This window comes from Microbacterium meiriae (assembly GCF_040686935.1).
Taxonomy (GTDB): Bacteria; Actinomycetota; Actinomycetes; order Actinomycetales; family Microbacteriaceae; genus Microbacterium; species Microbacterium meiriae.
The window spans coordinates 333,585-390,012 of sequence record NZ_JBFBMF010000004.1; the positions used below are offsets into that span (position 1 = coordinate 333,585).

The following is a 56,428-nucleotide window of genomic DNA, read 5'->3' on the forward strand; positions in this document are numbered from 1 at the left end:
TGTGGGATCTCATCGTCGACCTCCGCTGCCGGGTGCCGGTGTCCGCGCGCATGCTCACTGGTCCACGCGGTTCGCGTTGGCGTACTCGACGATCTTGTCGAGCTGCGTCTTGGCGTCGGCCTCGCCGTTCACGGCCAGGGCGATCTGCTGGGTCATGTAGGTGGCCATGTCCGAGGTCCACTGGAACGGCAGCGCCTTGGCGTCCTTCATCGCGCCGAACACGGTGTCGATCGCGGCGAGCTGCTTCTCGTCCGTGACCGACGAGGCGATGTTCTCGACGACCTGGTCGCCGCCGTCGGCCGTGCCGGGGGCGGTGCCGACCGCGAGGGAGGAGAACGCGACCTGGTTCTCCTCCCTCGTCGCGAACTCGGCGAACGCGAGGGCCGCTTCCTTGTTGTCGGAGTCGGCGGAGACGTTGAGGCCCTGCACGTAGAGCGGGGCGACACCGAGGCGCGGGGTGGCGACGGTGTTCTCTAGGAGCGCCGGAGCGTCCTTCTGCAGATCGGTCGTGAAGCCGGTGCCGCCGGTGGTGAAGGCGACCTTCTCCTGGATGTACGCCTCCGCGTTCCCGCCGTAGTCGCCGGTGAGTGCTTCGGCGGGCATCGCGCCCGCGGCGTAGGCGTCGGCGTACTGCTCGATGATCGCGGCCGCCTCGTCGGTGTTGAAGTCGAACTCGCCCTCGTCGTTGATGACCTCCATGCCGGCGGCGGTGAAGGTGTCGAGCGCCGGGATCGAGGAGAGGAGCTGCACCTTGCCGCCGGACTCCGTGGCGACGTCCTTCGCGAGCGTGAGCAGCTCGTCGACCGTCGTCGGCAGGTTCTCCTCGGTGACGCCGTACGGGGCGAGCTGGGCGAGGTTCCACCAGGACGCGTCGCTGGAGAGGTACCAGGGAAGGCCGTACGTGCCCTCGACGCCGGGGTACTGGCTGTAGGCGTCCCAGGCGCCGGCGTTGTACGTCGACTTCAGGTCGGGATCCGCGGTGTCCAGGTCGACGAGCTTCCCGGCGGCGACGAGCGGGTAGGCGATGTCCGGCGGCAGGTTCAGCACGTCGGGGAGGGTGTCGGCGTTCGCCTGGCTCAGGATCTTCTCCTGGTAGCCGTCGCCGGGCTGGTCGAGCCACTCCACGGTCACGTCCGGATGCTCCTCCTCGAAGGCTGCGATGAGGTCTTCGAAGTAGGGGGTGAACTTCTCGTTCTTCAGCGACCAGGTCTGGAACTGGATGGTTCCGCTGAGTTCGCCGGAGGTGTCGATGGGGCCGGCGCCGTCCGAGGCGGCACCGCCTCCGGTGCAGCTCACGAGCGCCAGGGCGCCGATCGTGAAGGTTGCCAGAGCGACAATGCGTGCGGGAACTTTCATCGTGCTTCTTCCTCGAGGCGGGCGATTCGGCGTGGTCCGACGAAGGGACTACAGCGCTTTAGCAGATGAAACCATCGGAACCGGTCGGTGTCAAGGTGGGCGCTATCGACGCTGTTGCTCAAGCGTTATAGTGGTGCGACATGTCCTCGTGGGAGGGCGCGGTCCGAAAGGTGCACACATGACGCAGCGCGGCGCTCTCGACGCTCCTCTCCGCTTCGGGGCGAACTACACGCCGTCGAAGGACTGGATGCACTCCTGGCTCGACTTCACGCCGGACGATGTGCGGCGCGACTTCGCGGCCCTCGCCGCGCTCGGCCTCGACCATGTGCGGGTGTTCCCGCTCTGGACCGTCCTGCAGCCCAACCGCACCCTCATCCGCTCGAAGGCGATCGACGACGTGCGCACCATGGTCGACATCGCCGCCGAGTTCGGGATGGACGTGAGCGTCGACGTCATCCAGGGGCACCTGTCGAGCTTCGACTTCGTCCCTTCGTGGCTGTACACCTGGCACGACCGGAACATGTTCACCGATCCGACGGCCCTCGACGGTCAGGTGCAGCTCGTGGAGCGGCTCGCCGGCGCCCTGCGGGACGCGCCGAACTTCCTCGGCCTCACTCTCGGCAACGAGACGAACCAGTTCTCCGCGCACACCCACCCCTCGCCGTGGCCCGTCACGACCGACGAGGCCGGCGGCTGGATCGAGGCGCTGCTCGCGGCGGCGGAGCGGGGCGCCCCCGGGCTGCCGCATGTGCACAGCGAATACGACGCGGTCTGGTACATGGACGATCACGGGTTCACGCCGGCGCATGCCTCCCGCCTCGGCGCGATGACGACGGTCCACTCCTGGATCTTCAACGGCACGGCGCAGCGCTACGGAGGTCGCTCGATCGCCGCCGACCGCCACGCGGAGTACCTCATCGAGCTCTCCCGCGCGTTCGCGACCGATCCCGCCCGTCCGATCTGGCTACAGGAGGTCGGCGCCCCCTCGAACTGCCTCGGCGAGAGCGAGATGCCCGGCTTCCTCGAGGCCACCGTGCGTTCGGCCCTCCGCACCGAGAACCTCTGGGGCGTGACGTGGTGGTGCTCGCACGACGTGAGTCGGGAGCTCGCCGACTTCCCGGAGCTCGAGTACTCCCTGGGGCTCATCGATCAGGAGGGCGCGGCGAAGCCCCTCGGCCGCCGGTTCGCGGAGCTCATCCCCGAGCTGCGCACCCGCACCGCGGCGCCGGCCCGCCCGACGGCGATCGTGGTGGACGTCGACGAGCAGGAGGTGCCGGTGAGCCGGGCGGCCCTGAGCCCCGGCGGTGCGGTCTTCCAGGCCTGGGTCGACGCCTGCGCCGCGGGCGAGGACCCCGCCCTGGTGACCTCCCGCACCGCGCAGGACCCCGCGGCGCTGGAGTCGCGCGGCATCCGCCGTCTCATCCACCCCGCCCCGTCCGCGTCCGACGTCACCCGCTACGCCTCCGTCAACACCGTCGTCTGACGTCGAGACCCCGGGTTGTCGTCGAGACCCCGGGGTGCGCGCGGCGATAGCCCGGGGTGTGGGCGGGGAGGCGGGGTCTCAGCGGGGCGGTGGCGCGGTGCTCTCGCGGGCGGTGAGCACGGGGGTCGGGCCCTGGACGCTCGGCAGCGTGGTGCCGGCCTCGATCTGCTGCAGCAGGAGCGTGGCCGCCTGCTCGCCGAGCTCGAACGTGTCGCGGGTCATGGCGGTGATCGACGGGTTGATGAGGCCCGCGATGACGGAGTCGTCGAACGACGCGAGTGAGACGTCGCGCGGAACCGCCCGGCCCATCTCCTGCGCCACCCGGAGGCCGGCGACGGCCATCACATCGTTGTCGTAGACGATCGCGGTCGGGCGCTGCCGGCCGGAGAGCTGCGCGCGGGTGACCGCGGAGGCGCGGGCGGGGGAGAAGTCGGTCGTGATGACCTCGCCGGAGACGCCGTCCGCCGCCATCCGCTCCAGCACCTCGGCGCGCAGACGGGTGTGCTCCAGCTCCGCCGGGCCCGCGACGTAGGCGATACGGGTGTGGCCCAGGGCGGCGAGGTAGGAGAAGAGCGTCTCCGCGACGGCGTCGTCGCCGATCCAAACGCTGGGCACCGCGCCGTCCGGGGACGGCTTCGAGCCGATCATCACGGCGCGGGCGTCCAGGGCCATGATGCGCTCGCCGCGGGGGTCGTCGTCGCGCGGGTCGATGAGGATGATGCCGTCGACCTGATTCGACGACCGCCACTGCCGATGCACCTCCATCTCCTCGTCGATGTCGGCGACGAGGCGGAGCTGCAGCCCGACCTTGCTCTCGGAGAGCCGGGACTCGATGCCGGCGATGAGGTCGGTGAAGAAGGCCTCGGAGCCGAGGGAGCGTGCCGGGCGGGCGAGGGCGAACCCGACCGCGTTGGCCCGGGCGCCGACGAGGGCGCGGGCAGCGGAGCTCGGCTGCCAGTGGTGCTCTTCGATGATGGAGAGGATGCGCTGCCGCGTCTCCTCGCTCACACCGGGACGACCGTTGAGGGCGAACGAGACGGCGCCGGGGGAGACGCCGGCCATGCGCGCGATGTCCGCGATCGTCACGCGTTTCCCCGGGGTCATAGGCATCACCCTACTTGATCGGTTTAGCCTCTCGTAAGCACGGGAGACGGTACCGTAGACTCCCGTGCTAGATCGTTTTAGTAAACGGCGAGCATCGAACCCCTTCCCTCACCGTCGAGCCCGGAGAACCCCCACATGCATGACGACACCTCGCTCACCGTCGGCCGCGTCAAGCGGGTCCTCGAAGAGCGCATCCGCCCCGCCATCCACTCGGCCGCGGTTCCCCTCACGGTCGAGGCGCACCAGCTCCCCGGAGAGCCCATCGCCCCGACGGAGGGCCTGGCGCTCCCGTTCGCCCCGGCCGCGGTCGGCGAGCTGTGGGGTCCGGCCTGGGGCACCACCTGGTTCAAGCTCACCGGTCGGGTGCCCGCGGACTGGGCCGGCCGCCGGGTGGAGGCGCTCATCGACCTGGGCTTCGACGTGAACATGACGGGCTTCCAGTGCGAGGCCCTCGCCTACCGCCCCGACGGCACGCCGATCAAGAGCATCAACCCGCGCAACCAGTGGGTCCCGATCGCCGAGAGTGCCACGGGTGACGAAGCCGTCGAGCTCTACCTGGAGGGCGCGTCCAACCCCGTCCTCCTCGACTACCACCCCTTCCTGCCGACGCAGGAGGGCGACATCCTCACCTCCTCGAAGGAACCGCTGTACCGGCTGCGGCGCCTCGACCTCGCGGTGTTCGAGCCCGAGGTGTTCGATCTGTCCCTCGACCTCGAGGTGCTGTTCGAGCTGCAGGCGGAGCTCCCCGCCACGTCGCCGCGCCGCATGCGCATCCTGCAGGCCCTGGACGACGCGCTCGACGTGCTCGACCTGCAGCACATCGTGGAGACCGCCGGCGACGCGCGGGCCCGGCTCGCAGACGTCCTCGCCGCTCCGGCCGAAGCGAGTGCGCACCGGATCTCGGCCGTCGGCCACGCGCATATCGACTCCGCCTGGCTGTGGCCGGTGCGCGAGACGATCCGCAAGGTCGCCCGCACGACCTCGTCCATGACCACGCTCATCGAGGAGCAGTCCGACTTCCAGTACGGCATGTCCAGTGCGCAGCAGTACGCCTGGATCAAGGAGCACCGCCCAGAGGTGTGGGAGCGGGTCAAGGCCGCCGTCGCCGCCGGACGCTTCCTGCCGCTGGGCGGCATGTGGGTCGAGTCCGACACCGTCATGCCGACGGGCGAGTCGCTCGTGCGGCAGTTCTCGCACGGGCAGCGGTTCTTCGAGCGGGAGTTCGGCATCCGGTCGAAGGGCGTGTGGCTGCCGGACAGCTTCGGCTATTCGCCGGCCCTCCCGCAGCTCATGCGCCGTGCCGGTTTCGAGTGGTTCTTCACGCAGAAGATCTCGTGGAATCAGCAGAACGTGTTCCCGCACCACTCCTTCCTCTGGGAGGGCATCGACGGCTCGCAGGTGTTCACGCACTTCCCGTCGATGGACACCTACAACTCGCAGCTCAGCGGCATGGAGGTCGCGAAGGCCTCTCGTCAGTTCAAGGAGAACCGCCTCAGCTCGCGGTCGATCGCCCCGGTCGGCTGGGGTGATGGCGGCGGCGGCACGACGCGCGAGATGACGGGCAAGGCCGAGCGGCTGCGCGACCTCGAGGGCAGCGCGCAGGTCGTGTGGGAGCACCCCGACGTGTTCTTCGACGCCGCCAAGGCCGAGCTGCCGAACCCCGCCGTGTGGGTCGGCGAGCTCTACCTCGAACTGCACCGCGGCACGCTCACGAGCCAGCACGCCACGAAGGCTCTGCACCGCTGGGCAGAGCACGCGCTGGTGGAGGCCGAGCTGTGGGCCGCGACCGACGCCGTGCGCACCGGCGCCGCCTACCCGCAGGGCGAGCTCGACCGGCTCTGGCAGGCCGTGCTGCTGCACGAGTTCCACGACATCCTGCCCGGCACGTCGATCGCGTGGGTGCACCGCGAGGCCGTCGCCGTGCTGTCGGACGTGCTGTCGGATGCGCGCGACATCGCCGATGCCGCGCGCCGGTCGCTCGCCGGCGAGGGCGACCGCGAGCTGCTGTTCGAGCCGACCTCGGTCGGTCGGGGACGCGCGCTCGGGGCGGCGTTCGTCGCCGAGTCCACCGCGACCCCGGTGTCGCTGAAGGAAGAAGACGGCGGCTGGCGCCTGGAGAACGAGCTCGTGTCCGTCCTCGTCTCGGGCGAGGGCCTGATCGTCTCCGCCGTCGACAAGGCCACAGGGCGGGAGACGGTCGCGCCAGGCACGGCAGCGAACCTGTTCCAGCTGCACCAGGACTTCCCGAACATGTGGGACGCGTGGGACATCGACCGCTACTACCGCAACAGCGTCGATGACCTCACCGCGGTCTCGTCGATCGAGGCATCGCTCGTGAACGGTGTCGCGCAGATCGTCGTCGTGCGTCCGTTCTCGGAGTCGACGATCACGCAGACGATCACACTCGCCCCGGGCTCGAGGACCGTGCACCTCCGCAACGAGGTCGATTGGCACGAGACCGAGAAGCTGCTCAAGCTCGCCTTCCCGCTCGACATCCAGGCCTCGCACACCGAAGCCGAGACGCAGTTCGGCTACCAGGCGCGCGTCACCCACACGAACACCAGCTGGGAGGCCGCGAAGTTCGAGACCTCGATGCACCGGTTCGTGCTGGTGCGCGAGCAGGACTTCGGCGCGGCCCTCGTGAACGACTCGATCTACGGGTACGACACGACGCGCGAGGTCGGCGAGGACGGGGTCACCACGACCGTGCGACTCTCCCTGCTGCGGGCGCCGCGCTTCCCCGACCCGGACACGGATCACGGGCTCCACGAGATCGAGGTCGGCTTCGTGATCGGCGCCGACGCCGCGATCGCCACGGCCGAGGGCATCCGCCTCAACAGCGTGCCCACGGTGATCCGCGGCACGCGCGAGGTCGAGCCGCTGGTGGAGGTGTCGGGTGAGGGGATCGTCGTCTCGGCCGTGAAGCTCGCCGACGACGGCTCCGGCGATGTCATCGTCAGAGTGTACGAGGCGCTCGGGCGCCGGGCGGTCGGCGAGCTCTCCGTCGGCTTCGACCACCGTGAGGTGCGCGAGGTGAGCCTGATCGAGGACGAGATCGAGGCGCCCCGCCTCGGCGGCGCCCTCCACCTCCGCCCCTTCGAGGTCCGCACCCTCCGCATCGCCCGCTGAGCCCCCGGATCAGGCGAACGCGCGGGATCAGGAGGAACGCCCACGAAAGTGCCTGATCTCGCGTGTGTGGAATGTGCGCGGGCCCGGTGTGTCGGCCCGGCGATCGGACGCCTGCCCGCGGGATGGTGAGGATTCGAGGATGTGCACAGCATTGCCGTCGCCCTGCCGGCGCCGAGGAAGCTGTGAATGGTCACGCGGAGCGACGGCCTGGCGGCTGAAGAGCGGACAGCTCGCATGGGTTCGTGGACCGAGCGCGCCGGATCTGCGCCAGCTCGTCGAGGTGGGGCGCATGGCCCGCCGGGAAGGTACTCGGAGTGCGGGTCACCGATCTCGGAGAGAAAGGGGCACTGCTCGCCGCTAAGCCCGATGCCCTGTTCATGATCCTGCACTTCGACGGGTTCCCGGGAATGCTGGGTGCGCCTCGACGTCGTCCTGCGCGACTGCCTAGCGGAGATCAGCACCGACGCCTGGCTGGTGCCGACGGCCGCCAGGCTGCGGGGGACATCTCGAGGCGGCTACTTAGCCGGCTTTTCGCGAGCAAGCGCTATTCTTTCCGATGTGGAACCAATATTTGGCCGCAACGGCCGCCATGTTGGCTGGTTGCGTGGCGACGTCGTATTCGACGACCGGGGGCGGACAATTGGTTGGATTCGGGGAACGCAGGTGATCAATCGGCGCGGCCGGACCGTCGGTTTCGCGCGCGATGGGTTTCTGCGGGATCGTCGCGGTGACGCGACAGCATTTTACGGATCGCCCAGATCAGGACCGCTGGTTCCGATACGCGCGATTCCGCCAATTCCACCGATTGCAGAGATCCCTCCTGTAGCGCCAGTGCCAAACGTTGCGCCAGTTTGGCCCCTTCCGAGCCTTCGCTGGTCGGAGACCAGTTTTGGAGAACTATTTTCATGACCAGTGACATCGTTTTTAGCGAACGCCAGCTGGATGCGCAGCATCCGGCGCCGCGCGGGCGGCCACTCGGATTCGCCTGTATGCCATTCGAAGTGCCTCTCACACGATCGCCCCAGGAATGGGTAAACGACGTCAGGCGCGGCCTCGAGCAGATGGCTACGGTGAGCAACATTCGAATCGATGTCGCTCCGGAACACCTACCCGAACCGCCCGATGACGGTGAAGATGACGGTGAGCCCGTTCATGACAACTACAGGGACAGCTTTTGGGTTGAGCCCGTGTTTGGCGCCATTGCGTTCGATGTCCACATTCCGGTGCGGTTGCAGAAAGACATCCTCGCGGACGGTGTCGTTATACGCCGTCGGGTCGGGGCGGAGCAATTCCGTGTGAGCACGGTCTACGGTTTCGAAGGGCCTTGCACATTTATCTGGGTGCTCGACGAAGTCGACCCAAGCGACGTAGATGTTTCCGGTGCGGTGATTCTCGTTCATCGATTCATGAGTAAGGAACTGGAGCGGGGGGCGACAGGCGTTCGCATGGCTCGCGTTGGGCCGAGCCCGTTTCACATGAACGCCGTGCTTTGCGCCGCTGGAGAGCCACAAGAAGAGGAGATCGCGGTTGTCCGTCTGGCGATGTATGGGTACGAGTCCGTCGAGTTCCGCTACGACCCAGACTTGTTCGACAGCATTGAGGAGGCAGCTGCCGCTCTCGAGGGGGCCCTTAGCAGCCAACTATGTCTGTATTACTGGCTTGTAAGGATGAAGAACCAACACGCGAAATCGATCGGGGACCTCGCCCAAAAGACGCAGAACCTAGTGAAGTTCCACTCGCAGGGAGGCGTCGGGGGATGGCTGACCCGTCTGTTTCGGACGTCAGGCGAAGCACGCAAACTGGGGCTGCTCGCGCTCGGAGCGCGTACGACGGAGGCCGAGCAGGCTCGTGGCGCGGCGGCCGCCATAAAGACAGTCCTGGCGCAATCAGACACTGTTCCGGCCTTCGAGCCTTACTTGCATGAACTCGCGGAGGTCGACAATGAGGCTTCGATTTCGAACGCGAGAGAAGTCGTGCAGTTCGTCGAAGCAGGGCGTCGGTCCGAGTTTGAAGTTCTCATGATTTCGGCCGCCACCGTGCTCGGAGGCGTCGCTGGAGGAGTCGTTGGCTTTATCGCAACGTCCGCCGCGGGCGGCACTTAACTCGAACATCCGGCTTGGCTGGGGGCATCACATTCTCGACCGGAGGATCGCATAGCGCTTTCGGCGCTATACAGGCACGGTTCGTTCGTAGAAGGCTCGATGGGACGCGGGACCACGACCATCCCCCAAGAACGGGAGAGCCGCCTTTTGTAGAACCTCATGATGATCTCAGTCGGCGCTCCCGTCGTCGCTCAGGCGGGCGGGAGGCGGAGGACCTCGGGCGACTCGCCGCCGGTGAGGTCGTCGGCGATACGGAGGCTGCGGGCCAGCTCGTCGAGCGCGCCGATGAGGGTCCCGAAGCGTTCGCGGTCGCTGCAGACGGCCGTCAGGGTCACCAGGTGCGTGCCGGTGTCCCAGGTGTAGGTCGCGAAGGGCGGGGCCGAGGGGGAGGGCGGCGTCGGGACCACGAGCTTCTCGCCCACGCCGAGCCGGGTCGGGAAGGAGGTCGTGTCGTCGTACTCCATCGGCATCGACGCGCGGGCGATCCGGATGTCGGGAGTGAGCGCCTGCACCGTCGCCATCGCCACGACCAGGTCGGGCTCCGCCTTCCAGGTCCACGCGAGGACGCGGCCGTCGGCCTTCTTCATGAGCATCGGCGCGGCCTGGCTCATCGCCCAGGCTCCGAACCGCGAGCCGGGGCGCTCCGTCGCGCCGACCGCGGCGTTCACCTGGCCGAGCAGCATCCGGATCGCGGCCTTGCGATGCCGGCGCCCCTTCCACCCGAGCGAGTCCGTCACGGGGATCCACAGCTGGGGGTCGGCGTCGGCGTGCAGTCGCATGGCTTCACGGTATCGGCCGAGGCTGAAGGATGCCGGTATGGCTCGGCGTCGCGGACAGGGCCCTCGGGTAGAGTTGCCACCGCCCGACCAGGGCTTCTCCTTGGCCGCCACCCCGTTAGGCATCTCTGTGACTTCCTCCGACGATCCGATCGATGCGTCGCGCGACGCCACCGCCGCACAGCCCCGTCCGCTGAAGATCCTGCTCGGCTGTGACACGTTCGCTCCCGACATCAACGGTGCCGCCCGCTTCGCCGAGCGTCTCGCCGCCGGGCTCGTGCAGCGCGGGCACGAGGTGCACGTCGTCGCCCCCAACCAGGCCTACCGCCGCACCGCGCCCCGCACCGAGGTGATCGAGGGGGAGCCGATGACGCTCCACCGCCTGCCCTCCGTGCGCTGGGCGCCGCACGACTGGCTGCGCTTCGTGTGGCCGTGGCGCTCCAAGCACTACGCACGGAAGGTGCTCGATGCCGTGCAGCCCGACGTCGTGCACATCCAGTCGCACATCGTCATCGGGCGCGGACTCGCGCGCATCGCGAAGCAGCGCGGCATCCCGGTCATCGCGACGAACCACGTCATGGCCGAGAACATCCTCGACCACACGACCATGCCGAAGTTCGTCGACGACATGGTGCTCAAGTTCGCCTGGGCCGACGCGAAGCGCACCTTCGACCTGACGCGGGCGATCACCACGCCCACGCGTCGGGCCGCCGACTTCCTGGAGAAGACGGTCGAGGTGCGCGGCGTCATCCCGGTGAGCTGCGGCATCGACCGCTCCCAGTACACCCCGGTCATCGCCCCGCGCGAGGAGAACCGGCTCGTGTTCGTGGGCCGGCTGACGGCGGAGAAGCAGGTCGAGGTCATCCTCAAGGCGATGACGAAGCTCGACCCGGCGCTGAACACGACGTTCGACATCGTCGGCGGCGGAGACCAGCGCAAGCAGCTCGAGAGCCTGACGGCACAGCTCGGCCTGTCCGATCGAGTGACCTTCCACGGCCGGACCACCGACGAGGAGCTGCGGGCGCTGCTGTCCCGGGCGAGCCTCTTCGTCATCGCGTCGATCGCCGAGCTGCAGTCCATCGCGACGATGGAGGCCATGGCATCGGCGCTGCCGATCGTCGCCGCCGACGCCGTCGCCCTGCCCCATCTCGTGCACGACGGCGAGAACGGCCACCTCTTCACGCCGGGAGACGTCGACGAGCTCGCCGCGAAGCTCACCGCTGTCTTGACCGCCTCCCCCGGCGAGTACGAGCGGATGCAGAAGGCGTCCCTCGACGGCGTGGCCATCCACGACATCAACCGCACGCTCGACACCTTCGAGGCGCTGTACCGCGACGAGCCGCTGCCCGAGTGACGCGGATGCACGTCGTCTTCTTCGCCGATCAGCACCTCGACTCCCTCGGCGGGGCGCAGGTGTCGATGCGGCTGCAGCGGACGTTCCTGGAGCGCGCCGGCCATACCGTGACGGTCGTCGCGCCCCGTATGCACGCACGGCGTGACGACGCTGCACCGTCCCCCGGGAACGTCGACCTCCCGTCGCTGCCGATAACCCTGGACCGGGAGTACGCGATGACCTGGCCGGGTCGGGCGACCGATCGGACCCTTGACCGGGCGATGGCGCATCGGCCTCCGGTCGACCTCGTGCACGTGCAGGCCGACTTCTGGGGCGCCTTCATCGGTCACCGGTTCGCCGCCCGCCATGGAATCCCGGTCGTGCACACGATGCACAACCGGGTCGACGTGGGGCTCGCCGCGGTCACGCCGCTGCACCGGCCCGTGCTCGCTGTGCTCAACCTCTGGCGCCGCACCGCCCTCCGAGGCATCGGTGTGCCGGTCGGCGGCAGCGACGGGTGGTCGTACCTCCGCGGGCTCGCGGCGGACGCCGCCGCCGTGACGGCGCCTTCCGGGCATTTCGCGCGGCGACTGGAGCAGAACGGCGTCGCCCGCACCGTCGACGTGGTGTGGAACGGCATCGACGACGACGTCCGCGCGCAGACGCTCGCGGCGGCTCCCGTCGAGCGGATGCCGGGGCGTCCTCGGTTCGTCTGGCTCGGGCGGATGAGCCCGGAGAAGCGCCTGCTCCCGTTCCTCCGCGCCTGGGTGGACGCGGACATCGACGCCGACCTCGAGGTGATCGGCGGCGGCGGAGAGCGGGCGGCGGCCGAACGGATCGTCGCGGGGCGTGCGGGCGTGCGGTTCGCCGGTCGCCTCTCCTATGCGCAGACCCTGGAGCGGATCGCCGCCGCCGATGCGCTCGTGCAGACGTCCATCGGATTCGAGACCCAGGGGATGACGCCGTTCGAGGCGGCCACCCTCGGCACGCCCTCCGTCGTGTGCGACCCCGACATCGCCGCTGAGCTGCAGGGCGGGCTCTGGGCTGTGCCGACGGCGGAGCCGCACGCCCGCGGACGCGCCCTCGAGGCGCAACGGATCGAGGCCCTCGCCGCGACGCTGCGGCAGGCGGCCGCGGACATCGCGCACGGGACCGCGCCGCAGCCGGTACCGGCCGTCGCGGAGGCCTTCCGCCAGTCCTCGCGGACGGCCGCCATGATCGAGGTCTACGAGCGGGTGCTCACCGGAGCCTGAGCGCTCACAGGAAGCCGTAGAAGTTCGACGAGAGCCAGCTCAGCACGACCGTCAGCAGACCGGCGCCGGAGACACCGATGGCGATTCCCGCGAGCAGCCGCGGCCCCGGCCGCCGTGCCGCGATGAGGCCGAGCACGAGCGCCGCCCCGTAGCCGATGAAGGTGAGGATGCCCGATCCCCCCTCTATCAGTCCGATCATGCTGTAGGTCCGGTCCGACATGTAGACGAACGGCCGCGCGAGGATGAGGAACACGTCGATCGCCAGCGTCACCAGCGCGACGATGAAGGCGGCGCGCCCGAGGGAGTCGCCGGGAGTGCGCGGCACCGGCGGACCGTAGGGCGGGACGCCCTGCGCCGATCCGGGGGCGGATCCCGGCGCGGTCGGGTACGGCTGAGGGGTGGCGGTGGGGAAGGCCTGAGGGGCAGCGGCGGTGGGGAACACGTGCCCGCCACCCGGCGTCGGCGCGTAGGGGGTCCCGGGGGCGGGGGCCTGGGCACCGGGGTACTGCGGCTCGGCCGGAAGCGGAGGAGGGGTCGGGACTGCGGCCGGGTCGCCGGCACCGTCGCGCGAAGGGTGTGCGGGCTGCTGGGGGTCGCTCATGCCCCGAGCGTAGCCCTCCTCGCGGACGGCCGGGAGGTCAGCGGTAGACGTGGCCGGGGTCGGCCTGCGACAGGGCGTCCTGTCCGGTGACGCGGCTCCAGTCCGTGGGGGTGCGACGGTAGCCGTCGCGCCGCAGTTCGACGAACGTGGCGATGACCGCCCAGATGCTGAGGGCGAGGAGGAGGATGAGGAGTAGCATGGCAGAAAAGCTACGCTCGGTGTTATGCTGCCACGAGTGGCGGATCGGGCACTGTTCGTAGGAAAACTGCCATTCCGGGAGATGTGATGAAGACCGTCGCGTGCGTGGTGCAGGACGGCTTCGCGCCGTTCGAGTTCGGGGTCGCCTGCGAGGCGTTCGGTCTGGACCGGTCGTCCGACGGGGTGCCGAACTTCGACTTCCGCATCGTCGCCCCACGGCCCGGGGTCGTGCGCTCCAAGATCGGCTTCTCCATCAACGTGGAGCACGATCTGTCCTTCGCCGCGGAGGCCGACCTCGTCGTGTTCTGCCCGGTGCCCCGGGAGACCTGGGGCGACATCGATCCGCTCCTCGTCGAGGTCGCCCGCGAAGCGGTGGCGCGCGGAGCCTGGGTGATGAGCGTGTGCAGCGGCTCGTTCATCCTCGCGGCGGCCGGAGTACTGGACGGGCGGCGCGCCACGACGCACTGGATGTACGCGCACACGATGGCGGACATGTACCCCGACATCGACATCGATCCGGACGTGCTCTTCGTCCAGGACGGTCGCATCATCACCAGCGCGGGCACCGCCGCGGGCATCGATGCCTGCCTGCACCTGCTGCGACAGGAGCTCGGGGCGGAGATCACCAACCGGATCGCGCGTCGGATGGTCGTGCCGCCGCAGCGCGACGGGGGTCAGGCGCAGTTCATCGATCGGCCCATCCCGGTCGCACCCACGGACTCGCTGGCCGCGGTGGCCGACTGGGCGGTGGAGAACCTCCGTGACGAGTTGACGGTCGACCAGCTCGCGGCGCGGGCGCTCATGTCGCCGCGGACCTTCGCGCGCCGCTTCAAAGCCGAGTACGGGGCGACCCCCGCCGCGTGGCTCGGGCGGCAGCGGATCATCCAGGCCCAGCGTCTCCTCGAGCGCACCGACCTTCCGCTCGAGCACATCGCGACGGACTGCGGCTTCGGTTCCGCGGCCGTCCTTCGGCAGAACTTCGCCCGCGTGCTGGGCGTGACCCCCACCGCCTACCGCGCCCGCTTCTCCTGCGCCACCGCCCCCGCTGCTTGACCCTCGTCCCCTCCCGCTGCGCCCGCGCCGGACCCGTCCCGCGGGCCCGCACCGGCCCCGCCAACGTGCGGGATCGATAGCGCCCGGTAGCGGGCCGTGTCCGGGACCTTTTCCGTCCCCGCGTCCGTCCCCGGTGCCTTGCGGGATCAAGAACGCGCGGGCGTGGACCGTGCCCGGGGCCTTTTCCGTCCCGCTACCAGCCGCGTCCGTCCCGCGTCCGTTCTCCGCGTCCGTCCGGGTTCAAGAACGCGCGGGCGTGGACCGTCCCCGGGGCCTTTTCCGTCCCGCTACCAGCCGCGTCCGTTCTCCGCTGCCGTCCGGGATCGAGTATGTGCCGGAGCGAGCCGCCTCCGGAGCGGTTTCCGCCCCGCTTCCGCTCCTGTCGAGCGGGATCAAGACTGCGCGCGCGGGGGTCGCATCCGGAGCTCTTTCCGTCCCGCTCCGTTGCGCCCCACTCCGGCCCGAGCCGCCGGGGGTGGGCATTGTGCGCTCCGCAGTGGATCTCGTCGGACCGGCCGACGGGCCGGCTGCATCGACGCGGGATCAGAATGGCTCCGCAGTATGGCAGATCGGGTGCGTTTTCGAACCTGCGCGAGAAGTGACGGGGCGGGCGGGATCAGAAAGGGGCCGCGGGCGGAGGGTGGAGGTGCGTTTTTGATCCCGCGCGGGGATCGCGGGGCGGGGTGGGACGGGATCGGGAAGCGAGGAGGGGTCAGTGCCAGTGGGCGGGGGAGGGGAGGGTGACGTCGCGGACGTCGACCCCGGTGGGCGTGACCGTGGCGACCGCGTAGAGGAGGGACTGCGTCGGGTAGCCGTGCGGGCGGTTGTCGCGGATGATGGCGCGGTCGTCTTCCGGGGGCAGGGCGGCGGAGGCTCCGAGGAGCGCGGTCCACTCGGTCGCCCAGTCGGCGCTCGCCGCGGCGGGACCCAGCGCGCGGAACTCCGGGAGCCAGGCGGCGATGCGCGGGGTCTCCTCGTCGTCGAGGTCGTCGTGGGCGATCATGTGGGTCCCGGGCTCGATCGGGGTCTCCCGCAGCTCGGCGCCGTCCCAGGAGAGCACCCGAGCGCCGTCCGGACCGACCTCGAGCAGATTGAAGCCGTGCATCGGCGGCACGCCCTGCGGGGAGCGACCGGTGACCGCGGCGAGCGGAAGGGTGCCGCGGGAGACGGCCGCGTCCGCCGAGAGGTCCTGCACGTCGGCGCGGTTGAGGAGCACGGCGAGGCGTCGTTCCACGGGGTTCACGGCGAGCCAGGCGCCGCCGGCCCGCCGATCGCGGATGCCGATCACCCCGGGATACTCCTCGGGCCACCACTCGCCCAGGGCGTCCCACTCCCGAGCCGGGTCCTCGTCGCGGACGGCCAGCAGCCGCGCGGATCCCGCGGCCTCGACATCGATCACCACCGTGCACACGCTTCCGAGTCTAGGTCGGTCGAGGCGGCCGAGGTCGGGAACGAATCCGTGCGCGATGACCCGGGCGTCCGGACCCTGGGGCAGAATCGAGGCGTGAACATCGTCGTCGGAGTCACGGGCGGCATCGCCGCGTACAAGACGGTGCACCTCGTGCGCCTGCTCACGAAGGCCGGTCATGATGTGACCGTGGTGCCCACCGAGGACGCGCTGCGCTTCGTGGGCCTGCCGACCTGGGAGGCCCTGAGCCGGCACCCGGTGACGACGAGCGTGCATGAGGACGTCGCCCGCGTCCGGCACGTCGCCCTGGGCCAGGGAGCGGACCTCATCGTGATCGCCCCGGCGACGGCGAACTCGCTGGCGAAGATGGCCGCGGGGCTGGCCGACGACCTCCTCGGCACGACGCTGCTCGCGACCGAGGCGCCCGTGCTCGTCGCGCCGGCGATGCACGCGGAGATGTGGCGGAACGCGGCCACGCAGGCGAACATGGCGACGCTCCGGGAACGCGGCGTGCACGTGGTCGGACCGGCCGACGGCGAGCTGGCCGGCGGTGACAGCGGACCCGGTCGCATGGTCGAGCCGGAGGAGATCCTCGCGGCGGCCCAGGCGCTGCTGACACCGGGCGACCTGGCAGGCGTGCGGGTCGTCGTCTCGGCCGGCGGGACGCGGGAGCCCATCGATCCGGTGCGCTTCCTCGGCAACCGGAGCAGCGGGCGCCAGGGGGTCGCGCTCGCGGCGGAGGCGGCGGCGCGCGGCGCGGAGGTGGCGCTCGTCGCGGCGAACGTCTCCGGGGACGTGCTCGCGGACGCCCACCACCCGCACGTCCGGATCGTCCGGGTCGGCACGGCCGCGGAGCTCTCCGCGGCGATGAAGGAGGAGGCGGTCGCAGCCGACGTCGTGCTGATGTCGGCGGCCGTGGCCGACTACCGACCGGTCGAGGTCTCCGCGCGCAAGCTCACCAAGGACCGCGGCGGGGTCGGCACGATCGAACTCGTGGAGAACGAGGACATCGTCGCCGCGCTCGTCGAGACGCGGAGGGAGGGGCAGCTCATTGTCGCGTTCGCGGCGGAGACCCCCGAAGACGAAGCGGAGCTGCTCGCCCGCGCCCGCGGCAAGCAGGAGCGCAAGGGGGTCGACCTGCTGGTGGTGAACGAGGTCGGCTGGGAGCAGGGGTTCGAGCGCGGCGAGAACGCCGTGCACATACTCGGGCCCGGCGGGGTCGTGGCGCGGACCGCGGCGGGGAGCAAGCGCGAGGTGGCGGCGGCCGTCTGGGACGAGGTCGCCCGCGAGAGGTGAGGGGCGGTGGAGTCGCGCACCGCCGAATGCTAAACTTGAGTCAACCAAACTCAACTTTCAGAAGGAGCATCTCCAGGAGGAGCGCATGACCACCCCGCAGACCGGATCCCCGAACCAGGAACAGCAGTCCGCCCTCGAGCAGTTCGGCATCAACCTGACCGACCGCGCCCGCGAGGGCAAGCTCGACCCCGTCATCGGACGGGACAGTGAGATCCGGCGCGTCAGCCAGGTGCTCACTCGTCGCACCAAGAACAACCCGGTGCTGATCGGCGAGCCCGGCGTCGGCAAGACGGCGGTGGTCGAAGGGCTCGCGCAGCGCATCGTCGCGGGCGACGTCGCGGAGTCCCTCAAGGACAAGGAGCTCGTCTCGCTCGACATCTCCGCCCTCGTCGCGGGCGCCATGTACCGCGGCCAGTTCGAGGAGCGCCTGAAGCAGGTCCTCAAGGAGATCACCGAGTCGGACGGCCAGGTCATCACGTTCATCGACGAGCTGCACGTGCTCATGGGTGCGGGCGGCGGCGAGGGCTCGGTCGCGGCGTCGAACATGCTCAAGCCGATGCTGGCCCGCGGCGAGCTGCGGCTCATCGGCGCCACCACGCTCAACGAGTACCGCGAGTTCATCGAGAAGGACGCCGCCCTCGAGCGCCGCTTCCAGCAGGTGTACGTGGGCGAACCGACCGTCGAGGACACGATCGCGATCCTCCGCGGGCTCAAGGGCCGCTACGAGGCGCACCACGGGGTGACCATCTCCGACAGCGCCCTCGTGGCCGCGGCCTCCCTCTCCAACCGCTATCTGCCCGCGCGGCAGCTTCCGGACAAGGCCATCGACCTGATCGACGAGTCGATGTCGCGACTGAAGATGGAGATCGACTCCTCTCCGGTCGAGATCGACCAGCTCAAGCGCCAGGTCGACCGGCTGAAGCTGGAGGAGCTCGCGCTCAAGCGGGAGAAGGACGCCGCGTCCAAGGAGCGTCTCGGCACCCTCCGGGAGAACCTCGTCGAGCTCGAGAAGGAGCTCGCCGGACTCGAAGCCCGGTGGGCGCGCGAGCGGCAGGGCCTGAACCGGGTCGGGGAGCTGAAGAAGCAGCTCGACGACGCGATCACCCAGCGCGACCTCGCGATGCGCAACGCCGACTACACGAAGGCGTCGAAGCTCGAGTACGAGACGATCAAGCGCTTGGAGCGTGACATCGCGGAGGCGGAGCAGGCCGAGGCCACCGCCTCGAGCGAGCCGCGCATGGTGAATGAGCAGGTCACCGAGGAGGACATCGCGGCAGTGATCGCGGCCTGGACGGGCATCCCGGTCGGGCGGCTGCTGCAGGGGGAGAGCGAGAAGCTGCTGCACCTGGAGAACGAGCTCGGCAAGCGCCTCATCGGCCAGAAGGACGCCGTCAAGGCGGTGTCCGACGCCGTGCGCCGCTCGCGCGCGGGCATCAGCGATCCCGGTCGCCCCACGGGCTCGTTCCTCTTCCTCGGACCGACCGGCGTCGGCAAGACCGAGCTGGCCAAGGCGCTCGCGCAGTTCCTCTTCGACGACGAGCACGCCATGGTGCGCATCGACATGTCGGAGTACGGCGAGAAGCACTCGGTCTCCCGGCTCGTCGGTGCCCCTCCCGGCTATGTCGGCTACGAGCAGGGCGGTCAGCTCACCGAGGCCGTGCGGCGGCGTCCGTACAGCGTGATCCTGCTCGACGAGGTCGAGAAGGCGCACCCCGAGGTGTTCGACGTGCTGCTGCAGGTGCTCGACGACGGTCGGCTGACCGACGGGCAGGGGCGCACGGTCGACTTCTCGAACGTGATCCTCATCCTGACCTCCAACCTGGGCTCGCCGATCCTCATCGACCCCGTGCTCTCCGTGGAGGAGAAGCGGGAGCAGGTGATGGCGCTCGTGCGCCAGGCATTCCGGCCGGAGTTCCTGAACCGTCTCGATGACATCGTGATGTTCCAGGCGCTCACCGAGGACGACCTCGCGCAGATCGTGGAGCTGTCGGTCGACCAGCTGCACGACCGGCTGCGCGACCGTCGCCTCACGCTGGCGGTCACTCCCGGGGCGCGGTCGTGGCTGGCCGAGCGTGGCTACGACCCGGTGTTCGGCGCCCGCCCGCTGCGTCGCCTCATCCAGACCGAGGTGCAGAACAAGCTGGCGACCGCCCTCCTCTCGGGTGGCGTGCACGACGGTGACACCGTCCGGGTGGACGTGGCGGCCGACGGTACGGGCCTCGTGCTCACGGCCACGACCCCCGAGCCGGAGGTCGAGGAGGACGACGTGATCGAGGCGGAGCTGCTCGACGACTGATCCCGACTGGCACACAGCGAGAAGGCCCGGTATGCGCGACGCATACCGGGCCTTTCGAGTGTCGATGCTCAGGCGCTGAGGACGACCGTCTCCGCGATCGGACGACGCACGCGCGGGGCGACCTCGCGCTCCTGCAGCACCTCCGGCAGGGCCTCGATGTCGCCGAACTCGCCGACGGCGATGACGGTGGCGGGGGTGAAGCGCGCCTCCAGGTCGGCGAACTCGCGGACGACCTCGGGGTCGAAGCCGCTCATCTGGTGCACGACGAGGCCGTCGTGGTGGGCCTGCACGGAGAAGTGCGCCACGGCCTGGCCGAGGTCGTAGAACGCGTGGCTGATCGGCGTGCCGTCGGCGGTCGCGGTCTCGGCGATCGCGACGACGAGCACGGCCGCGTTGCCGGCCCAGGCCTGGTTGAAGCCCATGAGCGCGTCGACGATCTGGGCGTGCAGGGCGGTGCCGCGGCGGGCGACGATGAAGCGCCACGGCTGGATGTTGTTGGCGGAGGGGCTCCAGCGTGCGGCCTCGAGGGCGGTGGCGAGCTTGGCCTCGTCGATCGGATGCTGCGCGTCGTACGCGCGGGGGCTCCAGCGGCCGGCGAGGACGTCGAGGACGGGGTGCTCGGTCGGGGCGGTGCGGTCGATGACGGGAGTGCTCACGGAAGTGCCTTTCGGACGGAGGGGATCGGACACCGTCGTCCGCGTACACGGGGGATGAACCGATGCATGTGCATGCATATTCCCGGAGGTCGGTTCGCGTCAGTCCAGGAGGTTGCGGGAGGCCGCGTCGGCGAGCGCGGCGCGGACGGCGCGGATCGAGGGGGCGTCCGCGGACACCCGCCGCGCGGAGGAGAAGATCTCCCGGCGCGGTTCCTGCGGGAGCGGGGCGAGGTCGACCGTCGGGGTGTCGCCTGCCCACACGAGCTCGGGGAGGAGCCCGACCGCGAGCCCGGCGTGGATGAGCCGGACGTGCGCGGTGAGGTCGGCGAGCTCGAAGCGCACGTCGGGCTCGAACCCGGCGGTGCGACAGAGCTGCTCGGCCCACGCGCGGGACGCCGTGCCGGCAGGCTCGAGCACCCACGGCTCCGCGCGGGTGGCCCACAGGGCGGCGACGGGGTCGGCAGCTCCCGCAGCTCCGGGGCGCCGGGCGAGGGCGATGGCGTCGTGGGCGAGCACGACACGGTCGAGGTCGGCGTGGATGGGGCGTGTGCGCCCCGGATACTGCTCGGCGAGGATGAGGTCGTAGTCGCGGCTGGAGACGCCCACCAGGCCGGATTCCGGGTCGCGCTCGGTCACCTCGACGCGCAGGGCGGGGTGGCGCTCGCCGAGGGCCGCGAGGGCGCGGGGCAGCAGGGAGTGCGCGGTGGACTGGAACACCGCGAGGCGCACGGTTCCGGTCACCTCGGTGAGCGACTCGGCGACGGCGACCTGGGCGTGCTCGAGCTGATCGAGGATGCCGATGGCCTCGGCGACCAGCACGTTCCCCTGCGGCGTGAACTGCACCCCGCGACCGACCCGACGCAGCAGTGGCACCCCGACATCACGCTCCAGTGCGGCGAGCTGTTGGGACACGGACGCCTTGCTGTAGGACAGCGCGTCGGCCACCGCGGAGAGCGTGCCGCGGCGCGACAGTTCCACGAGCAGACGCAGGCGGTGGACGTCGAGCACGACGGTTCCGATCGTTCGGGATGAGTGAACAGAATCCACTCGAATCGGTTGATAGACGGAGCCTACTGGCTGGCTGGACAATGATCCAGCCGCACACGACACCCGGGTGTGCGAGGCCGAGGAAGGTACCCCCGCCCCATGACCGTCATCGACGACACCACCCCCCGCACCGAAGAGGTCGCCGCGCTCGTGCAGCGCTGGCTCGCCGAGAGCGAGACCCACCCGGTCGAGCCGGCCGCCCAGCGCCTCTCCGAGGTGCTCAAGGACCCGAACGGACTGGACTTCACCGTCGGCTTCGTCGACGGCGTCATGCGTCCGGAGGACCTGCGGGTCGCCGGCCGCAAGCTCGCCGAGCTGTCGGACATCACGCCCACGCTGCTGCCCGGCTACCTCCGGGCCGCCATCAAGGCCGGCGGGTTCTGGGCGCCGAAGCTCCCGAACGTCGTCGTCCCGATCTCGCGGCGCGTGCTGCGGGCCATGGTGGGCCACCTCGTGCTCGACGCCACGCCGTCCAAGCTCGGCCCGGCCATCGCCAAGCTCCGCAAGACCGGCAACCGGCTCAACCTCAACCTCCTCGGCGAGGCCGTGCTCGGCGAGCGCGAGGCGGGCCGCCGACTGCAGGGCACGTACGACTTCCTCGCCCGCCCGGACGTCGACTACGTCTCGATCAAGGTCTCGAGCGTCGTCAGCCAGCTCTCCATGTGGTCGTTCGACGAGGCCGTCGCCGACGTCGTCGAGAAGCTCACCCCGCTGTACCGGCTCGCGGCGAAGGCCGAGGCGAAGGGGGCCCGCACCGGGACGCAGAAGTTCATCAACCTCGACATGGAGGAGTACCGCGACCTCGACCTGACGATCGCGGCCTTCACGAGCATCCTCGACCAGCCGGGCCTGGAGGACCTCGAGGCGGGCATCGTGCTGCAGGCGTATCTCCCGGACGCGCTCGGCGCCATGCAGCGGCTCCAGGAGTGGGCGGCCGCGCGCCGCGCCAAGGGCGGAGCGCCGATCAAGGTGCGCGTCGTCAAGGGCGCGAACCTCGCGATGGAGGAGGTCGACGCGAAGGTGCACGGCTGGCCGCTCGCGACCTACGGCACCAAGCAGGACTCCGACACGAACTACAAGCGCGTGCTCGACTGGGCGATGACGCCCGAGCGGCTCGACGCCGTGCGCATCGGCGTCGCCGGTCACAACCTCTTCGACATCGCGTACACGTGGTTGCTCGCGAAGGCCCGTGGTGTGACCGGCCCTTCGACAGGCTCAGGGACCCAGGGGGGCGCGGCCTCAGGGACCCAGGGGCAGAAGGGTGCCCTCGTGGAGTACGAGATGCTGCTCGGCATGGCGACCGGGCAGGCCGAGGCCGTCCGCAAGGACGTCGGCCGTCTCCTGCTCTACACGCCGGTCGTGAACCCGGCGGAGTTCGACGTCGCCATCGCCTACCTCGTGCGGCGCCTCGAGGAGAACGCGAGCCCCGAGAACTTCATGTCGGCCGTGTTCGAGCTGGCCTCGAACCCGACCCTGCTCACCCGCGAGCGGGAGCGCTTCGAGCGCTCTCTCGCCGCGCTCGTCGCCGACCCGTCGGTGCCGGGCCCGAACCGCACGCAGGACCGCACGGCTCCGCGTACCGAGAACACGACGGACGGCTTCGCGAACGAGCCCGACACCGATCCGGCGCTCGCCGCGAACCGCGCCTGGGGCCGGGAGATCCTGCAGCGCTCGGTCTCCTCGACGCTCGGCCGGGACGCGATCGCCGCGGCCCGCATCGAGACCGACGCCGAGCTGGACGCCGTGTTCGCGGCCGCCACGTCCGCCGCCGAGACCTGGGCGGCGCTCCCCGCCGCCGAGCGCGCCGCCGTCCTGCACCGCGCGGGCGACGAGCTCGCCGCCCGCCGTGGCGAGCTGCTGGAGATCATGGCGCACGAAGCAGGCAAGACGATCGCCGAGGCCGACCCCGAGGTCAGCGAGGCGATCGACTTCGCGCACTACTACGCCGAGCGCGCGAAGGATCTCGAGGCCATCCCCGGCGCCGAGTTCGTGCCGTCGAAGGTGACCGTGGTCACGCCGCCGTGGAACTTCCCCGTGGCGATCCCCGCCGGCGGGGTGCTGGCCGGCCTCGCCTCCGGATCCGGCGTGATCATCAAGCCCGCGAAGCTCACCCAGCGGTGCGGCGCCGTGATGGTCGAGGCGCTGTGGGCCGCGGGCGTCCCGCGCGATCTGCTCGCCCTCGTCGACCTCGCCTCCCGCGACCTCGGCACCCGCCTGGTGGCGAGCCCCCAGGTCGACCGGGTCATCCTCACCGGGGCCTACGAGACCGCGCAGCTCTTCCGCTCCTTCCGGGCCGACCTGCCGCTGCTCGCCGAGACCAGCGGCAAGAACGCGATCATCGTGACGCCGTCGGCCGACCTCGACCTCGCCGCCGCCGACGTCGCCCGCAGCGCGTTCGGCCACGCGGGGCAGAAGTGCTCGGCCGCGTCGCTGGCGATCCTCGTCGGGTCGGTGGCGGACTCGAAGCGCTTCGAGCGGCAGCTCGTGGACGCCGTCACCTCGATGCGCGTCGGGCTTCCCGACGACCCCGCCACGCAGATGGGGCCGATCATCGAGCCCGCGAACGGCAAGCTCCTCACCGCACTCACCACTCTCGACAAGGGTGAGCGCTGGCTCGTGGAGCCCCGGAAGCTCGATGACGAGGGGAAGCAGTGGACACCGGGGGTGAAGACCGGCGTGCGCGAGGGCTCGTACTTCCACCTCACCGAGTTCTTCGGACCCGTGCTCGGCATCATGCACGCGAAGGACCTCGACGAGGCCATCCGGCTGCAGAACGCGGTCGACTACGGCCTCACCGCGGGGCTGCACTCGCTGGACTCCGCCGAGGTCGCGACCTGGCTGGACCGCGTCGAAGCGGGCAACCTGTACGTGAACCGAGGCATCACCGGCGCCATCGTGCAGCGCCAGCCCTTCGGCGGCTGGAAGCGCTCGGCCGTGGGCGCCGGGGCCAAGGCCGGAGGTCCGAACTACCTCTTCGGTCTGGGCGAGTGGCGTGCGGGCGAGCTGCCCGCCGCGGCTCCGGGGGCGGCGGTGACCCCCGCGGTGACCGGGCTGCTGGAGGCCGCTGCTCCCGAGCTCGACCCCGCGGGCATCGAGTGGCTGCGCCGTGCCGCGGCCGCCGACGAGCGCGCGTGGACCGACGAGTTCGGAGCCGTGAGCGACAAGTCCGGACTCGGCGTCGAGCGCAACGTGTTCCGGTACCGTCCCGTGGCCGTCGACGTCCGCATCGCCGACGACGCGCCGCTCGCCGAGGGGGTCCGCGTGCTCGCCGCTGCCCTGCGCAGCGGCAGTCCGTTCACCGTGTCGGCCGCGTCGTTGCCGTCCCGCGTGGAGAAGGCGCTCAAGGCCCAGGGCGTGAGCGTGAAGACCGAGTCCGATGCCGCGTGGACCAAGCGCTCCGCGAAGGGGGCCCGGTCGTGGCAGCGGGTGCGGCTCGTGGGCGGCGACGCCGGCGCGCTGCACACGGCCCTCGACGGCAGCCCCGACGTCGCGGTGTGGTCGCACGCCGTGACCGGAGCGGGCCGGGTGGAGATGCTCCCGTTCCTGCACGAGCAGGCCGTGTCGATCACCAACCACCGCTTCGGCAACCCCACCACGCTCTCGGAGGGCCTCCTCTGACGCCGAGACCCCGGCTACAGGTCGAGACCCCCTGCTGCACGCGCGTGCAGCAGGGGGTCTCGGCGCGAAAGCGGGGTCTCGGGAGTCAGCCGCGCAGAGCCTCGGAGAGCTTCACCCGCGAGCCCATCCGGAGCAGGGAGTTCTCGTAGATCTTCGCGCCGACGACGATCGCCGCGACGCAGCTCGCCAGGAGGATCGCGAGGCTCAGCAGCGGCTCCCACCACTGCGCCTCACCGACGAAGAGACGCATCGGCATGCCGACCGGAGCCGAGAACGGCACGTACGACATGATCGTCAGCACCAACGGGTTGTCGTTGAACACGATCACCAGCACGTACGGCGCCATGATGAGCATCGTGATGGGGGTCGTCGTCGAGCCGATGTCCTCCTGGCGGGAGACCATGGAGGCGGCCGCCGCGAACATCGCCGCGAGCAGGATGAACCCGAAGAGGAAGAACACCGCGAACCAGATGATGGGGGCGCCGAGGGTGGTCAGAACCTCGCGTTGACCCGTCACGATGAGGCCGATGGTGGCGACGGCCGCGAGGGCGAGGATCTGCCCCATCGCGAGCACCGTGTTGCCGATGACCTTGCCGGCGAGCAGGGTGCGCGCGGGGATCGCCGACAGCAGCACCTCGACCACCCTGGTCTGCTTCTCCTCGACCACGCTCTGCGCGATGGTGCCGCCGAACGTGGCCGCGGCCATCATGAACACGAGCCCGAACGCGATCGCGATGAAGTAGCGCAGCAGCGGGTTGGTGGTCACCGGCTCGAGGATGACGACCTCGGGCGAGAGCGACAGCCCGGACACGAGCGACCCGGGGGCATCCTCCAGGGCGACGATCGTGTAGCCCGCGGCGTTGTCGCCCGCGAGCACCGCCGCATCGACGTCGCCCTCGCGGACCAGCTCCTCGGCCTCGGCGCGGGAGGCGACCTCGGTCACCTCGACGTCGGGCAGGGCGGACACGGCGCCCGCGGTCTCCGAGGTCACGGCCACCGGCATGGCGTCGTTGTTCTGGCTCGCGAAGCCGCCGAACAGCACGCCGGCGAGGGCGATGAGCAGCAGGATGCCGGTCGAGATCAGGAACGCCTTGCTGCGGAGCTTGGAGCCGATCTCCCGCTCGGCGACCAGCCAGATACCGTTCCGCGCGGGGGTCGAGGTGTTCACTGGATGACCTCCTTGAAGATCTGGGCGAGGGAGGGGTGCTTGGGTGCGAAGCTCGCGACGTCGCCGCGCGCGACCGCCGACTGCAGCACACGCTGCGCGGTGTCGGGGCCGTCCGCGTCGAAGAGCGCGTAGCCGCCCTCGAAGTCGACGACCGTGACCCCGGGCTCGGTGCGCAGCCACCCGGCGTCCCCCGCGGAGACCAGCTCGTACCGGTCGCGGGCGTGCTCGGCGCGGAGCCCGTCCCGGGATCCGGCGGCCCGGATCGTGCCGCCGGCGAGGATGACGAGGTCGTCGCAGAGACGCTCGACCACGTCGAGCTGGTGCGAGGAGAAGAGGATCGAGGCGCCGCGGGCCGCGCTGGCCTGCAGGACCCCGGCGACGACGTCAACCGCGAGGGGGTCAAGGCCGGAGAAGGGCTCGTCGAGGATCAGCACCTCGGGGTCGTGCACGAGCGACGCGGCGATCTGCGCGCGCTGCTGGTTGCCCAGTGACAGCGACTCGATCGTGTCGTCGAGGCGCTCGCCGAGCCCGAGCTCCGTGAGCAGCGCGGTCGCCCGCTCCGTCGCCTCCGGCTTGCTGAATCCGTGCAGGCGCGCGAGGTAGACGATCTGCTCCAGGACCTTCATCTTCGGATACAGGCCGCGCTCCTCGGGCATGTAGCCGAAGCGGCGGCGGTCGCTGGTGGTGAGGGGCGCCCCGTCGAGGTCGACCCGTCCGCCGTCCGACGACAGCAGGCCGAGGATGATGCGCATGGTCGTCGTCTTGCCGGCGCCGTTGCCGCCGACGAAGCCGGTGAGGCGGCCCGGCGCGACCGTGAACGACACGTCGTCCAGCACCCGGCGGCTGCCGTAGCTCTTGGTGATGCCGGAGAGTTCCAGCAGTCCGGTTGTCATGTCGTGGTGCTCCGTCCGAAGGTGATCCGCATGACCTTCACGCTATTGAGCACGGACGGGGCGGGGCATCCCCCGCAGGGGGGACCGTGGCGGATCAGCCGCGGGGCGGACGGCCGGCGTGCAGCACCGTGCGCACGAGCAGGCCGGCGACCAGGGCCCAGAACGCGGCGCTGACCCCGAGCACCGCGATGCCGGAGGCGGCGACGAGGAAGGTGACCACTGCGGGGAGGCGTTCGCCCGGATCGTCGATCGCCTGCTGGACGGCCGCTCCGAAGGCGCCGAACAGCGCCAGCCCCGCGACGGCAGGGATGACCGCCGTCGGGGCGAGGACCACGAGGGTGGCGAAGGCGGCGGAGAATGCGCCCAGCACGAGGTAGGACGCTCCGGTCGAGACACCGGCGAGCCAGCGCCGGGCGGGGTCGGGGTCGGCGTCGGGGGACGCGGCGAGGGCCGCGCTGATGGCGGCGAGGTTGATCGCATGACCGCCCGCCGGAGCGCCGAGCGCCGTGCCGAGACCGGTCACGAGCATCGCCGGACGCCACGGGACCTCGTAGCCGAAGCTGCGCATGATCGCGATACCCGGCACGTTCTGCGACGCCATGGTCACGATGAACAGCGGCAGCGCGATGCCGACCAGGGCCCCGACCGTGAAGGCCGGCATCGTCAGCTCGAACCGCGGCAGGAGGACAGCCGGGTCGACGGGGGTCCCGGCGGAGACCAGCGACACAGCGACGACCGCGGCCGCGGCGGCGAAGGCCAGCGGCACGGCCCACCGGGGAGTCAGTCGCGCGAAGAGCAGCCAGGTCAGCACGACCGGGAGCACACCCCACGGGTTCGCGACGACCCCGGTGATCGGCGCGAGGCAGAGCGGCAGCAGCACCCCTGCCAGCATGGCCTGGGCGATCGACGGCGGGATCCGGGCGATCAGGGCGCCAAGCGCGGGCCAGAGCGCCGTGAGGAGGATGAGGGACGCCGTCACGAGGAAGGCTCCGACGGCGGCGGGCCAGCCGCCCTCGACGCTGCCGGTCGCCACGAGCAGTGCGGCACCGGGGGTGGACCACGCGGCCGTGATCGGCATCCGGTAGCGCCAGGCCAGCACGATGCAGGCGAGCCCCATCGCGAGGCTCACGGCGAGGAGTCCGCTGGCCGCCTGCGCCGCCGACGCACCGACGGCGTCGAGTCCCGTGAGCACCACCGCGAAGGAGCTCGTGAACCCGACCAGTGCCGTGACGATCCCGGCGACGATCGGACGGGTTACGGGGACGGCGGCGGGCATGGCTCCGAGAGTATCGCGGGGGAGCGGTCCGCCTCCGGTCAGGCCAGCCCTATCCGATGCGCGAGCACGACGGCCTGCACGCGGTCCCTGGCGCCGAGCTTCTGGAGGATGCGGGAGACATGCGTCTTCACTGTGGCCTCGCCGATGAACAGAGCCCGGGCGATCTCGGCGTTGCTGCGGGCGTCGGCGAGCAGGGTCAGCACCTCGGCCTCCCGCTCGGTCAGCGGCTCCGCGAGTACGGCCGTCGCGGGCGCTTTCGCCACCGCGCGGGCGGGAGCGGCGCCGGCTTCCGGGGTCGCTCCGGCGAAGCGGGTGAGGACGCGGCGGGTCACCTCGGGCGCCAGCATGCCGTCCCCGGCCGCGAGAGCGCGCACCGCGGAGATGAGATCCTCGGCGCCCGCGTTCTTGAGGAGGAATCCGCTCGCGCCGGCTTCGAGCGCCTGATAGAGATAGTCGTCGCGGTCGAACGTCGTCACGATCGCGATCGCGGCGCCCACCGACGGGTCGGCGACGAGGCGGCGCGTCGCCTCGATCCCGTCCATGTCGGGCATCTGCACGTCCATCGTGATGACGTCGGGGCGCAGCGCGGGGGCCTGCGTGACGGCCTCGGCTCCCGTCGAGGCCTCGCCCACGACGGCGATGTCGGGCTGGGTGTCGAGGATCGTGCGGAATCCCGCGCGGAGGAGGGCGTGGTCGTCGACGAGGAGCACCCGGATCGGCGCGGTCATCGTGCGCCCTCCGGCACGGCCGTGCCGAGCGGCACCCGCGCCCGGACCCGCAGACCCCCGGCGACGCGCGGAGTGACCTCGACGGTGCCGCCGGAGGCCGCCGCGCGCTCGCGCATCCCGAGCTGTCCGAGACCGGGTCGCAGCTGGGCGATGGCGCGGCCGGTGTTCACGACCTCGACCTCCACGCCGTCGTCGTCGTAGCGCACGCGCACGTCCGCGGTCGCCCCCGGTCCGGCGTGCCGACGGGCGTTGGTCAGCGATTCCTGTGCGATCCGGTACAGGTTCACGGCGACGAGCGAGGGAACGGGCACCGGATCGCCGATCACGGTGTACGCGGTGGGGAGACCCGCCTCGGTCGATGCCTGCGCGAGCGCCGCGATGTCGTCGAGGGAGACGGTCGACGCTGACTCGGTCGTGTCGCCGCCGGGAGTGCGCAGCGTCTCCAGCAGCTGGCGCAGCTCCTGGATCGCGTCCCGCGCGGAGGACTCGATCCCGGAGAGGATGCGCGCCGACTGGGCGGGATCGCTCTCGAGCACGAGGCGCGCGGCGCCCGCCTGCACGCCCATCACCGACACGTGGTGGGCGACGACGTCGTGCAGCTCCCTGGCTATCCGCACCCGGTCGAGGGCCACCGCCTGCGCCGCGGTGACCTCGCGCTCGCGCTCCAGTTCGCGGGTGCGCTCCTCCAGCACGGTGCGCTGCTCGGCTGCCGCCCAGGAGCGCTCGCCGAAGTAATAGGCACCGCCGAAGTACAGGGCGTTGAGGAGGATTTGGATGAGCATGAACGCCACGTAGGGCGACATGGCCCCGGCGACGACGTCCGCCTTGTCGGCCTCGCTGATGGCGTCGCGGTACATGGTGATGAGGAGCCACACGAACATGCCGACGATGATGGCGACGCGGACGACGAGGGCCTTCCGGCGATCGTTCATCCAGGCGCCGACCGTGTAGAGCGCGATGAACATCGCGATATTGCCGACGTAGATCTCCGGTACCCGGATCGTCACAGCCGTGAAGTAGGCCAGCGACACCACGACGGCCACGGTGCCGGGCCAGCGTCGGCGGAACCCGAGCGGCGCCGCCACGACGACGGCGTAGACGAGCGCGGTCCACAGCGGAGCCTGCTCGTCGCCGTAGACCTGGGCGATGGAGGAGAGCGCAGCGCTGAGGATCGCGCCGACGAAGAGGACGAGCGCGAGGAGGAGGTCGCCGCGCTGGTCGCGCAGGGTCGGCGTCCGGGTGAAGGCCATCCCTCCACCGTAGGGCGGGGGCTGTCGCGCGGCATCCCCCGTGCGACGGAGACCGTCGCCTGTGATCTGCCTATTCCTTTCCGATGCGTCGATCGTCTACCTTCGGAGAAGGCGTTGCCGCGGGATCGGCAGAGCTCGAGGTCGACCGCGACAGCACCGGGCTGCGCCGGCCTCCTCCGGAGGGTGGGGACATGGCGCGACGACGCGCGTTCATTCGGTCGATCATGGGTGGGGCCGCGGCCCTCGCACTCGCACTGGGCGGCGCAACCGCAGCCGGTGCCGCGTCAGGGGGGTCCCTGGCGGGGACGGTGACGGCGGAGGCGGACGGTTCGCCTCTCGCGGGCGTCACCGTCTCGGTGTCGACCGACGACTTCTCGGTCGTCGAGTCCACGACGACGGATGCCGCCGGATCGTACCTGGTGCCTGACCTCCCGGCGGGGGAGTACGTCGTGGCGTTCGACGCTACCGGCACGGAGTTCGTCTCCGAGTTCTGGGATGGTGCGCCGACGCGCGAGGCCGCGCAGCGTCTCCCCGTGGTCGAAGGAGATTCCCTCGTCGGGGTGGACGCGACCCTCGCGCTCGGCGGGGCGATCGCCGGCACGGTGATGCGGCAGGCGGACGGCTCTCCGCTCGAAGGCGTGACCGTACGGGTGGATTCCGCGGATTACTCCATGTCGATGTTCGCGTCGACGGACGCGGACGGTACCTACCGGGTCGCCGGTCTCCCCGAGGGTGACTACCGCGTCCGGTTCGAACCCGCGGACCCGGCCCTCTCCGCCGAGTTCTGGAAGGACGCCTACGACGAGAGCAGGGCGAGCGCCGTCCGTGTCACCGCGGGACAGAGCGCCGAGGGAGTGGATGCTTTCCTCGCCGAACTCGGCGTCATCCAGGGGACGATGACGTTGGCCGCCGATGGTTCGCCCGTACCCGGATCGGTGACCGCCAGCGACGCGGCGACAGGGTTCACGCTGCAGGCGGATGTCGCGTCGGACGGGTCCTACGCCCTCACCGTCCCGCCCGGGCAGTACGTCGTCGCGTTCGTTCCCGACGGTGGACGGGGCATCTCCGAGTACTGGGAGAACGCGCGGCGGGAAGAGGACGCGACGACGATCGCCGTGGCCCAGGGACAGATCGTCGAGGACATCGACGCGACGCTTGAATCGAGCGGGATGATCACGGGTGTGGTGCGGACGTCCGGCGCGCTCTCCGATGACGCGATCGTGGAGGCGTACCGCGGGGAGATCCTCGTGGGCATGGCTTATACGCAGCAGGACGGCTCCTACCGCCTTGCTGTCCCCGCCGGCACGTACGTGGTGCGTGCCACGGCGAACGTGTACGACTCGAGGTTCGCTCCGCAGTTCTTCGACGGAGTCGCGACCAGGGCTCAGGCGACCCCCGTCGTGCTCACGGCGGGCGGCGACCGCGCGGGAGTGGACTTCGACCTCCTCCCGGGTGGCGCGATCGGCGGCACGGTGTCGACCGTGGGCGGCGCCGAGGTCTCCGGGGCGACTGTCACGGCACTGCTCTGGACAGCGTCCGGATGGCAGGAGGTTGCCGCACTCGACACGGAAGGGGCATTCGTCTTGGGTGGGGGAGCCGCCCCCGAGACCTCGGGCGGCTCGCTGCCCGCGGGGGTCTATACGCTGCGGGTGGAGATGCCAGGCTTCTGCACCGCCTACCTCGGCGGTGCGGAATCTCTCCTCGGGGCGGACACCTTCCGTCTGGAGTCCGGCGCGGTCCTGTCGGGACGGGATGTGGTGTTGTCCTCGGAGTGCACGGCACCGCAATCGCCTCCCGCGCTGGCCCTCTCTCAGGACTCGATCCTCGCCGGGGAAGCGCTGAAGATCTCAGGGTCCGGATTCGCGCCCGGAGAGGCCGTCATGCTGGAGCTCCGCTCGCAGCCGACCGAACTCGGAGAGCTGGTGGCGGGGATCGATGGCGCGTTCTCGGATGATTTCCGCATTCCGGCGGGGTTCCCTGCGGGAAGTCACACGGTGGTCGCGCTGAATCGGCAGGGGGATGTGGTGGCGAGCGCGGCGTTGGCGGTCGTGGCCGGTGCCTCGGGCGGAGCGGTGACGCCACCCCAGGGCCAGGACGACCTCGCTGCCACCGGAGGCGAGCTCCCGTCGTTCGCCGTGGTCATGGCCGCCGCACTCCTCCTTGCGGGAGGAGTGCTGCTCCGACGCCGTCGGCGGCACGGCTGAGAAGGCGGGCGGAGGTCTGCCAGGATCAGGTGTGACCTCCTCGCCGCGCCCGCGCCTGGCACCGCTCTACCTCGCCGGGTTCACCACCGCGTTCGGCGCGCACGGCATCGCCGCGGCCCTCGGCGCCGAGACCGAGGACATCGGTTGGACGCTGCTGGCGTTCGGTTTCACGCTCGCGCTGTACGACCTCGCCGAGGTGTTGCTGAAACCGCTCTTCGGCGCCCTCAGCGACCGGGTCGGCGTGCGGCCGGTGATCGTCGGCGGGCTGCTGGTCTTCGCCGCGTTCTCGGTCGTCGGAGCTCTGGCCCCCGGCATGGTCGGTCTCGTGATCGCGCGCTTCGGCCAGGGAGCCGCGGCCTCCGCGTTCTCGCCGGCCTCGTCCGCTGCGGTGGCGCGGTTGACGGACGGGGCGTCGCGTGGCCGGTACTTCGGGCGCTACGGCTCCTGGAAGAGTCTCGGCTACGCCCTCGGCCCGCTGCTCGGCGCGGTGCTCGTGGTCGTGGGAGGGATCCCTGCACTGTTCTGGGCCCTCGCCGTGCTCGGACTCGCGGCAGCCGGATGGGTGCTCCTCGCCGTCCCCGCCGTGCCGGTGCTGCCCCGGAAGCGGGTGACCCTCGTCGACCTCGGACGGGAGCTCCTCGCCCCGGGGTTCCTCGTCCCGACCCTCGTGCTGGCGGCCACCACCGGTGCGCTCGCCGTGGCCGTGGGGTTCCTCCCGCTGCTCGGGCGACAGGCCGGGCTCGGCACGGTGGGCAGCATGGCGATCGTCACAGTGCTGGCGATCGTGTCGAGCATCATGCAGCCGTTCGCCGGCGCGGCGCATGACCGCGGTCGGCTCTCCGTCCGTCTCGGGGCGGTCGGCGGACTGCTCCTGATCGGCCTCGGCATCGGGCTCACCGCGCTGTGGGGGACGCCGATCGTGCTGTGCGTCACGGGCGTGCTGGTCGGCGCCGGGGTGGGCCTGGCGACGCCGGTGGCGTTCTCGCACTTGGCGGCATCGACGCCCGCGGAACGCATGGGACGCACGATGGGCAGTGCGGAACTGGGCCGGGAGCTGGGCGACGCGGGTGGCCCGTTGGTCGCCGGGGCCGTGGCGACGGCGACGGTGCCGGCGGTCGGAATCGGCGTCATCGCGGTGCTCACGGCGGGAGCCGGGGCCGTGGCGCTCCTCGGTCTCCGACTGCCGCGCGTCGACGCGCGGCCGGACCAGAACCGGGCGAACGGACACGACGGCGAAGGTCGGAAGTATGAAGCGACATGAAGAGCCCCGAGTGCAATACGATCCAGTACTCAGTACTACAACTTCATTCTGAAGCACTGTGGAGAGATCGCGTGCAAGTGAATAAAACCGTGCTGTGGGGAGTAGTGGGGGCGGGGGTGGCCATCTTCCTCGTGGTGATATGCGCGGTCTTGGTCATTCCTGCTCTCACGAAGACACCGGGGCCCGGCGATCAGTTCGAGTTCCCGATCAGCTGGCAGCGATCGAAGGACCCAGACGTCCCGGATGCCGCCAACACAACCATCGAGCTCTACGCGGACGGAACTGCCCAACTGTCGGGAATCTCATTAGGGCACATCGAAACGTCTGCTGACGCCCGGCTTTGTGTCGCTGACGCCAGCGAGGGAGATGCTGGCGATGCGCGTTGGGAGGTGGACGACGACGGTGTACTTCACGTTCGTAGCGTCGACGGAGAAGCGGTCTTCCTGCCTGGGGCAGGACGGTTCTCGGGCTCCGACTGGTCCGAGCTTCGCGAACCGTTCTGTGACGAGACCTTCGTTGACTTCAGTCCATCGCGGGATGAAGCGGAGGATGCTGCCGCACGGCGTGTGCGGGGTAGCAGTTCTCCGATGGCACCACCTATGAGCTTCGCTCCCGGGACTGCACGTGTCTGCTGAGTCAGTGATTGGACCGACACTGATCGTGATCGGGCTTGCCCTGATGCTCTTCCGCAGGTCTGTTTCCCAGATCTTCCATCACGGCGTGGAGAGGATGTACGGGGAGCCGTTAGCTGATGATGCGATGCCGCCCGGGAGGACGCCGATGAGGATGCTCATCGTCGGGATACTCTTCATCGGCTTTGGCATCTTCACTCTCGTCGGCGCACTTCTGCGGTAGCGGTGGCACAACGCTGACGTGGTGGTTCTCGAACCTTGGAGGGGACGGTGAACGTGCAGCCGGTGGCGAACGCGACGGGTACGACCACCCGCATGCTCCGCCCGCAATATCGATGTGTCGGGTGAATCGATTTGTCAGGTATTCGCCCGAGAGGCGATAGCCCGATAGCCGAGCAGGCGCTCGATCACGCGGGCCACGCCGTCCTCGTCGTTGGTCGCGGTGGTCTCGTCGGCGGCCTCCTGCACGACGGGTTCCGCGTGCGCCATCGCCACGCCGTGACCGGCCCAGCGGAGCATCTCGACATCGTTGAGGGCGTCTCCGAACGCCACGACGTCGGAGCGATCGATGCCGAGGTGCGTGCAGAGGCGCGCGAGTCCCGTGGCCTTCGTGACGCCCTGCGCCATGACCTCGACGAACGGGGCGCCGGACAGCGTGGCCTCGAAGCCGGTGAGCCCGAGGGACCGCAGGGTCTCGAAGAGTGCGGCGGGCGCGAGCTCGGGGTGCCGGACCACGAGTTTGAGCGTCGGCGCGGCCAGCACCTCGTCCAGCGGGACGCCGCCCATCGTCGCGGGGTCGCGCTTGTGGTCGGACAGCTGCGCGATCGCCGCGTAGCCGTGCTGTGCGATGAACGTCTCGCCGCCCTCCCGGACGCTCGCGAAGAGCAGGCCGGGAACGCTGGCGCGCAGCGCGTCGGCGAGAGTGCGAAGGGTCGCGGGCGGCAGTTCCTCGGCGAACAGCATGCGGCCCTCGGTGAGATGCGTCGCGTACGCGCCGTTGCCGCACAGCGCCCACCCGTCGAATCCGGCGTCGGCGGCGATCACGCGAAGGCCGATGGGCTGGCGGGCGGTGACCGGCACCACCGCGACACCGGCGTCCCGCGCGGCATCGAGCGCCGCACGGGTGCGCGGCGACACCGCGGATGAGCTGTCGAGCAGCGTGCCGTCGAGGTCGGTCGCGATCAGCCGCACGGGAGGGGTCCCTGAGCCTGTCGAAGGGCCTGAGCCTGTCGAAGGGTCAGGAGAAGATCATCGGCAGGTCGTCGTCGGCGTCGTCGCCGCCGAAGTCCACATCGACCACCACGGGCACGTGATCGCTGGGCTGCTCACCCTTGCGCTCATTGCGGTGGATCGACGCGCCGGTGACGGCATCGGCGAACGTCTTCGAGCCGAGGATGAAGTCGATGCGGATGCCCTCGTTGCGCGGGAACTTCAACCGCTGGTAGTCCCAGTAGGTGTAGCCCTCGGGGAGCAGCGGGCGCACGACGTCGGTCACGCCCGCGTCGGTCAGCGCGAAGAACGCGTCGCGCTCGGCGGGGGAGACGTGGGTGGAGCGGCCGACCACGATGTCGGGATCCCCGTTGTCATGGTCGAACGGGATGATGTTGAAGTCACCGACGAGGGCGAGCGGAAGGTCGGGGTTCGCCGACAGCTCGGCCGCGGTGGACCGCCTGAGTTGCTCGAGCCAGTGCAGCTTGTAGGCGTAGTGCGGGTCGTCGAGCGAGCGGCCGTTGGGCACGTACAGGCTCCAGACGCGCACGCCGTCGACCATGACGCCCAGGGCGCGCGCCTCCTGCGGGGCATCCGGGCCCTCGTGGCCCTTCGCGAACCCGGGCATGCCGTCGAAGGCGGTGCGCACGTCGGTCACGGGCAGCCGGCTCGCGATCGCGACGCCGTTCCACTGATTCAGGCCGTGCACCTCGACGTGGTAGCCGGCCTCCTCGAACGGTGCATACGGGAACTGCTCCGGCTTGCACTTCACCTCCTGCATCGCGAGCACGTCGATGTCTTCACGGACGGCGAACTCGACGGTGCGGGTGACGCGGGTGCGGATGGAGTTGACGTTCCAGGTGGCCAAGCGCATGCGTCCAGCCTAGGGTGTGCCTCCTACACTGGATGCCGTGACCGCACTCGACGCAGACCGCCGGACCCTCCTCGCCCTCATCACGGACGAGGCGGTGTTCCACGGCGATTTCACCCTCTCCAGCGGCAAGAAGGCGACGTACTACGTCGACATGCGCAAGCTCACCCTCGACCACCGCGCCGCCCCGGCGATCGGCCGCATCATGCTCGACCTGATCGCCGATCTCGACGTCGTCGCCGTCGGCGGTCTGACGCTCGGCGCCGACCCGATCGCGAACGCCGTCCTGCATGCCTCGGTCGGCACCGACCGTCCGCTCGACGCGTTCGTCGTGCGGAAGGAGCCGAAGGACCACGGCCGCGGTCGCCAGATCGAGGGCGCCGACGTGAAGGGCAAGCGCGTGGTCGTGCTGGAGGACACCTCGACCACCGGGCAGTCCGCGCTCAAGGCGGTCGAGGCGCTCCGCAAGGAAGGCGCGGAGGTCGCCGCCGTCGCGGTGATCGTCGACCGCAAGACCGGCGCGCAGGCCGCCATCGAGGCCGAGGGTCTGGAGTGGCGCGCGGCCTTCGACCTCGACGACCTCGGGCTCGACCCGCAGTGACCCGCTACGCGCTGGCCGTCGATGTGGGCGGCACGAAGATGGAGGCCGCCCTCGTCGCCGACGACGGCGCGCTCGTCCCCGGCAGCCGCAGCCGGCAGCCCACCGGCCGTGAGGCGACGTCGGTGTCGTTGACGGCGGCGGTCGACGCGATCGTGCGGCATGCGCTCGCGGCCCTTCCCGCCGACGCGGAGCTCGTCGGCGCCGGGATCGGCAGCGCGGGTCCCGTGGATCGGACCCGCGGTGAGATCCTGCCGGTGAACATGCCCCTCGCGCGGGGTTTCGGCCTCGTCGACGCGGTCGCCCGTGCGGCCTCGACCGCACTCGGCCGGGAGGTCCCGGCGGTCCTGGGCCACGACGGCGGCGCGCTCGCGCTCGCGGAGTCGTGGCTGGGGGCGACGCAGCAGGCGGGAGCCTCGTTGTCGATCGTGGTGTCCACCGGCGTCGGCGGCGGTTTCGTCGTCGGCGGTGCGTATGTGCCCGGGGCGAGCGGCAACGCCGGGCACCTCGGCCAGGTGCGCCGCGAGGGCGGGCTCACTCTCGAGGAGATCGCCTCCGGACCTGCCAGTGCCGCCTGGGCGCGGGAGCAGGGCTGGTCGGGCGCGACCGGGGAGGACCTGGCTCGGGATGCCGCAGCCGGTGTCGCCGTCGCCCGTGCGGCGATCGAGCGCTCGGCCCGCGCCGTCGGGGAGGCGCTGGCCGATGCCGCCACCCTCGTCGACCTCGATGTCGTCGCCATCGGCGGCGGCTTCTCGCGGGTGTCGGCGGACTACATCGACCTCGTCCAGCAGGCTCTCACCGCCAGCGCCGTGCACGAGTACTCCCGTCGCACCCGCGTCGTCCGCTCGGGCCTGGGCGACGAGGGGCCGCTGATCGGCGCCGCCGCCCTCGTCCTGCGCTGACGGGAGTGTCAGCCCCCTGACACGAGCAGGTGTCGCGGGGGCCCTTCGAGCCGGGCGACGGCGATCTTCAGGTCCGTGACGTCCGCCGCCACCGCATCGATGCGGGCGCCGAGCTTCTCCTCGACGGTGTCGATGCGGGCGCCGAGCTTCTCTTCGACGGTGTCGATGCGGGCGCCGAGCTTCTCTTCGACGGTGTCGATGCGGGCGCCGAGCTTCTCTTCGACGGAGCCGATGCGCGCGGAGAGCCGGTGGTCGACGGTGCCGAGACGCTCGTCGATGCGACGGATCATCCACGCCCCTGCCGCGAACAGGCTCGCGCCGAGGGTGAGCACGACGCCGATCGCGCTGACGATGATCGTGAGGGTGTCCGCGGACACGGTGCTCCCTTCCTCGGTGCGGGTGTGGCTTCGACGATACGTGGTCGCCGTGCGGGCGCCGGTCGGAATTCCGGCATCTGTGAAGAGGTCGCGTGCAGGCTCGATGGGGGAGGAAGAGTGCGTCACCGCAGTGCCGGGACGGCGCGCCCCGAGCGTGACGCCACGAGCATCAGCACGGGGATGACCGCGCACAACACGGCGGACACGAGGAACGTGACGCTCGACGCCGGGTCGCGCCCGATCAGCAGGACGAGCGTCGGGACGAACGTGCCGCCGACCGCGCCGCAGGCCACGAGCGCCCCGGTGACGGCGGCGCTGCGGGCCGGATCGAGTCGGTCGAGCGCGAGTCCGAGGATGAGGCCGTAGCTCGGGGCCAGCAGGACCACCACCACGGCCAGGATGAGCAGCGCCGCCACCGGCTGCTCGCCGAGGAGCACGCCGGCGAGCACCAGGAGGACGGCGGCAGCCCCCGTCGCGGTCGCCAGCAGGGCGAGCGGCGGAACCGCCGCGCGTCGGAGAGCGGCGGCGCCGAAGCGGCCGACGGCCATCAGCGCCCAGAAGGCGGAGGTGCCGAGGGCGGCGGTGGCGGGCTCGATCGCGAGCGCCCGCTCCGGGATCACGGCCGACCAGCCCGACAGGACGGTCTCCACGCCGACGTAGAGCGGCAGAGCCAGCGCGAAGGGGAGGAGGACGAGCAGGGAGCGTGCGTCCCGTCGCGCCGGGGCCTCGGTCGAACGGGCGAGAGTGGTGGCGCCGGCGAGCACCGCGACGGTCGCCAGGGGTACGGTCGCGAGCAGCGCCAGGGCCGGACGGGCGCCGGCCCCGAGCGCCACCACGAGCGGTGTGACGGCGGCGCACACGGCGACCGTGCCCATCAGGGCGCTCAGCACCCCGGTCGCGCTCCCCGTGCTGGCGGCCTTGGCTGCCACGGAGCCCGCGGCCTCGACGAGACCGAACCCGAGCCCCGCGAGCGCGGCGGCCGCGATGAAGACGCCCGGATCCGTCGCGAGGGCGACACCGACGATGGCGACCGCCTGCAGGAGGCTGCCCAGCACGAGCGTCGTCCGGGGCGGTCGGCGCACCAGGAGCGGACCCGACAGCAGCACGCCCACGAGGAGTCCCGCGAAGAGGACGGGCACGGCGGCACTCAGGTCGGCGTCCGTCGCGTGCTCTGCGGACGGAAGGACGGCCGGGACGAACGCCGCGGTCACGCCGAGGCCGCCGAACGCCGTGAACAGCCCGACGCGGAGTCGGCTCGCGCTCATCTCAGGCACCGCCCGCGCGCACGTGATGCACGGCGGCGAAGGTGTCGCGGAGGGCCTCCATCGAGCGATCGTAGTTGGACTGCGCGACCCCGATGAAGATGCAGTCGACGACCATGAGCTGGGCGATCCGGCTGCCCAGGGCCCCAGAGCGGAAGCCCGTCTCGCGCGCGGCGGTGGTCAGCACGATGTCGGCCTGACCGGCGAGCGGGGAGCCGGCATGGTTGGTGATGGCGATGGTCGTCGCGCCCGCCTGCCGGGCGAGCAGGAGGAACTCGATGGTGTCGGTCGTGGCGCCCGTGTGCGAGACGGCGATCGCGACGTTCCCCGGCCCGAGGGTGGCGGCCGAGGTCCAGGCGGCGTGCGGGTCGGACCACTCCAACGCCGTCCGCCCGATCCGGGTGAGCTTGCGCTGGAGGTCGAGCCCGACGATGGAGCTCGCCCCCACGCCGAAGATGTCCACCCGGGAGGAGGAGGTGATCGCCTCGACCGTGGCGCGGAGCGCGTCGGTGTCGAGCACCTTGGCGGTGTCGGCGAGGGAGAGCGTCTCGGCGAGCGACACCTTCGCGACGATGTCGGCGAGGGTGTCGTTGCGGTCGATGTCGCCGGACACGGCGGGGAGCGCGGCGGTGTCGAACGTCTCGCGCTCGACCTCCCGCAGCACGTGGTTGCGCAGCTCGCGCACATGCTCGTACCCGAGTCGTTTGCAGAACCGCACGACGGACGTGGTCGAGGTGTCGCAGCGGTGCGCGAGCTCCGCGACGGAGAGCCCCGCGGTTCCGGCGGGGTCGGCGAGGAACAGGTCGGCGATGCGCTGTTCGCTCGGACGGAGTTCGGGGCGGAGGGCGCGCATCCGCACGAGCACGAGGTGGGTGCCGGCATCGTCGCGGGCGGCATCGTGGGGCATGGGGTCTCCGATCGGTGTTCATAACACTAGAGGAACTTCTGTTACACGCGTAGGTACTTTCGTGTACTTTTGGTACTTACCCAGACCGACGATGTTCGCGGGGCATCAGGCAGCACCGCCTGATCCGAGCCAGGGCGACGCGGTCCCAGCCAGGAGGAAACAGCAATGAGCACAGCACGGTGGGCGTCTCTCGGCGCCCTCACCGCCACGGGCCTCGCCGCGGCGCTCGTCATCACCGGGTGTTCCGCACCGGCGTCGAACCCGTCCGACACCGGATCCGGATCCGCCGGCGGCGACCTGGTCATCGGCGTCACGAGCGATCCCGACACCCTCTTCCCGTGGAAGGCCACCCAGTTCCAGGCGGTCAACGTCCTGCAGAACCTGTACGGCACGCTGACCGAGTTCGACGAGGAGCTCAACGTCGTCCCCGGTCTCGCCGAGTCGTGGGACGTCTCCGAGGACGGCCTCACGGTCACCCTCCACCTCCGCGAGGGCGTCACGTTCGCGGACGGCAGCGCCTTCGACTCCGCCGACGTGAAGTACTCGCTGGACGCGATCGCCGATGAGGCGACCGCTGCCGTGGCCGCGAGCTCCCTCGCCTCGGTCGCCGCCGTCGAGGCCACCGACGAGAGCACCGTCACCCTCACCCTCAGTGCCCCCGATGCCGCGCTGCCCGCGAACCTCGCCGTCATCAACATGGCGATGCTCTCGTCGGACGACACCGAGGAGGCGCTCAACACCACCCCGAACGGCACCGGCCCGTTCGTGCTGGAGGACCGGAAGGCGAGCCAGTCGCTCACCCTGGCCAAGAACGAGGACTACTGGGGCGACACCGCGCTGCTCGACACCGTCGAGTTCCGCGTGATCCCCGACGAGTCGTCCATCGTCTCGGCGATGCAGTCCGGCAACGTGCAGCTGGCCGTGTTCGACGACCCGCTCGTCGCGCAGACGGCCGAGGGCGCGAACGTCGAAGTCGCCACCACCCCGCAGCTCAGCTACCACGCCCTGCAGCTGAACGCGCAGCGCGGCGACCTCGCCGACGTGAACGTGCGCCTCGCGATGCAGTGCGCGATCGACCGTCAGGAGGTGCTCGACACCGCCGCGCTCGGCGAGGGCGAGGTCACCGGTCCGATCACCTCTCCCGCGTTCAAGTCCGACCCCGACGCGCGCCCGTGCCCCGAGCGTGACCTCGACAAGGCGGCCGAGTACCTGAAGAAGGCCGGCAAGGAGGACGGCGTCACCGTCAAGACGATCGTGTCCCAGGGCGAGTACGCCACCTCCGTCAACGAGGCGCAGAACCTCAAGGCGCAGCTCGCCGACGCGAACATCACGCTCGACCTCGAGGTGCTCGAGTCCGGCGCGTTCGTGGACCGCTGGATCGCGGCCGACTTCGACGCCGCGGTCGCCCTCAACGGCGGACGCCCGGACCCGGACGGCATGTACGGCCGTTACTTCACCAGCACCGGCAACCTGAACCAGGTCGCGGGGTACTCCTCGCCCGAGCTCGACGCGCTCTTCGCCGAGGGACGCGAGACGGCCGACCCGGAGAAGCGCAAGGACATCTACGCGCAGGTCTCCGAGAACCTCGAGGACAACGCCGCCTGGATCTGGCTGTTCACCAGCTACACCTACACCGCGACGGCCTCGACCGTCGACGGCTTCACCCCGATGGCGAACGGCTCGCTGCAGTACCTGCGGACCACCTCCATCCAGTAGTGGAACGAGGGGGCGCGGACGTCCGCGCCCCCTCGCCTCCCCGACGACAGGCACCCCACCCACGCGCATGTTCAGACAGCTCCTCCGCAACAGCGTGCTGCGACGCATCCTCGCAGCCCTCGGCACCCTCTTCGGCGTCGCCGTCTTCGTCTTCCTGATGCTGCGCGCCATCCCCGGCGACCAGATCAGCTCCGGCCTCGGCACCGAGGCGGCGGCCCTCACCCCGGCGCAGCGTGCCGCGCTCGAGGCGTACTACGGGCTCGACCAGCCGCTCATCGTGCAGTTCTTCTCCTGGCTCGGCAACATCTTCACCGGCAACCTCGGCTTCTCCTCCCGGGCCCAGACCAGCGTGCTCGAGCTCACCGCCGCCGCGCTGCCGGTCACCTTCGAGCTCGCGATCTTCTCGATCGTCATCGCGCTCGCCATCGGCATCCCGCTCGGCATGCTGTCCGCCTCGAAGCCCGACTCGCTGCGTGACGGCGTCGGCCAGGTCGTCGGTCTCGCCGGCCTCTCCATCCCCGCGTTCCTGCTCGGCACGGCGCTGCTCGCGATCCTCGCGCAGTCGCTCGGCTTCAACCCGAACGGCCAGGGCTACGCGCGGCTCTTCGACGATCCGGCCCTGAACCTCCAGCAGATGCTCCTGCCGTCGATCGTGCTCGGCTTCGGCATCGCCGCGCCCATCATGCGCACCACCCGCACCGCGGTCCTGGAGATCCGCGCCAACGACTTCATCCGCACCGCCAGGGCGAAGGGCGTGCCCCCGCGTCGGCTGCAGGTGCGTCACGTGCTCGGCAACGCCCTGGTCCCGATCGTCACGATGACCGGTCTGCAGTTCGGCTACCTGCTGGGCGGGGCGGTCGTGGTGGAGCAGATCTTCTCGCTCCCCGGCATCGGGCGCCAGGTGCTGCTCGGCATCCAGCAGAAGGAGTACGCGCTCGTGCAGAGCACCGTCCTGGTGATCGCGCTCGCCTTCGTCATCGTCAACCTGCTCACCGACCTGCTCTACCGGGTCATCGATCCCCGGGTGCGTGCCGCATGACCGACATCTCTCAGACCCCGGCCCTCGCTCCCGGCGGCGGGCGCACGATGGAGCGCGTGCGTCTCCTGCTGCGCAGCCGCAGCGGTCTCGCCGGCCTCATCATCGTCGTGCTGCTCGCGGTGCTGAGCCTCGTCTCGGCGTTCGGCCTGCTGCCGTTCGACCCGCTCGCGCAGGACCCGCCGTCCCGGCTGCAGCCGCCGTCCGCGGTGCACTGGTTCGGGACCGACCAGTTCGGCCGCGACGTGTTCTCCCGGGTGGCTGCCGGCGTCGCCAACTCGGCCCTCATCTCCGTGGTCGCCGTGGCGTTCGCGACCGTGGTCGGCACGGTCTGCGGACTCATCGCCGGCTTCTACCGCGGCTTCTCCGACGGAGCGATCACCGCGGTCACCAATGTGCTGTTCGCGTTCCCGCCGCTGCTCCTCGCCCTGTCGCTCGCGTCGGTGTTCGACCGCAACTGGTTCACGATCGCCGTGGCCATCGCCATCGTCTACGTGCCGATCTTCATCCGCGTGACCCGCGGCCCCGTGCTGTCGCTGCGCGAGGTGGAGTACGTCAAGGCGGCCAAGAGCACCGGTCAGGCGCGGATGGCGACCATGTTCCGCCACGTGCTGCCGAACATCACCTCGATCATCATCGTGCAGGTCACGCTGTCGCTCTCGTGGGCGGTGCTGACGGAGGCGTCGCTGAGCTTCCTCGGACTCGGGACCCCGCCGCCCGCGCCGTCGCTCGGCTCCATGATCTTCGAGGCGCGGACCCTCGTGACCATCGCCCCGTGGACCATGATCGCTCCCGGCGTGGTCGTCGTGCTCCTCGTCGTCGGCCTGAACCTGCTGGGCGACGGGCTGCGCGACAGCCTCGATCCGCGGAACCGGGGCAAGCGATGATCGCGGAAGACCTCGGCGCCCTCGCCACCGAGGCGAGCGATCCCCGGTACGCCCGCCTCGACCAGATGAGCGTGGCCGAGCTCGCGCAGACCATGAACGAGGCCGACGCCACCGTGCCCGCGGCCGTGCAGCGCGCTCTCCCGCAGATCGTCCCGGCGATCGAGCAGACGGCCGCGCGCATGGCGCAGGGCGGGCGCCTGGTGTACGTGGGCGCCGGCACCCCCGGGCGCATCGGGGTGCTCGACGCCTCCGAATGCCCGCCCACGTTCAGCACGCCGCCGGAGCTCGTGTTCGCGATCATGGCGGGCGGTCCCGGCGCGATCGTGAACCCCGTCGAGGGCGCGGAGGACGACGCCGACGCCGGCGCCGCCGCGATCGACGAGACCGGCATCGGCCCGCTCGACACCGTGATCGGCATCGCGTCCAGTGGTCGCACGCCCTATGTCATCGCGGCCGTCCGGCGGGCGCGTGAGCGCGGGGCGCTCAGCATCGGTCTGTCATGCAATACCGGCACCGTGCTGAGCGCGACCGCGGAGCACGGCATCGAGGTCGAGGTCGGCCCCGAGGTGCTCTCCGGCTCCACGCGACTGAAGTCCGGCACGGCGCAGAAGCTCGTGCTGAACATGTTCTCGACCATCGCGATGGTCCGGAACGGCAAGGCCTACGGCAACCTGATGGTCGACGTGAAGGCCACGAACCACAAGCTCCGCGAGCGGGCGATCCGCATGGTGCGGACGATCGCCGCTGTCGATCGCGACACGGCGGCCGCCGCGCTGGAGAGCTCCGGGTGGGATGTGAAGCTCGCCTCGATCATGATCCGCCGCGGGGAGGACCTCGCCGCGGCCACCGACCGACTCGCGGCAGCAGGCGGCCGTCTGCGCACCGCACTGGAGGAGAACTGATGCGCGTCCTGGGACTGATCTCCGGCACTTCGCACGACGGGATCGACGCCGCCGTCGTCGACTTCGCCACCAACGGGGGCTTCACGGCGCACGGCGTCGACCTCCGGGGCACGGTGCTCGCCTCCACGAGCATCCCCTACGATCCCGAGCTGCGGGCACGCCTCATCGCCGCGCTGCCCCCGGCGCAGACCACCCTGGCCGAGGTGGCCGAACTCGACACCCTCATCGGGCAGGCGTTCGCCGAGGTGGCGGCCGACATCGCGGCGGAGGTCGGCGGCGTCGACGCGGTGTGCTCGCACGGCCAGACCGTGTACCACTGGGTCGACGGCGCGCACGCGCTGGGGACGCTGCAGATCGGGCAGCCCGCCTGGATCGCGGAGAGGACCGGTGTGCCGGTCGTCTCCGACATCCGCATCCGTGACATCACCGCGGGCGGCCACGGCGCGCCGCTCGTGTCGTTCCTCGACGAGCTGCTGCTCCGCGGTCGCGCCGGCGTCTCGGCGGCGCTGAACCTCGGCGGCATCTCGAACATGACCGTCGTCCGCCCGGACGGCCTCGTCGCCTACGACATCGGCCCCGCGAACGCGCTGGTCGACGCGGTCATCGTCGCGCACGACCTCAACCCGCTCGGCTATGACGACGATGCGGCGATCGCCCGGACCGGACGGGTCGACGAGGCGCTGCTGGACGCCATGCTCGCGGACCCCTACTACGCCCTCACTCCGCCCAAGAGCACCGGCAAGGAGCACTTCCACCTCGCCTACGTGAACGAGCACCTCGCGGCGCAGGGACGCGAGATCGCGGTCCCCGACGTCGTGCGCACGCTCACCGAGCTCACGGTCCGCACGGTCGCCCGCGACGTCGAGGCCGCCGGGATCGGGTTCCTCGCGGTGTCCGGCGGCGGCTGCCGCAACCCGCTGCTCCTGGAGGGGCTGCGGACCGCGCTGCCGCAGACCGAGGTCGTGCTGGCCGACGAGCTCGGCGCCCCCGCCGACAGCAAGGAGGCCATCCTCCTCGCGCTCATCGGCTGGTCGACCCTGCACGGTGTCCCCGCCATCGTCCCCGGCGGGACGGGGGCGCGCGAGCCGCGCATCCTCGGCACGATCACGCCCGGTGCCGGCCCGCTGCAGATGCCCGAGCCGGTGGCGGCCATCGACTCCCTCACCCTCACGGAGGCGGCGGGATCGTGACCGTCGTCGAACGGATACGCGTGCTGCGGGTGCCTTCGCCGCTGGCCCGCCCCTTCGTCACGGCCGTCCGTCGCACGGCCCACCTCGACGTCGTGCTCGTGGAGGTGACCGACGCCGACGGCCGCCGCGGATACGGGGAGGCCGCGACGAGCTGGCGCGTCACCGGCGAGAGCCCCGAGAGCGTGGCGGCTGTGGTCGCCGGTCCCCTCGCCGACGCCGTGCTCGGGCGCTCGGTCGACGATCCCGGGCTGCCGGACGCCCTCGCCGCGGCCGCCTGGGGCAACGCCGCCGCACGCAGCGCGGTGGCGTGCGCGCTCGCCGACCTCACCGCGCAGCACCGAGACGAGCCGCTCGCACAGACGCTCGCCCCGGACGGAGACGCGTCCGCGCGCATCCGCACCGACATGACGCTGTCGGTGGCGGAGCCGGCCGCGCTGGCCGCGACCGCCGTCGAACATGCGGCGGCGGGATTCCGCTGCCTCAAGGTCAAGGCGTCCCAGGACCACGACACGGTCTCGGGGCTCCAGGCCGTCCGTGCCGCCGTCGGCGGCGACATCGCCCTGCGCGTGGACGCGAACCAGGCGTGGGACGCCGGGACCGCGATCCGCGTCATCCGGGCGGCGGAGGACGCCGGCGTGGGTCTCGAGCTCGTCGAGCAGCCCGTCGCCGCGCGCGACCTCGACGCGCTGGCGGTGGTGACCGCCGCCGTCGACACCCCGATCATGGCGGACGAGTCCGTCCGCACCGCGCAGGATGTCCGCGACATCGCCGCGCGCGGGGCTGCCGGGCTCGTGAACGTCAAGCTCGCCAAGACCGGCGGGCTCAGCGAGGCGCTCGCCTGCGTGCAGGCCGCCCGTTCCGCCGGCCTCGGCGTCGTCGTGGGCTGCATGATGGAGTCGCACGTGGGTGTGGCCGCCGCGGCGCATCTCGCCGCCGCCGTCGCTCCGGACGTCGTTCACGACCTCGACGCGGCATCGTGGCTGCGCCGCTCCCCGGTGACCGGAGGGCTCACCGCCGACGCGGAGTGGCTCACCCTCGCCCCGGCCGCAGGACTGGGGATCACCGGGATCGCCCCCGATGCCGAGGTGCTGCTCGACCGCTCCCGGACGGGGGTTCTCGTATGAGCGCCGCCGAGGCGATCGCCGCCGTCCTCGCTGGGCCGACCGCGTCGCGGGGAGCCGTCGCCGGTGTCGCCACCCGCACGAGCCGGGACACGGCCGCCGGCGGTTTCGCCGACCTCGCGGGGACGCCGGTCACGACGGACACCGCGTTCGACCTCGCCTCGGTCACCAAGGTCGCCGGGACCACCACCGCTATCCTCCGGCTGGCCTCCCGGGGCGACCTCCGACTCGACGATCCGGTCGACCGTTTCGTCCCCGGCACCGCCTGCGCACCAGGGACCACCGTGCGCCATCTGCTGCTGCACCGGGCGGGACTGTGGGAATGGCAGCCGCTGTACCTCGACGGCACGCACGCCGACGGCGCGGCCGCCGCAGATGCCCTCCCGCTCCGCTACGGCGTGGGCGACGGACGGCACTACTCCGACCTGGGCTTCCTGATCCTCGGCCGCATCGTCGCCGCCGCGACCGGCCTCTCCCTCGACGCCGCCGTGCGCGAGCTCGTGACCGAGCCCCTCGGCCTCACACGCACGGGCTACGGGCCCGTCTCCGGTCCGGTCGCGTCATCCGCGGGCGACGGGGATGCCGCCGAGCGACGCATGGTCGCCACCGGCACGCCCTACCCGATCCTCACCTCTCGTCGGCACTTCCCCTGGCGTGAGGGGGAGATCACCGGTGTCGTCAACGACGGCAACTGCTTCCACGCCCTGCGCGGCGTCTCCGGGCACGCCGGCCTCTTCGGCACGGTCGACGACCTGCTCGCTCTCGGCGTCGCGCTCGCCGATGCCGAGGCGCACCCGGACCTCTGGGACCCGGCACTCGTGGCCGAGCTGTTCCGCGACGGCCCCGACCCCGGTCAGGCGCTCGGCTGGCGCAGCGACACCGTCACCGCGGGCGGACGACCGGTCCGGATGCTCTGGCACCCCGGATACACCGGCTGCGCCCTGGGCGTGGTCCCCGCCACCGGAACCGCCGTCGTCCTGCTCGCGAACCGGCTGTTCGCGAGCGAGGTCGCCCCCACCGAGACCCTCTGGCGCGCAGCGCTGCCCGCACTCCTGGACCCCGAAGGAACGAGTACCCCATGAGCACCACTCCGCCCGTGCTGAGCATCGACGGCCTCGCGGTCGCCTTCCGGACCGGCTCCGAGCTGGTCACCGCCATCAGCGACATCTCGATCGACATCGCCGCCGGGGAGACGGTCGCCGTGGTCGGCGAGTCCGGCTCCGGGAAATCCACCACGGCGGCTGCGGTCAACCGTCTGCTGCCCGAGAACGGCGTCATCACCGCGGGCAGCATCCGGTTCGACGGCCGCGAGCTCACCGACCTCCCCGAGAACGCGATGGTGTCCCTCCGCGGGGCCGGCATCGGCCTCGTGCCGCAGGACCCGATGTCGAACCTCAATCCCCTCATGCGCGTCGGCGAGCAGATCGGGGAGGCGCTCGAAGTCCACGGGCATACCAGCGGCGACGCGACGAAGGCCCGCGTGGTCGAGCTTCTGGAGATGGTCGGGATCCCCGATGCCGCCCGCCGGGCGACCCAGTATCCCCACGAGTTCTCCGGCGGCATGCGGCAGCGCGTGCTCATCGCGATGGGACTCGCCTGCAAACCGCGGCTGCTCATCGCCGACGAGCCCACCTCGGCGCTCGACGTCACCGTGCAGCGGCGGATCCTCGACCAGCTCGATCAGCTGACCGACGAGCTGGGCACCGCGGTGTTCCTCATCACCCACGATCTCGCTCTCGCCGCCGAGCGCGCCGACCGGATCGTCGTGATGTTCCGCGGCCGTGTCGTCGAGGAGGGGACCTCGGCGCAGGTCCTGGGGAACCCGCAGCACGAGTACACCCGGCAGCTGCTCGCGGCCGCGCCGAGCCTGGCGTCCCGCCGCGACGCCCTGCCCTCACGCGAGATCGCCGCCGACGCCGTGCCCTTCGTCGAGATCCGCGACCTGCGCAAGGAGTTCCCGCTCCGGAACGCGAAGGCCGGGGAGCCGCAGACCTTCACGGCGGTCGACGGCGTGAGCTTCTCGATCCGCCGCGGCACGACCGTGTCCATCGTGGGCGAGTCGGGTTCCGGCAAGTCCACCACGGCGAACATGGTGCTGGGACTGGAGGATGCGACCTCCGGGTCCATCCTCTTCGACGGCACCGACCTGACGACCCTCCGTCGCACGGAGCTCTTCGCGCTGCGCCGCCGCGTCCAGCCCGTCTTCCAGAACCCCTACGCCTCGCTCGACCCGCGGTACACCGTGGAGCAGTCGATCGCCGAGCCGCTGCGCGTGCACCGGATCGGCACCGCGGCCTCCCGGCACGCCCGCGTCCTGGAGCTCCTGGAGCAGGTCGCCCTGCCCGCGGCCATGGCCGAGCGGCTGCCGCACGAGCTCTCCGGCGGACAGCGGCAGCGTGTCGCGATCGCCCGCGCCCTGGCCCTGGAGCCCGAGCTCGTCGTGCTGGACGAGGCGGTCTCCGCGCTCGACGTGCTGGTGCAGGCGCAGATCCTCGACCTCCTCGCCGACCTGCAGAAGCGCCTCGGGCTCAGCTACCTCTTCATCAGCCACGACCTCGCCGTCGTGCGCATGATCTCCGACGAGGTGCACGTCATGCAGCGCGGCGTCGTGGTCGAGAGCGGCACCCCGGAGAGCATCTTCGACACGCCGCAGCACCCGTACACCCGGGAGTTGCTCGCCGCGATCCCCGGGGCGTCGCTCGCCTCCTGAGACGTCCAGGCGGCCGTCGGCTCAGCGCCGGCGGTCGTCGTCGTCCCAGGGGCCTTCCCACCAGCCGGCGCGGCCGTCGTCCTCGCCGCCGCGGCGGCGGGAGCGCACGAACTGCACCACGAACACGACCAGCGACGTGAGCGTGATGAGGATCAGGACGAGGAACAGCAGGTCGCTCTGGTTCATGGGCGCTTCCCCTCCGCGGCATCCGCCACGATCTTCGCGATGCGGGCGGCCTTGGTCTCGGCGCGCTTGGCCATCGCGATGTGCGTGAGGCCGAACTTCTTCACCGACTTCGGGAACGCATCCCAGGTGGCCCTCGCCGCCGGCACCGCGTCGAGGGCGGCGGTGAGCTCCGGGGGCTCGATGCCGGCCTCCGGGCCGTCGAGCACGGTCCACGAACCGTTCGCCTTCGCCGTCTCCAGCGCGCGGATTCCGGCAGGGGCGAGGAGCCCCGCGGCCTCCAGCTCCGCGATGCGCGCCTTGTTCGTCGCCGCCCAGCCGCTCCCCGGCCGTCGAGGGGAGAACCACTGGCCGCCGGTCTCGTCGTCGAACGTGCGCACCGGGCCGTCGATCCACCCGAAGCAGAGGGCCTGCCGGACGGCGTCCTCGTAGCCGACGCCGGTGGTGGATCGCCCGCGGACGCTCAGCAGCCACACCCCGGCCGTGCGTTCGTGGTTCGCCTCGAGCCAGGCGCGCCAGGCCGCGGCATCCGCCGCCGTGACCCGCTCGCCGTCGTCGAGGGCGCCCACGTCAGTCCTCGTCGAGGGTGGGGATCGAGTCGGTGATGGTCGGCAGCAGGTCGGCGACCGAGTCGACGATCTCATCCGGCCGGAAGGGGTACTGCTCGATGATCCGCTGGTCGCTGATGCCCGTGAGCACGAGCACCGTGTGCAGACCCGCCTCGATGCCGGCGACGATGTCCGTGTCCATCCGGTCGCCGATCATGCCGGTCTTCTTCGAGTGCGCGCCGATCTTGTTGAGGGCCGAGCGGAACATCATCGGGTTGGGCTTGCCGACGACGTAGGGCTCCTTGCCGGTGGCCTTGGTGATGAGGGCGGCGATCGCTCCCGTGGCCGGCAGCACCCCGTCGGCGCTGGGGCCGGTGGCGTCAGGGTTGGTCACGATGAAGCGCGAGCCGTTGATGATGTGGCGGATGGCCTTCGTGATGGCCTCGAACGAGTAGTTGCGGGTCTCGCCGACGACGACGAAGTCGGGGTTCGTCTCGGTCATGATGAAGCCGGCCTCGTGCAGCGCGGTGAGGATGCCGGCCTCGCCGATGACGAACGCGGAGCCGCCGGGGAGCTGCTGCGCGAGGAAGTCGGCGGTCGCGAGCGCCGAGGTCCAGATGCGCTCCTCCGGCACGATCAGGCCGCTCGCGCGCAGGCGGGCGGAGAGGTCGCGGGCGGTGAAGATCGAGTTGTTCGTGAGCACGAGGTAGGGGATCTCGTTCCGCTCCCATCCGGCGAGGAGTTCGGAGGCCCCGGGGATGGCGTCGTTCTCATGGACGAGCACGCCGTCCATGTCGGTGAGCCAGCATTCGATGTCGTCACGGTGTGCCATGTGCTCAGCCTAGAGGCCCCACCTTTCCTTTCGGATCGCCTGATTGGCCCCATCCCCGGCCGATTTGCCGCAAAGTGCGCGATTCGAAGCGGGAGTCAGGCCGACAACCACACCACGTCGCGGGCGGCGGCGGGCAACGGCGGCTCGGTGCCGTCGAGGGCGATGCCGAACGGCGTCACCGTCACGGTCGTGCCGACGGTGAGGCCCTGGGCCTCCAGGGTCCGCAGGAGCTCCGGGTCGCGGTCGTCGACGCGGAGCACGCGGCCGGTGTGTCCTTCCGGGGCATCGGCGAGCAGGACGAAGGGCACCCGTTCGATGCGGCCCTCCGCGTCCGGGATGGCGTCTCCGTGCGGGTCGAAGCGCGGCCGCCCCAGGCGCTCGTCGATGCCCTCGAGCAGCCGGTCGCTGATGGTGTGCTCCAGCACCTCGGCCTCGTCGTGCACCTCGTCCCACCCGTACCCGAACTCCTGCACGAGCCAGGTCTCGATGAGGCGGTGGCGGCGGACCATCGCGAGGGCGCGGGTGGTCCCGGCCTCCGTCAGCCGGACCGCTCCGTACGGCACGTGCGACACGAGTCCCGCCGCGGCGAGCTTCTTCACCATCTCCGTGACCGACGACGGCGCGATGCCGAGCTTGGCGGCCAGGACCGAGGGGGTGATCGGCGCATCCTGCCACTCGGTGTGTGCGTAGACGGTCTTCAGGTAGTCGTCAGCTGCCGGGGATGCCACCCATCAACCTTACGCGTTCGGGTCGGGCTGCCTCGCGGCCTGGGTCAGGCGCTCGCGGAGCCGAGCAGGATCACGGCCGCCTGCCCCGCGAAGAACAGGACGAGGAACCCCAGGAGGGCGGCGGCGAGCGACAGGCGCCCGTCGAAGCCCTCCACCTCGGCGATGCCCACCTTGCGGGCACGGAAGGCGAAGACCAGGGTCGCGACGCCGAGGGCGAGCTGGACCCAGGGGCTGGCGGGGCCGATGACCTTCGGGAACGCGATGAGCAGACCGCCGATGACGCCGGTCGCGAAGCCGCTCCAGGTGAGGAGGCGGACGGTGCGACGGGCGGAGGCGGCAGACATGGTGTCGAGCCTATCCGCCGTCATGCCCCCGTCAGCACCAGCCAGAGCAGGGCGCCGTTCAGGGCGATGAGGAGCACCGAGGCCACGACGCCGGCGACCGTCGTCCACACCCGGTTGACCCACGCGCCCAGTGTCCGGCGCTGCGCGGTGAGGGCGACGAGAGGGATCAGCGCGAACGGGATACCGAACGACAGCACGACCTGGCTGAGGACGAGGGCGAGCGTCGGGTCCACCCCGATGCCGAGGATCACCAGCGCGGGGATGAGCGTCACCAGGCGCCGGGCCAGCAGGGGGATGCGCACGTGCAGCAGGCCGTGCATGATCTCGGCGCCCGCGTATGCGCCGACGGAGGTCGAGGCGAGACCCGAGGCGAGCAGCCCCACGGCGAAGAAGGTCGCCACGACCGGGCCGAGGCCTGCGGCGAGGGCGGCGTGCGCACCCTCCAGCGAGTCGGTCCCCGCGACCCCCGCGAGGTTCGCCGCCGCGAGCAGGAGGATGCCGAGGTTCACGGAGCCCGCGATGACCATGGCGATCGTCACATCCCAGCGCGTCGCCGTGAGGAGGCGGCGGATCCGCGAGGTCTCGACCCGGGCGGCCTCCTCGGTCGTCTCGGCGCTCGTCGCACCGAACCGGTCGCGGGCCAGGGAGGAGTGCGCGTAGATCGCGTGCGGCATGATCGTCGCGCCGAGGATCGAGGCGGCGAGGAGCACGGACCCCGTGTCCTCGAAGCGCGGCACGAGGCCGCTCGCCACGCCGGCCGGATCCGGCGGCGCGAGGAAGAGACCGGCCATGAAGCCGATCGTGATCACGAACATGAGGCCGATGATCACGAACTCGAAGGGCCGGGCGCCGCGACGGCTCTGCACGGCGAGCAGGACCATCGACACCGCGCCGGTGATGAGGCCGCCCCATAGCAAGGGGACGCCGAACAGCAGGTTCAGGGCGACGGCGCCGCCGATGACCTCGGCGAGGTCCGTCGCCATCGCGACCAGCTCGGCCTGCAGCCAGTAGGCACGGCGGGCCCAGGGGCGGCGCAGCCGCTGGCCCAGCACCTCCGGAAGGCTCTGGCCGGTGACGACGCCGAGCTTCGCGGACAGGTACTGGATCAGCCAGGCCATCACATTGCCGGCGACGACCACCCACACGAGCAGGTAGCCGTACTGCGCCCCCGCGGTCATGTTGCTGGCGACGTTGCCGGGGTCGAGGTAGGCGACACCCGCCACGAGCGCCGGTCCCAGCAGCCACAGCAGGCGCGGCGAAGCGGTGCGAGCGGGGGTCAGCGAGGCGTCGGAACTTTTAGGCACACCGAAACCGTAGCCTATTTTTCGGTGTGCCTAAATATCTGCGAGATGCTTCTGGCGATCTCTTCGCCGACGGGGAGTCGGCCGACACGGCGATAGCCTGGCGGGATGGATGCGCAGCGCCCCGAGAGCTCGGACCCGACCGCCCCCGGTGGGTCTCCGGCGCAGCCCGGATACGGCGTCGGACCCTGGCCGGGAGGACCGTCGGCCTGGCCGCAGGGAGACCAGTACGATCCGGAACTCCTCGCGGAGGGCGACACGCGAAACGTGATCGACCGCTACCGCTACTGGCGCATGGAGGCGATCGTCGCCGACCTCGACACGCGGCGTCATCCGTTCCACGTCGCGATCGAGAACTGGCAGCACGACATGAACATCGGTTCCATCGTGCGCAGCGCCAACGCGTTCCTCGCCGACACGGTGCACATCATCGGTCGCCGTCGCTGGAACAAGCGGGGCGCCATGGTGACCGACCGCTACCAGCATGTCGTGCACCACGAGGACATCGCCGCGTTCGCCGCCTGGGCCGCGGCGGAAGGGCTGCCCGTCATCGCGATCGACAACCTCGACGGAGCCGTGCCGGTGGACCGTGCCGACCTGCCGCGCTCCTGCGTCCTCCTCTTCGGGCAGGAGGGGCCCGGGCTGTCCCCGGAGGCATTGGCGGCCGCCTCGGGTCACATCGAGATCACGCAGTACGGCTCGACCCGCTCGATCAACGCGAGTGCCGCCGCCGCCGTCATCATGTACGAGTGGTGCCGTCGCCACGCGGCGTGACCAGCGCGGCCGGTCGGCTCCGTCAGGCCGGATCGATACCGAACAGGTGTCGCGAGATCGCGCTGACGTCGCGGTCGAGGCCGTCCATGCGCCGGCTCAGGCCGTGCACCTCCTTCCGGAGATCCCCGATCTCGGCTTTCACACCGACGATCTCACCCTTGATCCCGACGATCTCGCCCTTGATCCCGCCGATCTCGCCCTTGATCCCGCCGATCACGCCTTTGATCCCACCGATCTCGGTGCGAACCGTGCCGATCTCCGTCTTGATGATCCTCACGAACATGGTCGCCATGAGAGTGATCGTGGCGTACATACCCGTGGCAAGGACTCCGATCGTCGTCCATACCTGTGCGTCGTTCATCCCCAGCATCCCTTCAGTGTCGCTCCATGTTCGTCGGAAGCGCGAGGGGTGCGGGGTGCTGTATTCCGCTCTGCCCGGCGGCGGGGGATAAGTCGTCCTCTCCGTCGGTTGTGGAGGACTTATGCGGACGCGGCGAGCCATCGCCCGGAGCGCACTCGCCACCCCAGCGTCGCCAGCCGTGCGAGCAGGTACACCCCGAAGAACGCGACGGCCAGCCACACCAGGCCGGCGGTGCCGTCGATCCCCGTCGCGGCGATGATGCCCAGGGCGGGGAGGAACGGCACGAGGTTCAGACCGCCCGCGATCGCCAGGTACCGGGCGTCGTCGGCCCCCATGAGCACGCCGTCGAGCACGAACACCACGCCCGCGATCGGCTGCGCCACCGCGAGCACGAGCAGGGCCGGCTGCACCACCTCCGCCACGGCCCGGTCGCCGGTGAAGACGATGCCGAGCACCCCGGAGAGGGCGGCGATGACGGCGCCGACCACGACCCCGAACCAGGCCCCCCATGCGACCGTCCGCGCCAGCACGCGGCGAACCTGCTCCTCGTCCCCGGCGCCCAGCTCCTTGCCGATCAGCGCCTGCGCGGCGATCGCGAGCGCGTCGAGCGCGAACGCCGCCGCCGAGAAGATGGTGAACACGATCTGCCAGCCGGCGAGCTCCTCGGTGCCGATCCCCGTCGCCACGGCCACGGTCGCGAGCAGGGCGACGCGCAGGCTCACGGTGCGGAGGAACAGCCACCCGCCCGACGTCGCGGTGTGGCGCAGACCGTCCCGCTGGGCACGCAACGAGGCGCTGTGCCGGGTCGCGAGACGCCGGACCACGAGCGCGTACGCCGCGACCATCCCCCACTGCGCCGTCACGGTGCCCGCCGCGGAGCCGGCGATGCCCCAGCCGAGTCCGTAGATGAAGAGCCAGTTCAGCAGGGCGTTCGCCGCGAAGCCGAGTCCCGCGATCCACAGCGGCGTCATGGTGTCCTGCATCCCACGCAGGAGACCGGTGGCGGCGAACACGATGAGCATCGCGGGGAGACCCCACATCGAGATCACGAGGTACTCGTTCGCCTGGGCCGCGACCTCGGGGCTCGCCCCGAACAGGGAGACGAGCCAGGGGGAGGACACAGCGCCGACGACGGCGAGCACGGCACCCAGGCCGAGCGCGAGCCACATGCCGTTGATCCCGACCGAGACCGCCTCTCCCGGACGCCCGGCCCCGAACCGACGCGCGACCGCGGGGGTGGTGGAGTACGCGAGGAACACCATGAGGCCGACGATCGTCTGCAGCACGGCTCCGGCGATGCCGAGTCCGGCGAGGGGGACGGTGCCGAGGTGGCCGACGAGGGCGGCGTCGACGATGAGGAAGGCCGGCTCCGCGATGAGGGCGCCGAGCGCGGGGACGGCCAGGCGCAGGATCTCGCGGTTCAGGGAGGTGCGGGCGGCCATCCTCCGAGCCTATGACCTGTCGTCGACCCCCGAGACCTCCGGCCTCGACCGGACGTAGGGTGAAGGAGGAGCTCCGAGCGGACGGAGGCGCATCATGACGGATCCC

General features: G+C 70.9%; 53 protein-coding genes (2 of these 53 only partly in view). 26 read left to right on the top strand and 27 right to left on the bottom strand.

Annotated elements, in window-relative coordinates; genetic code table 11:
* On the bottom strand, positions 1-13 hold the start of the coding sequence (locus AB0P08_RS14905) for a carbohydrate ABC transporter permease (protein ID WP_363590365.1). The gene continues 875 nt to the left of window position 1, outside the view; the window shows 13 of its 888 coding nt (coding positions 1-13); the start codon lies at positions 11-13; its stop codon lies beyond the left edge, outside the window.
* Positions 14-54: 41 nt separating this feature from the next.
* On the bottom strand, positions 55-1,356 hold the full coding sequence (locus AB0P08_RS14910; protein ID WP_363590366.1) for an ABC transporter substrate-binding protein: 1,302 nt from the start codon (positions 1,354-1,356) through the stop codon (positions 55-57).
* Positions 1,357-1,534: 178 nt separating this feature from the next.
* On the opposite strand from AB0P08_RS14910, the gene AB0P08_RS14915 reads away from it, so the two are divergent.
* On the top strand, positions 1,535-2,839 hold the full coding sequence (locus AB0P08_RS14915) for a glycoside hydrolase 5 family protein (protein WP_363590367.1): 1,305 nt from the start codon (positions 1,535-1,537) through the stop codon (positions 2,837-2,839).
* A 78-nt stretch (positions 2,840-2,917) separates the two neighbouring features.
* Here the strand turns inward: AB0P08_RS14915 and AB0P08_RS14920 are convergent, their stop codons facing one another.
* Positions 2,918-3,943, bottom strand: a complete 1,026-nt coding sequence (locus tag AB0P08_RS14920; RefSeq protein WP_259953811.1) for a LacI family DNA-binding transcriptional regulator — start codon at positions 3,941-3,943, stop codon at positions 2,918-2,920.
* Positions 3,944-4,078: 135 nt separating this feature from the next.
* On the opposite strand from AB0P08_RS14920, the gene AB0P08_RS14925 reads away from it, so the two are divergent.
* The 3 genes from AB0P08_RS14925 (at position 4,079) to AB0P08_RS14935 (ending at position 9,174) form a co-directional block, all read left to right on the top strand.
* Positions 4,079-7,072, top strand: coding sequence for an alpha-mannosidase (locus AB0P08_RS14925; RefSeq protein WP_363590368.1), 2,994 nt, complete (start codon positions 4,079-4,081; stop codon positions 7,070-7,072).
* A gap of 558 nt (positions 7,073-7,630) precedes the next feature.
* The gene (locus tag AB0P08_RS17055; protein ID WP_446724150.1) at positions 7,631-7,981 is read left to right on the top strand and encodes a 4-fold beta flower protein; all 351 of its coding nucleotides are present in this window, start codon (positions 7,631-7,633) and stop codon (positions 7,979-7,981) included.
* On the top strand, positions 7,978-9,174 hold the full coding sequence (locus AB0P08_RS14935) for a hypothetical protein (RefSeq protein WP_363590370.1): 1,197 nt from the start codon (positions 7,978-7,980) through the stop codon (positions 9,172-9,174). Before AB0P08_RS17055 ends, AB0P08_RS14935 begins: the two co-directional genes overlap by 4 nt.
* Positions 9,175-9,365: 191 nt before the next feature.
* Here the strand turns inward: AB0P08_RS14935 and AB0P08_RS14940 are convergent, their stop codons facing one another.
* On the bottom strand, positions 9,366-9,953 hold the full coding sequence (locus tag AB0P08_RS14940; RefSeq protein WP_187662619.1) for a hypothetical protein: 588 nt from the start codon (positions 9,951-9,953) through the stop codon (positions 9,366-9,368).
* A gap of 121 nt (positions 9,954-10,074) precedes the next feature.
* Between AB0P08_RS14940 and AB0P08_RS14945 the strand changes: the two genes are divergently transcribed.
* Both AB0P08_RS14945 and AB0P08_RS14950 read left to right on the top strand, forming a co-directional pair.
* Positions 10,075-11,304 (top strand): glycosyltransferase, encoded by a 1,230-nt coding sequence (locus tag AB0P08_RS14945; protein WP_232089256.1) that lies wholly within the window; start codon positions 10,075-10,077, stop codon positions 11,302-11,304.
* A 5-nt stretch (positions 11,305-11,309) separates the two neighbouring features.
* A complete protein-coding gene (locus tag AB0P08_RS14950) occupies positions 11,310-12,536 on the top strand; it encodes a glycosyltransferase (RefSeq protein WP_363590439.1) in 1,227 nt (408 codons plus the stop codon).
* Between the two features lie 4 nt (positions 12,537-12,540).
* Here the strand turns inward: AB0P08_RS14950 and AB0P08_RS14955 are convergent, their stop codons facing one another.
* Both AB0P08_RS14955 and AB0P08_RS14960 read right to left on the bottom strand, forming a co-directional pair.
* Positions 12,541-13,137, bottom strand: a complete 597-nt coding sequence (locus tag AB0P08_RS14955) for a hypothetical protein (protein WP_363590371.1) — start codon at positions 13,135-13,137, stop codon at positions 12,541-12,543.
* Positions 13,138-13,174: 37 nt separating this feature from the next.
* Positions 13,175-13,336, bottom strand: coding sequence for a hypothetical protein (locus AB0P08_RS14960; RefSeq protein WP_187662616.1), 162 nt, complete (start codon positions 13,334-13,336; stop codon positions 13,175-13,177).
* Between the two features lie 86 nt (positions 13,337-13,422).
* Here AB0P08_RS14960 and AB0P08_RS14965 point away from each other — a divergent pair, with 86 nt between their 5' ends.
* Entirely contained in the window at positions 13,423-14,388 is a 966-nt protein-coding gene (locus AB0P08_RS14965) for a GlxA family transcriptional regulator (RefSeq protein ID WP_315636526.1), read from the top strand.
* A 712-nt stretch (positions 14,389-15,100) separates the two neighbouring features.
* On the opposite strand, the gene AB0P08_RS14970 is transcribed toward AB0P08_RS14965, so the two are convergent.
* The gene (locus AB0P08_RS14970) at positions 15,101-15,799 is read right to left on the bottom strand and encodes an NRDE family protein (RefSeq protein ID WP_363590372.1); all 699 of its coding nucleotides are present in this window, start codon (positions 15,797-15,799) and stop codon (positions 15,101-15,103) included.
* 93 nt (positions 15,800-15,892) lie between these two features.
* Between AB0P08_RS14970 and coaBC the strand changes: the two genes are divergently transcribed.
* Positions 15,893-17,092, top strand: a complete 1,200-nt coding sequence (coaBC, locus tag AB0P08_RS14975) for a bifunctional phosphopantothenoylcysteine decarboxylase/phosphopantothenate--cysteine ligase CoaBC (RefSeq protein ID WP_363590373.1) — start codon at positions 15,893-15,895, stop codon at positions 17,090-17,092.
* 85 nt (positions 17,093-17,177) lie between these two features.
* A complete protein-coding gene (locus tag AB0P08_RS14980; RefSeq protein WP_363590374.1) occupies positions 17,178-19,388 on the top strand; it encodes an ATP-dependent Clp protease ATP-binding subunit in 2,211 nt (736 codons plus the stop codon).
* Positions 19,389-19,456: 68 nt separating this feature from the next.
* Here the strand turns inward: AB0P08_RS14980 and AB0P08_RS14985 are convergent, their stop codons facing one another.
* Both AB0P08_RS14985 and AB0P08_RS14990 read right to left on the bottom strand, forming a co-directional pair.
* Complete coding sequence (locus tag AB0P08_RS14985; protein WP_187662611.1) at positions 19,457-20,044, bottom strand: nitroreductase family protein; 588 nt, start codon at positions 20,042-20,044, stop codon at positions 19,457-19,459.
* 99 nt (positions 20,045-20,143) lie between these two features.
* Positions 20,144-21,052 carry a LysR family transcriptional regulator gene (locus AB0P08_RS14990; protein ID WP_315636519.1) on the bottom strand — a complete coding sequence of 303 codons (909 nt, stop codon included), beginning with the start codon at positions 21,050-21,052 and terminating at the stop codon, positions 20,144-20,146.
* Between the two features lie 138 nt (positions 21,053-21,190).
* Here AB0P08_RS14990 and AB0P08_RS14995 point away from each other — a divergent pair, with 138 nt between their 5' ends.
* Entirely contained in the window at positions 21,191-24,709 is a 3,519-nt protein-coding gene (locus AB0P08_RS14995) for a bifunctional proline dehydrogenase/L-glutamate gamma-semialdehyde dehydrogenase (RefSeq protein ID WP_363590375.1), read from the top strand.
* 85 nt (positions 24,710-24,794) lie between these two features.
* Here the strand turns inward: AB0P08_RS14995 and AB0P08_RS15000 are convergent, their stop codons facing one another.
* The 5 genes from AB0P08_RS15000 to AB0P08_RS15020 form a co-directional block, all read right to left on the bottom strand.
* A complete protein-coding gene (locus AB0P08_RS15000) occupies positions 24,795-25,877 on the bottom strand; it encodes an ABC transporter permease (RefSeq protein WP_363590376.1) in 1,083 nt (360 codons plus the stop codon).
* A complete protein-coding gene (locus AB0P08_RS15005; protein ID WP_187664243.1) occupies positions 25,874-26,758 on the bottom strand; it encodes an ABC transporter ATP-binding protein in 885 nt (294 codons plus the stop codon). Before AB0P08_RS15005 ends, AB0P08_RS15000 begins: the two co-directional genes overlap by 4 nt.
* Before the next feature lie 106 nt (positions 26,759-26,864).
* Positions 26,865-28,046, bottom strand: coding sequence for a benzoate/H(+) symporter BenE family transporter (locus AB0P08_RS15010; RefSeq protein WP_363590377.1), 1,182 nt, complete (start codon positions 28,044-28,046; stop codon positions 26,865-26,867).
* A 38-nt stretch (positions 28,047-28,084) separates the two neighbouring features.
* Complete coding sequence (locus AB0P08_RS15015; protein WP_363590378.1) at positions 28,085-28,774, bottom strand: response regulator; 690 nt, start codon at positions 28,772-28,774, stop codon at positions 28,085-28,087.
* Positions 28,771-30,024, bottom strand: a complete 1,254-nt coding sequence (locus AB0P08_RS15020; RefSeq protein WP_259953838.1) for a sensor histidine kinase — start codon at positions 30,022-30,024, stop codon at positions 28,771-28,773. The genes AB0P08_RS15015 and AB0P08_RS15020 overlap by 4 nt, the downstream gene beginning before the upstream one ends.
* Positions 30,025-30,215: 191 nt before the next feature.
* Here AB0P08_RS15020 and AB0P08_RS15025 point away from each other — a divergent pair, with 191 nt between their 5' ends.
* From AB0P08_RS15025 to AB0P08_RS15040, 4 genes are read left to right on the top strand one after another with little or no spacing between them, the layout of a single operon-like run.
* Positions 30,216-32,228, top strand: coding sequence for a carboxypeptidase regulatory-like domain-containing protein (locus AB0P08_RS15025; protein WP_363590379.1), 2,013 nt, complete (start codon positions 30,216-30,218; stop codon positions 32,226-32,228).
* Between the two features lie 31 nt (positions 32,229-32,259).
* Positions 32,260-33,489 carry an MFS transporter gene (locus tag AB0P08_RS15030; protein ID WP_363590380.1) on the top strand — a complete coding sequence of 410 codons (1,230 nt, stop codon included), beginning with the start codon at positions 32,260-32,262 and terminating at the stop codon, positions 33,487-33,489.
* The gene (locus AB0P08_RS15035) at positions 33,486-34,124 is read left to right on the top strand and encodes a hypothetical protein (RefSeq protein WP_363590381.1); all 639 of its coding nucleotides are present in this window, start codon (positions 33,486-33,488) and stop codon (positions 34,122-34,124) included. The genes AB0P08_RS15030 and AB0P08_RS15035 overlap by 4 nt, the downstream gene beginning before the upstream one ends.
* A gap of 25 nt (positions 34,125-34,149) precedes the next feature.
* Positions 34,150-34,344: a hypothetical protein gene (locus AB0P08_RS15040; RefSeq protein ID WP_280619853.1), complete on the top strand. Its 195-nt coding sequence runs from the start codon at positions 34,150-34,152 to the stop codon at positions 34,342-34,344.
* A 134-nt stretch (positions 34,345-34,478) separates the two neighbouring features.
* Here the strand turns inward: AB0P08_RS15040 and AB0P08_RS15045 are convergent, their stop codons facing one another.
* On the bottom strand, positions 34,479-35,312 hold the full coding sequence (locus tag AB0P08_RS15045) for a Cof-type HAD-IIB family hydrolase (protein WP_363590382.1): 834 nt from the start codon (positions 35,310-35,312) through the stop codon (positions 34,479-34,481).
* A 46-nt stretch (positions 35,313-35,358) separates the two neighbouring features.
* Complete coding sequence (locus AB0P08_RS15050; protein WP_363590383.1) at positions 35,359-36,204, bottom strand: exodeoxyribonuclease III; 846 nt, start codon at positions 36,202-36,204, stop codon at positions 35,359-35,361.
* A 37-nt stretch (positions 36,205-36,241) separates the two neighbouring features.
* Here AB0P08_RS15050 and pyrE point away from each other — a divergent pair, with 37 nt between their 5' ends.
* Both pyrE and AB0P08_RS15060 read left to right on the top strand, forming a co-directional pair.
* Positions 36,242-36,802: an orotate phosphoribosyltransferase gene (pyrE, locus tag AB0P08_RS15055; RefSeq protein WP_363590384.1), complete on the top strand. Its 561-nt coding sequence runs from the start codon at positions 36,242-36,244 to the stop codon at positions 36,800-36,802.
* Positions 36,799-37,701 carry an ROK family protein gene (locus AB0P08_RS15060; protein WP_363590385.1) on the top strand — a complete coding sequence of 301 codons (903 nt, stop codon included), beginning with the start codon at positions 36,799-36,801 and terminating at the stop codon, positions 37,699-37,701. The genes pyrE and AB0P08_RS15060 overlap by 4 nt, the downstream gene beginning before the upstream one ends.
* 8 nt (positions 37,702-37,709) lie before the next feature.
* Here the strand turns inward: AB0P08_RS15060 and AB0P08_RS15065 are convergent, their stop codons facing one another.
* From AB0P08_RS15065 to AB0P08_RS15075, 3 genes are all read right to left on the bottom strand, one after another.
* The gene (locus tag AB0P08_RS15065) at positions 37,710-38,078 is read right to left on the bottom strand and encodes a hypothetical protein (RefSeq protein ID WP_363590386.1); all 369 of its coding nucleotides are present in this window, start codon (positions 38,076-38,078) and stop codon (positions 37,710-37,712) included.
* Between the two features lie 122 nt (positions 38,079-38,200).
* On the bottom strand, positions 38,201-39,343 hold the full coding sequence (locus AB0P08_RS15070; protein ID WP_363590387.1) for an MFS transporter: 1,143 nt from the start codon (positions 39,341-39,343) through the stop codon (positions 38,201-38,203).
* Between the two features lies 1 nt (position 39,344).
* Entirely contained in the window at positions 39,345-40,247 is a 903-nt protein-coding gene (locus AB0P08_RS15075) for a MurR/RpiR family transcriptional regulator (RefSeq protein WP_363590388.1), read from the bottom strand.
* Between the two features lie 165 nt (positions 40,248-40,412).
* On the opposite strand from AB0P08_RS15075, the gene AB0P08_RS15080 reads away from it, so the two are divergent.
* The 8 genes from AB0P08_RS15080 (at position 40,413) to AB0P08_RS15115 (ending at position 49,809) form a co-directional block, all read left to right on the top strand.
* Positions 40,413-41,963, top strand: coding sequence for an ABC transporter substrate-binding protein (locus AB0P08_RS15080; RefSeq protein ID WP_025104907.1), 1,551 nt, complete (start codon positions 40,413-40,415; stop codon positions 41,961-41,963).
* Between the two features lie 67 nt (positions 41,964-42,030).
* Positions 42,031-43,002, top strand: coding sequence for an ABC transporter permease (locus tag AB0P08_RS15085; RefSeq protein WP_187662594.1), 972 nt, complete (start codon positions 42,031-42,033; stop codon positions 43,000-43,002).
* Complete coding sequence (locus tag AB0P08_RS15090; protein WP_363590389.1) at positions 42,999-43,886, top strand: ABC transporter permease; 888 nt, start codon at positions 42,999-43,001, stop codon at positions 43,884-43,886. Before AB0P08_RS15085 ends, AB0P08_RS15090 begins: the two co-directional genes overlap by 4 nt.
* Complete coding sequence (gene murQ / locus AB0P08_RS15095) at positions 43,883-44,788, top strand: N-acetylmuramic acid 6-phosphate etherase (RefSeq protein ID WP_363590390.1); 906 nt, start codon at positions 43,883-43,885, stop codon at positions 44,786-44,788. Before AB0P08_RS15090 ends, murQ begins: the two co-directional genes overlap by 4 nt.
* A complete protein-coding gene (locus AB0P08_RS15100) occupies positions 44,788-45,978 on the top strand; it encodes an anhydro-N-acetylmuramic acid kinase (protein ID WP_363590391.1) in 1,191 nt (396 codons plus the stop codon). Before murQ ends, AB0P08_RS15100 begins: the two co-directional genes overlap by 1 nt.
* Positions 45,975-47,102, top strand: coding sequence for an enolase C-terminal domain-like protein (locus tag AB0P08_RS15105; protein ID WP_363590392.1), 1,128 nt, complete (start codon positions 45,975-45,977; stop codon positions 47,100-47,102). The genes AB0P08_RS15100 and AB0P08_RS15105 overlap by 4 nt, the downstream gene beginning before the upstream one ends.
* Positions 47,099-48,181, top strand: coding sequence for a serine hydrolase domain-containing protein (locus AB0P08_RS15110; RefSeq protein ID WP_363590393.1), 1,083 nt, complete (start codon positions 47,099-47,101; stop codon positions 48,179-48,181). Before AB0P08_RS15105 ends, AB0P08_RS15110 begins: the two co-directional genes overlap by 4 nt.
* On the top strand, positions 48,178-49,809 hold the full coding sequence (locus AB0P08_RS15115; protein WP_363590394.1) for an ABC transporter ATP-binding protein: 1,632 nt from the start codon (positions 48,178-48,180) through the stop codon (positions 49,807-49,809). Before AB0P08_RS15110 ends, AB0P08_RS15115 begins: the two co-directional genes overlap by 4 nt.
* Positions 49,810-49,830: 21 nt before the next feature.
* Here the strand turns inward: AB0P08_RS15115 and AB0P08_RS15120 are convergent, their stop codons facing one another.
* The 6 genes from AB0P08_RS15120 to AB0P08_RS15145 all read right to left on the bottom strand — a co-directional run bounded on the left by AB0P08_RS15120 (position 49,831) and on the right by AB0P08_RS15145 (position 53,748).
* Positions 49,831-49,995, bottom strand: coding sequence for a hypothetical protein (locus AB0P08_RS15120; RefSeq protein ID WP_259953864.1), 165 nt, complete (start codon positions 49,993-49,995; stop codon positions 49,831-49,833).
* The gene (locus AB0P08_RS15125) at positions 49,992-50,561 is read right to left on the bottom strand and encodes a YdeI/OmpD-associated family protein (RefSeq protein WP_363590395.1); all 570 of its coding nucleotides are present in this window, start codon (positions 50,559-50,561) and stop codon (positions 49,992-49,994) included. The genes AB0P08_RS15120 and AB0P08_RS15125 overlap by 4 nt, the downstream gene beginning before the upstream one ends.
* 1 nt (position 50,562) lies before the next feature.
* The gene (locus AB0P08_RS15130) at positions 50,563-51,372 is read right to left on the bottom strand and encodes an HAD-IIA family hydrolase (RefSeq protein ID WP_025104898.1); all 810 of its coding nucleotides are present in this window, start codon (positions 51,370-51,372) and stop codon (positions 50,563-50,565) included.
* 95 nt (positions 51,373-51,467) lie between these two features.
* Positions 51,468-52,100, bottom strand: a complete 633-nt coding sequence (locus AB0P08_RS15135; RefSeq protein WP_259953869.1) for a metal-dependent transcriptional regulator — start codon at positions 52,098-52,100, stop codon at positions 51,468-51,470.
* Positions 52,101-52,144: 44 nt separating this feature from the next.
* Complete coding sequence (locus AB0P08_RS15140) at positions 52,145-52,444, bottom strand: hypothetical protein (protein ID WP_136052938.1); 300 nt, start codon at positions 52,442-52,444, stop codon at positions 52,145-52,147.
* 20 nt (positions 52,445-52,464) lie between these two features.
* Positions 52,465-53,748 carry an Nramp family divalent metal transporter gene (locus AB0P08_RS15145; RefSeq protein WP_363590396.1) on the bottom strand — a complete coding sequence of 428 codons (1,284 nt, stop codon included), beginning with the start codon at positions 53,746-53,748 and terminating at the stop codon, positions 52,465-52,467.
* A gap of 105 nt (positions 53,749-53,853) precedes the next feature.
* On the opposite strand from AB0P08_RS15145, the gene AB0P08_RS15150 reads away from it, so the two are divergent.
* A complete protein-coding gene (locus AB0P08_RS15150; RefSeq protein WP_363590397.1) occupies positions 53,854-54,519 on the top strand; it encodes a TrmH family RNA methyltransferase in 666 nt (221 codons plus the stop codon).
* A 22-nt stretch (positions 54,520-54,541) separates the two neighbouring features.
* Here AB0P08_RS15150 and AB0P08_RS15155 read toward each other — a convergent pair whose 3' ends face one another.
* Both AB0P08_RS15155 and AB0P08_RS15160 read right to left on the bottom strand, forming a co-directional pair.
* The gene (locus tag AB0P08_RS15155; RefSeq protein WP_363590398.1) at positions 54,542-54,880 is read right to left on the bottom strand and encodes a hypothetical protein; all 339 of its coding nucleotides are present in this window, start codon (positions 54,878-54,880) and stop codon (positions 54,542-54,544) included.
* Positions 54,881-54,999: 119 nt separating this feature from the next.
* Positions 55,000-56,322, bottom strand: a complete 1,323-nt coding sequence (locus tag AB0P08_RS15160; RefSeq protein WP_259953875.1) for an MATE family efflux transporter — start codon at positions 56,320-56,322, stop codon at positions 55,000-55,002.
* Positions 56,323-56,416: 94 nt separating this feature from the next.
* Here AB0P08_RS15160 and AB0P08_RS15165 point away from each other — a divergent pair, with 94 nt between their 5' ends.
* Positions 56,417-56,428 carry the beginning of a DnaJ family domain-containing protein gene (locus AB0P08_RS15165; protein ID WP_363590399.1) on the top strand. The gene runs 534 nt beyond the window's last position, so the window shows 12 of its 546 coding nt (coding positions 1-12); its start codon is at positions 56,417-56,419; its stop codon lies beyond the right edge, outside the window.

Bases quoted from the DNA above. Each gene is read 5' to 3' on its own strand.
- AB0P08_RS14915 (WP_363590367.1), top strand. From the start codon at position 1,535: ATGACGCAGCGCGGCGCTCTCGACGCTCCTCTCCGCTTCGGGGCGAAC.
- AB0P08_RS14950 (WP_363590439.1), top strand. From the start codon at position 11,310: ATGCACGTCGTCTTCTTCGCCGATCAGCACCTCGACTCCCTCGGCGGG.
- AB0P08_RS14995 (WP_363590375.1), top strand. From the start codon at position 21,191: ATGACCGTCATCGACGACACCACCCCCCGCACCGAAGAGGTCGCCGCG.
- AB0P08_RS15015 (WP_363590378.1), bottom strand. From the start codon at position 28,774: ATGACCGCGCCGATCCGGGTGCTCCTCGTCGACGACCACGCCCTCCTC.
- AB0P08_RS15010 (WP_363590377.1), bottom strand. From the start codon at position 28,046: ATGCCCGCCGCCGTCCCCGTAACCCGTCCGATCGTCGCCGGGATCGTC.
- AB0P08_RS14940 (WP_187662619.1), bottom strand. From the start codon at position 9,953: ATGCGACTGCACGCCGACGCCGACCCCCAGCTGTGGATCCCCGTGACG.
- AB0P08_RS15155 (WP_363590398.1), bottom strand. From the start codon at position 54,880: ATGAACGACGCACAGGTATGGACGACGATCGGAGTCCTTGCCACGGGT.
- AB0P08_RS14920 (WP_259953811.1), bottom strand. From the start codon at position 3,943: ATGACCCCGGGGAAACGCGTGACGATCGCGGACATCGCGCGCATGGCC.
- AB0P08_RS14955 (WP_363590371.1), bottom strand. From the start codon at position 13,137: ATGAGCGACCCCCAGCAGCCCGCACACCCTTCGCGCGACGGTGCCGGC.
- AB0P08_RS14910 (WP_363590366.1), bottom strand. From the start codon at position 1,356: ATGAAAGTTCCCGCACGCATTGTCGCTCTGGCAACCTTCACGATCGGC.
- AB0P08_RS15020 (WP_259953838.1), bottom strand. From the start codon at position 30,024: ATGGCCTTCACCCGGACGCCGACCCTGCGCGACCAGCGCGGCGACCTC.
- AB0P08_RS15035 (WP_363590381.1), top strand. From the start codon at position 33,486: ATGAAGAGCCCCGAGTGCAATACGATCCAGTACTCAGTACTACAACTT.
- AB0P08_RS15025 (WP_363590379.1), top strand. From the start codon at position 30,216: ATGGCGCGACGACGCGCGTTCATTCGGTCGATCATGGGTGGGGCCGCG.
- AB0P08_RS15100 (WP_363590391.1), top strand. From the start codon at position 44,788: ATGCGCGTCCTGGGACTGATCTCCGGCACTTCGCACGACGGGATCGAC.
- AB0P08_RS15110 (WP_363590393.1), top strand. From the start codon at position 47,099: ATGAGCGCCGCCGAGGCGATCGCCGCCGTCCTCGCTGGGCCGACCGCG.
- AB0P08_RS14965 (WP_315636526.1), top strand. From the start codon at position 13,423: ATGAAGACCGTCGCGTGCGTGGTGCAGGACGGCTTCGCGCCGTTCGAG.
- AB0P08_RS15050 (WP_363590383.1), bottom strand. From the start codon at position 36,204: ATGCGCTTGGCCACCTGGAACGTCAACTCCATCCGCACCCGCGTCACC.
- AB0P08_RS15070 (WP_363590387.1), bottom strand. From the start codon at position 39,343: ATGAGCGCGAGCCGACTCCGCGTCGGGCTGTTCACGGCGTTCGGCGGC.
- AB0P08_RS14960 (WP_187662616.1), bottom strand. From the start codon at position 13,336: ATGCTACTCCTCATCCTCCTCCTCGCCCTCAGCATCTGGGCGGTCATC.
- AB0P08_RS15160 (WP_259953875.1), bottom strand. From the start codon at position 56,322: ATGGCCGCCCGCACCTCCCTGAACCGCGAGATCCTGCGCCTGGCCGTC.
- AB0P08_RS15085 (WP_187662594.1), top strand. From the start codon at position 42,031: ATGTTCAGACAGCTCCTCCGCAACAGCGTGCTGCGACGCATCCTCGCA.
- AB0P08_RS14925 (WP_363590368.1), top strand. From the start codon at position 4,079: ATGCATGACGACACCTCGCTCACCGTCGGCCGCGTCAAGCGGGTCCTC.
- AB0P08_RS15140 (WP_136052938.1), bottom strand. From the start codon at position 52,444: ATGTCTGCCGCCTCCGCCCGTCGCACCGTCCGCCTCCTCACCTGGAGC.
- AB0P08_RS15120 (WP_259953864.1), bottom strand. From the start codon at position 49,995: ATGAACCAGAGCGACCTGCTGTTCCTCGTCCTGATCCTCATCACGCTC.
- AB0P08_RS15150 (WP_363590397.1), top strand. From the start codon at position 53,854: ATGGATGCGCAGCGCCCCGAGAGCTCGGACCCGACCGCCCCCGGTGGG.
- AB0P08_RS15090 (WP_363590389.1), top strand. From the start codon at position 42,999: ATGACCGACATCTCTCAGACCCCGGCCCTCGCTCCCGGCGGCGGGCGC.
- AB0P08_RS15115 (WP_363590394.1), top strand. From the start codon at position 48,178: ATGAGCACCACTCCGCCCGTGCTGAGCATCGACGGCCTCGCGGTCGCC.
- AB0P08_RS15080 (WP_025104907.1), top strand. From the start codon at position 40,413: ATGAGCACAGCACGGTGGGCGTCTCTCGGCGCCCTCACCGCCACGGGC.
- AB0P08_RS15075 (WP_363590388.1), bottom strand. From the start codon at position 40,247: ATGCCCCACGATGCCGCCCGCGACGATGCCGGCACCCACCTCGTGCTC.
- AB0P08_RS14935 (WP_363590370.1), top strand. From the start codon at position 7,978: ATGACCAGTGACATCGTTTTTAGCGAACGCCAGCTGGATGCGCAGCAT.
- murQ (WP_363590390.1), top strand. From the start codon at position 43,883: ATGATCGCGGAAGACCTCGGCGCCCTCGCCACCGAGGCGAGCGATCCC.
- AB0P08_RS14980 (WP_363590374.1), top strand. From the start codon at position 17,178: ATGACCACCCCGCAGACCGGATCCCCGAACCAGGAACAGCAGTCCGCC.
- AB0P08_RS15130 (WP_025104898.1), bottom strand. From the start codon at position 51,372: ATGGCACACCGTGACGACATCGAATGCTGGCTCACCGACATGGACGGC.